The 57671-nt window shown below is 73.4% G+C and carries 45 protein-coding genes; 26 read left to right on the forward strand and 19 right to left on the reverse strand.

What is annotated here, in order from left to right:
* Nucleotides 1-163 precede the first annotated feature (163 nt).
* Nucleotides 164-2146, forward strand: a complete 1983-nt coding sequence (locus ACGFML_RS15230; protein WP_393543790.1) for an ABC transporter permease — start codon at nt 164-166, stop codon at nt 2144-2146.
* A gap of 18 nt (nt 2147-2164) precedes the next feature.
* Here ACGFML_RS15230 and ACGFML_RS15235 read toward each other — a convergent pair whose 3' ends face one another.
* From ACGFML_RS15235 to ACGFML_RS15255, 5 genes are all read right to left on the reverse strand, one after another.
* Nucleotides 2165-2611 carry a nitroreductase family deazaflavin-dependent oxidoreductase gene (locus tag ACGFML_RS15235; protein WP_393543792.1) on the reverse strand — a complete coding sequence of 149 codons (447 nt, stop codon included), beginning with the start codon at nt 2609-2611 and terminating at the stop codon, nt 2165-2167.
* Between the two features lie 326 nt (nt 2612-2937).
* Nucleotides 2938-4299: a PP2C family protein-serine/threonine phosphatase gene (locus ACGFML_RS15240; RefSeq protein ID WP_393543793.1), complete on the reverse strand. Its 1362-nt coding sequence runs from the start codon at nt 4297-4299 to the stop codon at nt 2938-2940.
* A gap of 225 nt (nt 4300-4524) precedes the next feature.
* Entirely contained in the window at nt 4525-5979 is a 1455-nt protein-coding gene (locus ACGFML_RS15245; RefSeq protein WP_393543794.1) for a SulP family inorganic anion transporter, read from the reverse strand.
* A gap of 14 nt (nt 5980-5993) precedes the next feature.
* The gene (locus ACGFML_RS15250) at nt 5994-6596 is read right to left on the reverse strand and encodes a carbonic anhydrase (RefSeq protein WP_393543796.1); all 603 of its coding nucleotides are present in this window, start codon (nt 6594-6596) and stop codon (nt 5994-5996) included.
* 89 nt (nt 6597-6685) lie between these two features.
* Nucleotides 6686-7153, reverse strand: coding sequence for a hypothetical protein (locus ACGFML_RS15255; protein WP_393543798.1), 468 nt, complete (start codon nt 7151-7153; stop codon nt 6686-6688).
* Between the two features lie 324 nt (nt 7154-7477).
* Here ACGFML_RS15255 and ACGFML_RS15260 point away from each other — a divergent pair, with 324 nt between their 5' ends.
* Nucleotides 7478-9178 (forward strand): hydrogenase maturation protein, encoded by a 1701-nt coding sequence (locus ACGFML_RS15260; RefSeq protein ID WP_393543800.1) that lies wholly within the window; start codon nt 7478-7480, stop codon nt 9176-9178.
* Nucleotides 9179-9279: 101 nt separating this feature from the next.
* Here the strand turns inward: ACGFML_RS15260 and ACGFML_RS15265 are convergent, their stop codons facing one another.
* Complete coding sequence (locus ACGFML_RS15265; protein ID WP_393543802.1) at nt 9280-10146, reverse strand: UbiA family prenyltransferase; 867 nt, start codon at nt 10144-10146, stop codon at nt 9280-9282.
* Between the two features lie 161 nt (nt 10147-10307).
* On the opposite strand from ACGFML_RS15265, the gene ACGFML_RS15270 reads away from it, so the two are divergent.
* The 3 genes from ACGFML_RS15270 (at nt 10308) to ACGFML_RS15280 (ending at nt 13014) form a co-directional block, all read left to right on the forward strand.
* A complete protein-coding gene (locus tag ACGFML_RS15270) occupies nt 10308-11378 on the forward strand; it encodes a type III polyketide synthase (protein ID WP_393543804.1) in 1071 nt (356 codons plus the stop codon).
* Nucleotides 11379-11443: 65 nt separating this feature from the next.
* Nucleotides 11444-11974: an isoprenylcysteine carboxyl methyltransferase family protein gene (locus ACGFML_RS15275; RefSeq protein WP_393543806.1), complete on the forward strand. Its 531-nt coding sequence runs from the start codon at nt 11444-11446 to the stop codon at nt 11972-11974.
* Complete coding sequence (locus ACGFML_RS15280; RefSeq protein WP_393543808.1) at nt 11971-13014, forward strand: NAD(P)/FAD-dependent oxidoreductase; 1044 nt, start codon at nt 11971-11973, stop codon at nt 13012-13014. The genes ACGFML_RS15275 and ACGFML_RS15280 overlap by 4 nt, the downstream gene beginning before the upstream one ends.
* A 117-nt stretch (nt 13015-13131) precedes the next feature.
* On the opposite strand, the gene ACGFML_RS15285 is transcribed toward ACGFML_RS15280, so the two are convergent.
* The 4 genes from ACGFML_RS15285 to ACGFML_RS15300 all read right to left on the reverse strand — a co-directional run bounded on the left by ACGFML_RS15285 (nt 13132) and on the right by ACGFML_RS15300 (nt 17752).
* Complete coding sequence (locus ACGFML_RS15285) at nt 13132-13677, reverse strand: winged helix-turn-helix domain-containing protein (RefSeq protein WP_393543810.1); 546 nt, start codon at nt 13675-13677, stop codon at nt 13132-13134.
* Between the two features lie 742 nt (nt 13678-14419).
* A complete protein-coding gene (locus tag ACGFML_RS15290) occupies nt 14420-14926 on the reverse strand; it encodes a DinB family protein (RefSeq protein WP_393543811.1) in 507 nt (168 codons plus the stop codon).
* A gap of 108 nt (nt 14927-15034) precedes the next feature.
* Nucleotides 15035-15226, reverse strand: a complete 192-nt coding sequence (locus tag ACGFML_RS15295) for a hypothetical protein (protein WP_393543812.1) — start codon at nt 15224-15226, stop codon at nt 15035-15037.
* Between the two features lie 111 nt (nt 15227-15337).
* On the reverse strand, nt 15338-17752 hold the full coding sequence (locus ACGFML_RS15300; protein ID WP_393543814.1) for a SpoIIE family protein phosphatase: 2415 nt from the start codon (nt 17750-17752) through the stop codon (nt 15338-15340).
* Between the two features lie 178 nt (nt 17753-17930).
* Between ACGFML_RS15300 and ACGFML_RS15305 the strand changes: the two genes are divergently transcribed.
* Nucleotides 17931-18710, forward strand: a complete 780-nt coding sequence (locus tag ACGFML_RS15305) for a VOC family protein (protein WP_393543816.1) — start codon at nt 17931-17933, stop codon at nt 18708-18710.
* Between the two features lie 59 nt (nt 18711-18769).
* Here the strand turns inward: ACGFML_RS15305 and ACGFML_RS15310 are convergent, their stop codons facing one another.
* The gene (locus ACGFML_RS15310) at nt 18770-21538 is read right to left on the reverse strand and encodes a hypothetical protein (protein WP_393543818.1); all 2769 of its coding nucleotides are present in this window, start codon (nt 21536-21538) and stop codon (nt 18770-18772) included.
* A 159-nt stretch (nt 21539-21697) separates the two neighbouring features.
* Here ACGFML_RS15310 and hemC point away from each other — a divergent pair, with 159 nt between their 5' ends.
* Nucleotides 21698-22633, forward strand: a complete 936-nt coding sequence (gene hemC, locus ACGFML_RS15315) for a hydroxymethylbilane synthase (RefSeq protein ID WP_393543820.1) — start codon at nt 21698-21700, stop codon at nt 22631-22633.
* A gap of 74 nt (nt 22634-22707) precedes the next feature.
* Here hemC and ACGFML_RS15320 read toward each other — a convergent pair whose 3' ends face one another.
* Nucleotides 22708-24237 carry a S1 family peptidase gene (locus ACGFML_RS15320; RefSeq protein ID WP_393543821.1) on the reverse strand — a complete coding sequence of 510 codons (1530 nt, stop codon included), beginning with the start codon at nt 24235-24237 and terminating at the stop codon, nt 22708-22710.
* Between the two features lie 178 nt (nt 24238-24415).
* On the opposite strand from ACGFML_RS15320, the gene ACGFML_RS15325 reads away from it, so the two are divergent.
* The 6 genes from ACGFML_RS15325 to ACGFML_RS15350 all read left to right on the forward strand — a co-directional run bounded on the left by ACGFML_RS15325 (nt 24416) and on the right by ACGFML_RS15350 (nt 35082).
* A complete protein-coding gene (locus tag ACGFML_RS15325; protein ID WP_393543823.1) occupies nt 24416-29086 on the forward strand; it encodes a hypothetical protein in 4671 nt (1556 codons plus the stop codon).
* A 234-nt stretch (nt 29087-29320) separates the two neighbouring features.
* Nucleotides 29321-30349: an L-threonine 3-dehydrogenase gene (gene tdh / locus ACGFML_RS15330; RefSeq protein WP_393543825.1), complete on the forward strand. Its 1029-nt coding sequence runs from the start codon at nt 29321-29323 to the stop codon at nt 30347-30349.
* Between the two features lie 41 nt (nt 30350-30390).
* Nucleotides 30391-31614, forward strand: coding sequence for a glycine C-acetyltransferase (locus ACGFML_RS15335; protein ID WP_393543827.1), 1224 nt, complete (start codon nt 30391-30393; stop codon nt 31612-31614).
* A 28-nt stretch (nt 31615-31642) separates the two neighbouring features.
* Nucleotides 31643-32551, forward strand: coding sequence for a LysR family transcriptional regulator (locus tag ACGFML_RS15340; RefSeq protein WP_393543829.1), 909 nt, complete (start codon nt 31643-31645; stop codon nt 32549-32551).
* A gap of 121 nt (nt 32552-32672) precedes the next feature.
* Nucleotides 32673-34046, forward strand: coding sequence for a chloride channel protein (locus tag ACGFML_RS15345; RefSeq protein ID WP_393543831.1), 1374 nt, complete (start codon nt 32673-32675; stop codon nt 34044-34046).
* A 136-nt stretch (nt 34047-34182) separates the two neighbouring features.
* Nucleotides 34183-35082, forward strand: a complete 900-nt coding sequence (locus tag ACGFML_RS15350; protein ID WP_393543833.1) for an aminoglycoside phosphotransferase family protein — start codon at nt 34183-34185, stop codon at nt 35080-35082.
* Between the two features lie 30 nt (nt 35083-35112).
* On the opposite strand, the gene ACGFML_RS15355 is transcribed toward ACGFML_RS15350, so the two are convergent.
* The gene (locus tag ACGFML_RS15355) at nt 35113-36168 is read right to left on the reverse strand and encodes a PHP domain-containing protein (protein ID WP_393543835.1); all 1056 of its coding nucleotides are present in this window, start codon (nt 36166-36168) and stop codon (nt 35113-35115) included.
* Between the two features lie 882 nt (nt 36169-37050).
* Between ACGFML_RS15355 and ACGFML_RS15360 the strand changes: the two genes are divergently transcribed.
* The 5 genes from ACGFML_RS15360 to ACGFML_RS15380 all read left to right on the forward strand — a co-directional run bounded on the left by ACGFML_RS15360 (nt 37051) and on the right by ACGFML_RS15380 (nt 43965).
* Nucleotides 37051-37257, forward strand: a complete 207-nt coding sequence (locus tag ACGFML_RS15360) for a type A2 lantipeptide (protein ID WP_393543837.1) — start codon at nt 37051-37053, stop codon at nt 37255-37257.
* 181 nt (nt 37258-37438) lie between these two features.
* Nucleotides 37439-38245: an HlyD family efflux transporter periplasmic adaptor subunit gene (locus ACGFML_RS15365; RefSeq protein WP_393543838.1), complete on the forward strand. Its 807-nt coding sequence runs from the start codon at nt 37439-37441 to the stop codon at nt 38243-38245.
* A complete protein-coding gene (locus tag ACGFML_RS15370; RefSeq protein WP_393543840.1) occupies nt 38242-40545 on the forward strand; it encodes an NHLP family bacteriocin export ABC transporter peptidase/permease/ATPase subunit in 2304 nt (767 codons plus the stop codon). The genes ACGFML_RS15365 and ACGFML_RS15370 overlap by 4 nt, the downstream gene beginning before the upstream one ends.
* A 1-nt stretch (nt 40546) precedes the next feature.
* A complete protein-coding gene (locus ACGFML_RS15375) occupies nt 40547-43405 on the forward strand; it encodes an NHLP bacteriocin export ABC transporter permease/ATPase subunit (RefSeq protein ID WP_393543842.1) in 2859 nt (952 codons plus the stop codon).
* A 98-nt stretch (nt 43406-43503) separates the two neighbouring features.
* Nucleotides 43504-43965 carry a Crp/Fnr family transcriptional regulator gene (locus ACGFML_RS15380; protein ID WP_393543844.1) on the forward strand — a complete coding sequence of 154 codons (462 nt, stop codon included), beginning with the start codon at nt 43504-43506 and terminating at the stop codon, nt 43963-43965.
* Between the two features lie 215 nt (nt 43966-44180).
* On the opposite strand, the gene ACGFML_RS15385 is transcribed toward ACGFML_RS15380, so the two are convergent.
* Both ACGFML_RS15385 and ACGFML_RS15390 read right to left on the reverse strand, forming a co-directional pair.
* Nucleotides 44181-45356 carry an RNA polymerase sigma factor gene (locus ACGFML_RS15385; RefSeq protein WP_393544670.1) on the reverse strand — a complete coding sequence of 392 codons (1176 nt, stop codon included), beginning with the start codon at nt 45354-45356 and terminating at the stop codon, nt 44181-44183.
* Between the two features lie 8 nt (nt 45357-45364).
* Entirely contained in the window at nt 45365-45772 is a 408-nt protein-coding gene (locus ACGFML_RS15390) for a YciI family protein (protein WP_393543847.1), read from the reverse strand.
* Nucleotides 45773-46185: 413 nt separating this feature from the next.
* On the opposite strand from ACGFML_RS15390, the gene ACGFML_RS15395 reads away from it, so the two are divergent.
* From ACGFML_RS15395 to ACGFML_RS15405, 3 genes are read left to right on the forward strand one after another with little or no spacing between them, the layout of a single operon-like run.
* Nucleotides 46186-47262, forward strand: a complete 1077-nt coding sequence (locus ACGFML_RS15395; RefSeq protein WP_393543849.1) for an ABC transporter substrate-binding protein — start codon at nt 46186-46188, stop codon at nt 47260-47262.
* A gap of 32 nt (nt 47263-47294) precedes the next feature.
* Nucleotides 47295-48314 (forward strand): FecCD family ABC transporter permease, encoded by a 1020-nt coding sequence (locus ACGFML_RS15400; RefSeq protein WP_393543851.1) that lies wholly within the window; start codon nt 47295-47297, stop codon nt 48312-48314.
* Nucleotides 48311-49105 carry an ABC transporter ATP-binding protein gene (locus ACGFML_RS15405; protein WP_393543853.1) on the forward strand — a complete coding sequence of 265 codons (795 nt, stop codon included), beginning with the start codon at nt 48311-48313 and terminating at the stop codon, nt 49103-49105. Before ACGFML_RS15400 ends, ACGFML_RS15405 begins: the two co-directional genes overlap by 4 nt.
* A 10-nt stretch (nt 49106-49115) precedes the next feature.
* Here the strand turns inward: ACGFML_RS15405 and ACGFML_RS15410 are convergent, their stop codons facing one another.
* Together ACGFML_RS15410 and ACGFML_RS15415 are read right to left on the reverse strand one after the other, a co-directional pair.
* Entirely contained in the window at nt 49116-50066 is a 951-nt protein-coding gene (locus ACGFML_RS15410) for an L-tyrosine/L-tryptophan isonitrile synthase family protein (protein WP_393543855.1), read from the reverse strand.
* Nucleotides 50060-51343 (reverse strand): cytochrome P450, encoded by a 1284-nt coding sequence (locus tag ACGFML_RS15415; RefSeq protein WP_393543857.1) that lies wholly within the window; start codon nt 51341-51343, stop codon nt 50060-50062. Before ACGFML_RS15415 ends, ACGFML_RS15410 begins: the two co-directional genes overlap by 7 nt.
* A 322-nt stretch (nt 51344-51665) precedes the next feature.
* Between ACGFML_RS15415 and ACGFML_RS15420 the strand changes: the two genes are divergently transcribed.
* The 4 genes from ACGFML_RS15420 (at nt 51666) to ACGFML_RS15435 (ending at nt 55780) form a co-directional block, all read left to right on the forward strand.
* Entirely contained in the window at nt 51666-51920 is a 255-nt protein-coding gene (locus tag ACGFML_RS15420; protein WP_393543859.1) for a hypothetical protein, read from the forward strand.
* The gene (locus tag ACGFML_RS15425; RefSeq protein WP_393543861.1) at nt 51917-54268 is read left to right on the forward strand and encodes a heavy metal translocating P-type ATPase; all 2352 of its coding nucleotides are present in this window, start codon (nt 51917-51919) and stop codon (nt 54266-54268) included. The genes ACGFML_RS15420 and ACGFML_RS15425 overlap by 4 nt, the downstream gene beginning before the upstream one ends.
* Complete coding sequence (locus ACGFML_RS15430; protein WP_393543863.1) at nt 54265-54738, forward strand: copper chaperone PCu(A)C; 474 nt, start codon at nt 54265-54267, stop codon at nt 54736-54738. Before ACGFML_RS15425 ends, ACGFML_RS15430 begins: the two co-directional genes overlap by 4 nt.
* 364 nt (nt 54739-55102) lie before the next feature.
* Entirely contained in the window at nt 55103-55780 is a 678-nt protein-coding gene (locus ACGFML_RS15435) for a class I SAM-dependent methyltransferase (RefSeq protein WP_393543865.1), read from the forward strand.
* 71 nt (nt 55781-55851) lie between these two features.
* Here the strand turns inward: ACGFML_RS15435 and ACGFML_RS15440 are convergent, their stop codons facing one another.
* A complete protein-coding gene (locus ACGFML_RS15440) occupies nt 55852-56478 on the reverse strand; it encodes a sigma-70 family RNA polymerase sigma factor (protein ID WP_393543867.1) in 627 nt (208 codons plus the stop codon).
* Nucleotides 56479-56527: 49 nt separating this feature from the next.
* Between ACGFML_RS15440 and ACGFML_RS15445 the strand changes: the two genes are divergently transcribed.
* Nucleotides 56528-56782 carry a zf-HC2 domain-containing protein gene (locus tag ACGFML_RS15445; protein WP_393543869.1) on the forward strand — a complete coding sequence of 85 codons (255 nt, stop codon included), beginning with the start codon at nt 56528-56530 and terminating at the stop codon, nt 56780-56782.
* A gap of 81 nt (nt 56783-56863) precedes the next feature.
* Here ACGFML_RS15445 and ACGFML_RS15450 read toward each other — a convergent pair whose 3' ends face one another.
* Nucleotides 56864-57643 (reverse strand): PE-PGRS family protein, encoded by a 780-nt coding sequence (locus ACGFML_RS15450; protein ID WP_393543870.1) that lies wholly within the window; start codon nt 57641-57643, stop codon nt 56864-56866.
* Nucleotides 57644-57671 lie beyond the last annotated feature (28 nt).

Below are 57671 nucleotides of genomic sequence, written 5' to 3' on the forward strand. Positions count from 1 at the left end.
CTGCCCCCCCGGGGCGCATAAGCCCCCCCGCGCCGCGGGGGCCCACACGCGTTACCCGCCCGGGGGGGGGGGGGGGGGCCGGGCGGGGGGGGGGGGGCGCCGGCCCCCCCGCGCCGCCCTCGTCGCCGCACCGCCCGCCCCGCCCCGACCCCAGGAACCCGCGATGACACGCCTGCGCACGCCGTCCCGGCCGTCGGCGGTGACCCGCGCGGCGAAGCCCCGCACGCCCGGCTCCCGCGCCCCGCTCGCGCTGGGCGTGCCCGCGCTGCTCGCGATCGCGTTCCTGCTGATGCCGCTGCTCGGCATCCTCGCCAGCACCACCTGGAGTGAACTCGGCACCCATCTGACCAGCCCCGGCGTCACCGAAGCGCTCCGCCTCTCGCTGCTCGTCTCCTGCTGGGCACTGGGGCTCTCGCTGCTTCTCGGGGTGCCGCTGGCCTGGCTGCTGGCCCGGGTCGACTTCCCCGGCAAGGTGCTGGTGCGCTCCCTCGTCCTGCTGCCGATGGTGCTCCCGCCGACCGTCGGCGGTGTCGCCCTCCTCCTCGGCTTCGGCCGCCGCGGCCTCCTCGGCCCCTGGCTGGAGAGCACGTTCGGCCTGACCCTGCCCTTCCACACCTCCGGCGCGGTGGTCGCGGCCACCTTCGTCGCCATGCCGTTCCTGGTCATCAGCCTGGAAGGCACCCTCGCCGGACTGCGCACCAGCTACGAGGAGACGGCGGCCTCACTCGGCGCCTCACCGGTACGCGTCTTCTGCACCGTCACCCTTCCGATGGTCGCCCCCGGGCTCGCCGCCGGAGCCGCGCTGACCTGGGCCCGCGCGCTCGGCGAATTCGGTGCCACCATCACCTTCGCCGGCAACCTCCCCGGTACCACCCAGACCCTTCCGCTCCAGGTCTATCTGCTGCTCCAGGACTCCCCGGAGGCCGCCACCTCCGTGTCGCTGCTGCTGCTCGTCATCGCCATGGCCGTCCTGGTGGCGCTGCGCGGACGCTGGACGGGAGGCCGCTCCGACCGCGCGCCCCGTACGGCGGGCGCCGCCGACGACACCGACCCGACGACCCCGCCCGCGGATCCGGGGCCCACCGACGACGCGCCGCCCGCGCCCCTGGAGCACTGGCCCCTGCACGCCGACGTCACCGGCTTCAACGAGCTGACCCTGGACGTCGATCCCGGCACCACCATCGCCGTCGTCGGCCCCAACGGCGCCGGCAAGACCACCCTGCTGCGCGCCCTCCTCGGTCTGACCCCGCGCGCCCGCGCCGCGCTGCGCCTCGGCGGCACCGACGTCGGCGGCCTGCCCCCGCACCGCCGCGGCGTCGCGTGGGTCCCCCAGGACGGCGCGCTCTTCCCCCACCTCAGCGCCCTGGCCAACACCGCCTACGGGCTGCGCGCACACGGCACCCCGCGCGCCGAGGCCCGCCGCGCCGCGCAGCAGTGGCTCGACCGGCTCGGCGTCGGCCACCTCGCCCATCGCAGGCCCGCCCAGCTCTCCGGCGGCCAGGCCCAACGCGTCGCCCTGGCAAGGGCGTTGGCCGCCCGACCCCGACTGCTGCTGCTCGACGAACCGCTCGCCGCCCTCGACCAGACCACCCGCGCCCACGTCCGGCACACCCTGCGCCGCCACCTCGCGGGCTTCGGCGGCGTCTGTCTGATCGTCACGCACGACCCGGTCGAGGCGGTCTCACTGGCCGACCGGGTCCTCGTCCTCGACCAGGGACGCACCCTCCAGGACGCCCCGCCCGCCGAGGTCACAAGGCACCCCCGCTCACCCTGGGTCGCACGGATGCTGGGCCGCAACGCCTGGGCCGGCACCGCCGCCGCCGACGGGCTCGCGCTCGCCGGAGGCGGACATCTCGTGACCGCCGACCGGCTCACCGAGGGCGCCCGGGCGCTGGCGATCATCGCGCCCGAGGCCATCTCCGTGCACCTCGAGCGGCCCACGGGCAGCCCCCGCAACGTCTGGCCCGGCACGGTCCGCGAGATCACCTCCGTCGGCAGCCGGCTGCGCATCCTCGTCACCTCGCCCCAAGCCCCCGACCTGGTGGCCGAGGTGACCCCGCAGGCCGCCCTCGAACTCGGACTGGCCGACGGCGCTGCCGTCTGGACCAGTGTCAAGGCCACCGAGGTCACCCTCGTCGGCCTGTGAGCCCCTGGGGGTGTCCGCCTAGTGCCCGGTCGTCGCCGGCTCCAGGACGAACACCGGGATCTGGCGGTCCGTCTTCTTCTGGTAGTCGGCGTAGTCGGGGTAGGCATCGACGGCACGGGCCCACCACTGGGCCTTCTCCTCCCCGGTGACCTCGCGGGCTGTCATGTCCTGGCGCACCGGGCCGTCCTGGAGCTCGACCCGGGGGTCGGCGACGATGTTGTGGTACCAGACCGGGTGCTTGGGGGCGCCGCCCATCGACGCCACGACGGCGTAGGCGCCGTCGTGCGCCACCCGCATCAGCGGGCTCTTGCGGATCTTGCCGCTCTTCGCGCCGCGAGTCGTCAGGACGACGACGGGCATGCCCCGCATCGTCGTCCCCTCCTTGCCGCCGGAGCCTTCGTACAACTCGACCTGATCGCGCACCCATTGCGCCGGGCTCGGTTCGTACTCACCCTGAAGAGGCATGCTGTCCGTCCCATCCTCGAAGACTCACGTGGCATCACCGGCACGGCGGCTGCGCCGCGAACGGCAGCCATGACCTTCGCTCAACAACCGTGGCCGGCGCAATCATCCCCGTCGCCGCGGAGCTTCGTGTCGCGCTGACGCGGTGGACCGGTGGCCGGCCGGCCCGGCGCCCCCGCCCACCGGCGGACGACGCGAGACCGACGACAGGCTCCAGGTGTGCCGTCCCGTCAGGTCGGCGGTCGTCGTCGTGGGACAGGTGCTGTGGGCCGTGTCCGGCGTACGGAGAACGGCGTCGGCGCACACGGCGGCGGGTTCGGGCAGCCCGGTCAGGACGGTGTGGTCTGCCTGTCGTCGGCCCTGGGACCCGCGTAGGGGGAGTCGGGAGCGGGCCAGTCCAGGCACAGGACGGTGGCGTCGTCGCGGGGATCGTGGTTCGAGAGTTCCAGGACGGTTTCGGTGAAGAGGCGTACGGCGTCGCGCGGGTGCCAGGTACTGGTCTGCCGGATCAGGTCCCTCAGGTCGGCTTCGGTCCCGTGGGGCTCCAGCATGCCGTCGGTGAGCAGGATCAGCCGGTCGCCTTGGCGCAGGTCGAGGCTCTGTACCTGGTAGCCCGGGTTCGGGGTGACCCCGAACGGCAGGTCGACCAGGGGGCTGATCTCCTCGACCTGCCCCTCGCGCAGGAGCAACGGCCAGACGTGGCCGGCGTTGACGAAGGTGGTCCGGCCGGTGTCGAGACTGACACGCAGCAGTTGACCGGTGGCCATGACCTGGCCACCGTGCCGGATGACGGCCTCGCGCACCTGTTCCGATTGGTCGGTGAACGCCTGATGGGCTCGGTCCGCGTAGGCCGCGACGGCCTGGTGGGCGTCCTGGGCCTGGTCGAGGAGGCTGCCGCCCGCCCGTCGGGCATTGCGCAGGGCGCCCACCACCATGGTCGCCACCAGCGCCGCCTGCACGTCGTGCCCCATGGCGTCGGTGAGAGACAGATGCAGGGCATGGCGGTCGAGCGTGTAGTCGAACGTGTCCCCGCCGATATCGGCAGCCGGCTCCATCGCTCCCGCGACGATGAACCGGCCGGCCTCGCAGGTGAAGGAGCTGGGAAGCAGTCGGTGCTGGATCTCGGCTGCCAGCGACAGCCGTGTGGTGCGCCGGCCCCATTCGTACAGATCGGTGAAGCGCCGGTTGGTGATGACCACGTAGGCGAGCGCGTGGGCGGCCTCGACGATGAGCTGCATCGTCCGGCGGTCGGGGCGGGCGGGCACCGTCAGCTCCAGCAGACCGATCGCATCCCCGCGGTCGGACACCGGCGCGATGACCTGAATCGGGCCGGACCCGGCCTCTCCCGCCCCTTCTGCGTTCGCGACGTGCGCTTGCTGGGAGCGGACCACCCGCTCGTAGACCGAGCCGCGCAACTGGATCTGCCGCGGCTGCTCCGGCCCGCCCTCCGCAGTGGCCCCGGTCAGCCGCACGACGGCCTTGCCGCCGAGGTCCGTGATCAGAAAGGACACCTCGGTCGCGGCAAGCCTTCTCGCCAGCAGCTGGGCCAGCACGGAGACGGCCATCTCCGGGGGCGCCGACTCCACGGATGTCAACAGCTCGCCCAACCAAGCCTGCTCATCTGCCACGCGGCGCACCTCCTCGGCCACCTCGACCGACCGGTCCTCGGCCAGGGCCGTTCGGGACGACACATCCCTCACTGATCGGGCATTTTTGTCCCTGTCTGCGAAGAATATCTTCTTCGTGGCGGCAATGGTCGCAGCCCGGCGGCCCCGAGTCGGCCCCGAGTCGGCCAGGATCTCGGCCACGATCTTGGCCAGGACCGGCGGACGCGTCGGTGTCGGCCGGAGCCGGAGCCGTGGCGCCCGCCTCCCGGCCGCCGCCTGTGGCAGCGGCCGGGAGGCGGGCGGACGGTCTCAGGACACCAGCTCCGCAGCCCGGCGGCTGCGGCGGTGCTGCTCGGCCCAGCTCGTCAGCGCCGTACCGCAGGCGTGGTCGAGATGGCGCAGACCGCCGAGGTCGAGCTCGACGTCCCGGTCATCGGGGAGCGCCTCCAACTGGTCGAGGAGCTTGGGCAGTCGCAGGAAGGTGGCGTTGCCCACCGCCCGAACCAGGACGGGGCCGTCGTCGTCCGGGGTCTCGATCTCGAGATGCACGTGCGAGGTCTCCCAGGCGGTCTTGGCGACGGCCATCAGGAGTCCGATGAGGACCCCCTCGAACATGTTGACCAGGACGATGGCGAGCGCGGTGGCCAGCAGGACGACGGCCTCGCCGCGGTGCTCGCGCCAGAGCGGCCGTAGCTCGCGCAGGGGGATCAGCTTCCAGCCGGCGTGGACGAGGATGCCGGCCAGCGCCGCGATCGGCACCACTCCCAGCGCCGCCGGGAAGGCCGCCGCGAACAGCAGCAGCCACCCGCCGTGCAGGACGCGCGAGACCTTCGTGCGGGCTCCCGCCTGGACGTTGGCGGCGCTGCGGACGATCACCGCGGTCATCGGCAGCGCGCCGAGCACACCGCACACCGCGTTGCCGGCGCCCTGGGCCATCAGCTCCTTGTCGTAGTCGGTGCGCGGGCCGTTGTGCAGCCGGTCCACCGCGGCCGCGCTGAACAGCGATTCCGCCGAGGCGATCAGCGTGAACGCCAGGACCGTGCCGAGCACGCCGATCTCGGTGAGTCGGCCGAGGTCGGCCAGGCCGGGGGGCGCGATGGCGTCCAGCAGCCCGCTGACCCGCACACGGGCCACCGGCAGATCCAGCGCCCATACCGCGGTGGTGGCGAGTGCCACGGCGGCCAGCGGCGCCGGCAGGATCCGCGCGGCACGCCGCCAGCGGGGCCACAGCACCAGGACGGCGATGGTGGTGGCACCGATGGCGAGGGCGTTCAGTGCGGAGCCGGATCGTACGGTGTCGGTGACCAGGTCGGGCAGCCCGCCGAGGTTGGCGAGGCCGCTGCCCGGTGCCTTGGCATCCGCGAGGGCGTACAACTGCCCGGCGATCAGGACCAGGCCGATGCCGGCGAGCATGCCCTGGACCACGGCCACCGAGATGGCCCGGAACCAGCGGCCGAGCTTGAAAGCGCCCATGGCCAGTTGCAGGAGACCGGCCGCCAGGACCAGCGCCCCGAGCGCCCCTATGCCGTAGGTCTTGACCGCTTCGTAGACCAGCACGGTCAGGCCGGCGGCCGGACCGCTGACCTGGAGGCTGCTGCCCGGCAGCAGTCCGGTGAGCAGGCCGCCGACGATGCCGGTGACCAGGCCCAACTCGGCCGGGACGCCGGAGGCGACCGCCACTCCCACACACAGCGGAACGGCGACCAGGAACACGACGATGGAGGCGGTGAAGTCCGCCCGGTAGGACATGAGGTGTTTCCGCATCAGTCTGCCCGCCTTCACAGGGGGAGGAACGCGTCGGTGGCCGGTTGGTGCACCGAGATCGCACCGGTGTGCACCTCGTAGAACCAGCCGTGCAGGGTGACCTCGCCGGCCGCCAGGCGCTCCTGTACGCAGGGGTATCCGCGCAGCCGGTCGAGCTGTTCGCTGACGTGGCGCTGTACCGCGGCGGTGAGTGCCGGTTCGTCGGCGCCGGGCAGTTCGTCGGACAGATTCTGGGCCAGCCAGTCCCGTACGGCGGGGGCCCCGGTGAGGTCCTCGTCCCGGGCCTTCGCGCCGACCGCCCCGCAGTGCGAGTGACCACAGACCACGATGTCGGCGACGGCCAGGACACGCATCGCGTACTCGAGGGTGGCGGCCTCCGAACACGCCGCCATCCCTTCCTGGTAGACGGGCACGGCGTTGCCGGCCGTGCGGAGTTCGAAGAGCTCGCCGGGCTGCGCCCCGGTGATCAGGGACGGCACGACCCGGGAGTCGGAACAGGTGATGAAGAGGGCGAGCGGGGACTGCCCGTCGGCGAGGCGGCCGTAGGCCTCTCGCTCCTCACTCCGTTCGGCGATCCGGGCCGTCCGGCCGCGGGCATGCTGGATGAAGGTCTCCACGAGGAGGTCTCCTGCTGATGAGTGGTGCCACCGCGGGGGTGGCGGGAACGTGCGGTGCGCGAGTGGCGGGGCAGGCCGCCACGGCGCCCTCAGCAGCGGAAGACGCAGTGGAGTACGGGGAGTTGGCGGGGCCCGGCCTCAGCGGCCGGTGCGGATCTGCGGCCTGCCGGAGGTCCGGAAGCGGCGGGGGGTGTGGAGGTCGGGTCGGTGCGGCAGGGCGGCAGCGGCCGCCCGGTGTGCTGCGGGACGCCGACCGAGCTGCGCGCGACACGTCGCGGCTGGCCGCGTTCGGTGTCGCGTTCGGCTTCGTGCCCGGAGCCTTCCTCGCAGGTGTCCTCGGCCGCGCTGACGACCGTGGCGGTACCGGTGGCCTTGAGCGGCGCGGTGACCGGCAGTGCGGGCGTCGCCGCGTCGGGTGCGGCGGCCGCTCCGGCGAGGGCGAACGCGAGGACGGTGACGACGGCGGTGAGGGCGAGATGGCAGAGGCGGCGGAGGGAGAGGCGGGACCCATCGGCTGTGCCGGTGGTGCTGGATATGCCGGTTCCCTTCCGCATCATCGCCCTCCGTGTCGACCTGGGTGGTCTCAGACTGTACCCATCAGGTTTCCGACGTGATAACAGGAAATGACGCCATGTTTTCGTGATTATTGAGCCGTGGGGCGCGTGGTGCCGGTACGCCTACCGGATCTTCGAAGGTAAAAGACTCACCAAGTCGATGTCAATCAAGGGTAATGCGTACGGGGTGTTCCGCCGCCCGGCGGCACCGATCGGATGACCCCGTTCGCGGGTCCGGCCACCGGCTCCCGCACCTGCGGAACGATCGCGACCGGTCGGCGGTATCAGGCCGGCCGCTCGTCGAGATCAGCCCCAGGGGAGTCTGTCGTGCGCATTCTGCTCATCGCCGGCGCGTTCAACAGCCTGACGCAGCGCGTCTTCGCCGAACTCACCGACGACGGACACCACCTCGCCGTGGAACTCGTCACCCGGGAGACCGCGCTCCTGGAGACCGTGCGCCGCCACGCCCCCGACCTGGTCGTCGCGCCGATGCTCAAGACTGCCGTTCCGCAGGAGGTGTGGTCGGCGTACACCTGCCTGATCGTGCACCCCGGACCCCTCGGCGACCGCGGGCCGTCCTCCGTGGACTGGGCCGTGCACCTGGGCACCGACCGCTGGGGCGTCACGGTCCTGCAGGCCAACGCCGAGATGGACGGGGGCGATGTGTGGGCCGCGGCCGACTGCACCGTTCCCGCGGTCGGCAAGAGCGACCTGTACCGGAACGAGATCGCGGACGCGGCGGTCATGGCGGTCCGCACGGCCGTCGAGCGCTTCGCCGCCGGCGGCCACCGGCCCCGTCCGCAGCACTCGCTCACCGCCGCCGAGGCCCCCGGCCGCACCCGGCCGCCCCTCCGCCAGGACACGCGCCGTATCGACTGGCACACGGACCCGACCGAGACCGTCGTTCGCAAGCTGCGCGCCGCGGACTCCCAGCCCGGCGTGCGCGACGAACTCCTCGGCGCGACCTGGTTTCTGCACGGCGGTCACCCCGAGGACACCCTGAAGGGCGAGCCCGGAGCCCTGATCGCCACGCGTTGCGGAGCCGTCTGCCGCGCGACCGCGGACGGGGCGGTGTGGATCCCGGAGTTGCGCGCGCCACGGAAGCCGGGGGAGACCGCCACCTTCAAACTGCCCGCGACCCTGGCGCTGGGCGACCGGCTGCCGCCCGTGCCCGAGGTCCCGGCCCCGGCGGAGCCGGCCGACCACTCCCGGGTCGAGGACGCCCCGCGTACCTGGCGCGACATCCGCTACCGCGAGGACGGTGCCGTCGGATTCCTGCACTTCTCCTTCCCTGGTGGGGCGATGAGCACCGGCCACTGCCGCCGTCTGCTCGCCGCGTACCGGCACGCCTGCACCCGGCCGACCTCCGTGCTGGTCCTCGGCGGCTGCCGGGACTTCTTCTCCAACGGCATCCACCTCAACGTCATCGAGGCCGCCGCCGACCCCGCCCAGGAGTCCTGGGCCAACATCCAGGCCATGGACGACCTCGTGCACGCCGTGCTGACCACCACCGACCGGCTGGTGGTGTCCGCGCTCGGCGGCAACGCCGCGGCCGGCGGGGCGATGCTGGCCCTCGCCGCCGACGAGGTCTGGTGCCGCTCGGCGGTGGTGCTCAACCCCCACTACCGGCTGATGGGCCTGTACGGATCCGAGTACTGGACCTACACCCTGCCGCGTCGGACCGGCCCGGAGACGGCCGCCCGCCTCATGGAGCGGGCGCTGCCGGTCACCGCCGCCACCGGGCAGCGGCTGGGGCTGGTGGACCGGCTTCTCGACTGCGCGCCACAGGACTTCACCGAGGGGACCGCCCGCCTCGCCGCCCGGCTGGCCGCGGCACCCGCCTGCCAGTCGCGGATCGCCGCCAAGAAGGCCGCCCGGGACCGCGACGAGACGCTCCGCCCGCTCGCCGCCTACCGGGCCGACGAACTGGCCCGGATGCACCCCCAGTTCTTCGACCCGGACCAGCCCTACCACGCCCTGCGACGCGCCTTCGTCCGCAAGGAGCCGGCACCCCGTACCGCGACCTGAGCGGGCGGCCGACCCCGGTCCCGGCACCCTGCACCGTCCGCAGGGCGGCCCGCCACCACGCCCCGCCCACCACGCCGCGCCCACCACGGCCCCGGCGCCCGTCAGCCGAAGCCCGTCCCCTGGCGCAGCAGCAGCGTGACATCCACCGCCGCGACCACGACCGCCCCGAGGAACGGCGCCTTCGGCCGGACACCTGCCAGCAGCACCCCGCCGACCGCCACCGCCACCGAGGCCACGACGGCGAGGAGTCCGGTGGCGCCCGCCGGCCCCGGCCCGCCGGACACCAGCACCACGGTGGCCGCCACCAGCGGAAGGGGCAGCAACAGCGCCGCCCGCCGCCGCCCCAGCCGCTGCGGCCAGCCGCGTACCCCCGTCGCCAGATCACCGGCGATGTCCGGCAGCACATCGGCCAGATGCGCTCCGACCCCGAGAAGTGCCGCCGCGGTGACCGACCACCAGGCGGGCCAGGGGCGGCCCGGCAGCCCCAGCGCGACGAAGGCGGGGAGGGAGGCGAAACCCACCGCGTACGGGAGCCAGGACAGGGCGGTGGCCTTCAACCCCAGGTTGTACGCCCAACCGGCGGCGACACCGAGGAGATGGACCGTGCCCGCGAGCGGCCCGCAGGCGAAGGACAGCGGCAGACAGAGCGTCAGGGCGCCCACGGCCGCGGCGCGTACGGCCCCCGCGCTCACCTCGCCCGCCACCACCGCCTTGGTGCGCCGTCCGGTGACGGCGTCCCGCGCCGCGTCGACGGCGTCGTTGCTCCAGCCGACCGACAGCTGCCCGGCCAGCACCGCCGCCGTCATCAACAGCGCCTGCGGCCCGCTCCGGCCCGCGGCCACCGCGAGCCCGCCCACCAGAAGGGTCACCGCCGCGGTCGGCCCCGGATGGCAGGCCCGCAGCAGCCAGTACACCGCCCGCACCGGCCGGCGGAGCGAGCCCGTGGCCCCGTTCTCGATGGCGTGCACCCGGCCAAACTAGATGCGGGCAGCGGCCGCGGGGCCGCACGGCATGCAGGCCCCCCGACTTCTGCCGCCGGACGGGCGACTTCGGCCGGGGGCGGTGTCGCACCGCATCCGCCCCGGGCATCACTGGCAAGGTCCCGCCCGTCCCACCGAGCCGGAACCAGATGACCCGCATCGCAGCCGTCCACGGCGTCCTCGCCCCGCACCGCCACGCCCAACGGGAGATCACCGACATGGTCGCCCGGACCTGTCTGCCCGCCGGCGCCGACCGCCGGGCCCTCGACCGGCTGCACCGCGGTGCGCGGGTGGACACCCGCCATATGGCGTTGCCGCTCGCCGACTACGCGGCTCTCGACGGCTTCGGCGCGGTCAACGACGTCTTCATCGCGGAGGCGGTGAGCCTGGGCATCGAGGCGGTCGGCGCGGCGCTGGCGACGGCGGGGCTGTCCCCGCGCGATGTGGATCTGCTGATGGTCACCTCGGTGACCGGCATCGCCGCGCCCTCCGTCGACGCCCGCCTGGTGGGACGGCTCGGGCTGCGCCCCGACGTCAAACGGCTGCCCGTCTTCGGCCTCGGCTGTGTGGCGGGCGCCTCCGGGATCGCCCGGCTGCACGACTACCTTCTGGGCCACCCCGACGAGGTGGCCGTGCTGCTCTGCGTCGAGCTGTGCACCCTCACTTTCCAGCGCGACGACGCCTCGACGGCCAATCTCGTCGCCACCGCCCTGTTCGGCGACGGCGCGGCGGCCGTGGTGGCGTGCGGCGCCCGCCGAACGGTGGCCGCCGGCGCGGCGGTGCCCGGTCCGACGGTCATCGCCACCCGCAGCCGGCTCTACCCGGACACCGAGCACGTGATGGGCTGGGACATCAGCGCCTCGGGTTTCCGCGTCGTGCTGGACGCCGCCGTTCCGGATGTGGTGCGCAAGAACCTCGCCCATGACGTCGACGGTTTCCTCGCCGACCACGGCCTGCGCCGCTCGGACATCTCGGCCTGGGTGTGCCACCCCGGCGGGCCGAAGGTCCTGGAGGCGGTGGCCGAATCGCTCGACCTCCCCGGCGGCGCCCTCGACGTCACCTGGCGCTCACTGGCGGAGGTGGGCAACCTCTCCTCGGCCTCCGTGCTCCACGTCCTGCGCGACACCCTCGCCGAACGCCGCCCGCCGGCCGGTACGCCGGGCGTGCTGCTCGCCATGGGCCCGGGATTCTGCGCCGAGCTGGTGCTGCTCCGCTGGTAGGGGCGGACGGCGACGGAACGACGGCGACGGCGACGGAACGACGGGACCCGGAACGGAGGGCGGACATGACCTGGTACGCACTGCTCGTGCTCGGCGTCGGCGCGGAGCGGATCGCCGAACTCCGCGTCGCACGCCGTCACGCACGTTGGAGTCTGGCCCGCGGCGCCGTCGAGTCCGGGCGCGGGCACTACCCGGCCATGGTCGTCCTGCACACCGGACTCCTCGCCGGGTGTCTGGCCGAGGTCTGGTGGGCCGGGCGCCCGTTCGCCCCCGCAACGGGCTGGGCGATGACCGCCGTCGTGGTGGCCGCGCAGGCGCTGCGCTGGTGGTGCATCCGTACGCTGGGCCCCCGTTGGAACACCCGGGTGTTCGTCGTGCCCGGCCTGCCACTGGTGGCGGGGGGCCCGTACCGCCGGCTGCGCCATCCCAACTACGTGGCGGTGGTGGCGGAGGGGCTCGCGCTGCCCCTCGTCCACGGCGCCTGGCTGACGGCGCTCGTCTTCGGGCTGCTCAACGCGGGGCTGCTCACCGTGCGGATCCGCTGTGAGAACCGGGCGCTGACGGGCCCGCACGCCGTGCCCGGACCCGTCCGGTGATCGACCTCCTGGTGGCGGGCGGCGGTCCCGCCGGGCTGGCCACCGCCGTCCACGCGGCGCTCGCCGGCATGGAGGTCGTGGTGATCGAGCCGCGCACCGCGCCGGTCGACAAGGCGTGCGGCGAGGGCATCATGCCCAGCGGCGTACGCGCCCTGGCGGCGCTCGGGGTCGATCTGGCCGGCGACGGGCATCCGCTGCGGGGCATCCGCTATGTCGACGGGTGGCACCGGGCCGAGGCGCCGTTCCGCACGGGCACCGGCCTGGGGGTACGCCGTACCGTCCTGCATGCCGCCCTGTCCTGGCGCGCCGCCGAGCTCGGTGTCAAGGTCGTGAGCGGCCGGGTCGGGGAGGTCCGCCAGAGCGCCGATTCGGTGACCGCCGCGGGGTTGCGGGCGCGCTGGCTCGTCGCCGCGGACGGCCTGCACTCGCCCGTCCGGCACGCCCTCGGCCTGAACCTGCCCGTGGCGCGTGCCCGGCGCTTCGGACTCCGGCGGCACTACCGGATGCGGCCCTGGACGGACTGCGTCGAGGTGCACTGGTCGGCGGCGGGGTCGGCGGATGGGGCCACCCGCGGCGAGGTCTATGTGACACCGGTCGGGGCGGAGCTGACCGGCGTGGCCGTCCTCAGCACGGCACGGCGCGGATTCGACGCTCATCTGGCCGGATTTCCGCGTCTGGCCGCGCTGTTGGACGGGCCGCCGGCCACCGCCGTCCGGGGGGCCGGCCCCTTGCGGCAGCGGGCCCGTCGCCGATGCGCGGGCCGGGTGCTGCTGGTGGGGGACGCGGCGGGCTATGTCGACGCGCTCACCGGGGAGGGCATCGCCCTCGCGCTGGCGTCGGCGGAGGCGGCCGTGCGCTGTCTGCGCGGCGGCCGACCGCAGGTGTACGAGGGGGAGTGGCGACGGCTGTCGCGGCGCCACCGGCTGCTGACCGAGGCGCTGGTGCGCGCGGGCGGCCGGACCTCCGCGGCCCGGCTGATCGTCCCGGCCGCGGCCCGGCTGCCGTCGGTCTTCGCCGCGGCGGTGCACGCCCTCGAATGACGTGCGAAGGACACGGTCCGGGGTATGCCGGTGCCCCGGACCCGCACCGGCGGACGGGGGGCGCCGGTGCGGGTCGGGAGGCCGGATAGCGACCCCGGAGGTGAGATAACCGGCCGTCTATACCGAGGGCAGGTACTTGTAACCGATACCGAACACCGTACTGATGGCGTCGCGCCGTCCTGGACCCAGGCGTCGGCGCAGGCGGGCGATGTGTACATCGACGGTGCGGGCGCTGGACCGGCAGGTGGGCCAGAGGGCGTCCATCAGCTGCTGCCTGGTGAAGGCGCGCTGCGGGTGCAGCACCAGGTGGGCGAGCAGGTCGAATTCCAGCCGGGGCAGGCTGAGTTGGCGTCCTTCAATGGATACGGTGCGGGCTGCGGTATCGATCTGTATCGGATCGGGCGGTGTCGTCGTGGGTGGCGCCGGCGCATTTGCCGAGGTGGGGCCCGTGGGCTCCTCGCAGGGCGGCGCCAGAATGATGTGCACCTCGTCCGGCAACCGGTGCACGGAGACGGGTTCGAGGTCGTGCAGGGTGAGTTGCCACTTGCCGTCGGGAAGCCGGTCGACCGCCAGGGGAGGTCCGTCGTCGGGGGCGGCGGCGGCCGGGAGGCCGAACTCTGACTCTGGTCGCAAGACAAGGGTCGTCGAGGAGTTCATAAGCATGATCTGGGCCCATTCCTCTTGCAAAGCAGGCGTGTACGGACAGAGACATGGCGGTGCTCGACGTTCGGTGTGTGCAGGTACTGCGGGACGAGGGCGACGCAGTCCCGATGCGGCACGGCCCACCGGCACTTGTGATGCAGGTGTGGCCAATGGGGTCATAGCTCCGTTCGTGCCGGAAGCGTGCGCGCGCCCAGGCCCGTAGTCAGCCGTGACGTGGTGCGATGCCACGGCTCAGGTCCTGACGAACGCTACATGTGATCGCATGCTTCCGGAAAGTAGCGTCCGCTAATCACGGTTGTTCTCAAGTCGTTTTCGCGCTGACCTGGCGCACCGTCAGATGACTGTCCTCTAGCTTTCGAGGGTGACTTTTCGATGTACGACGGACGGCAATCATGCAAAGACATCAGGGACGCGCCAGGAATGCATCAAGGGCGCCGCTGCGGTGCGGACGCGGCGCCGGCCCGGGGCGCGGAAGGTGGCTGGAACGCGCGAGTTTCACGCGAGGGGTCGCCAGGGCGGCGCGAGCCGGAGTGGCTTCAAAGCCACTCCGTAGTGGCTGAAAAAACGTGCTGAATTGGCCGACATTTACGAATCGTTGAGAGATGAACGGGGTGCGGAAAGCGTCATGATCGACTCGACGTCCGCCGGGAGCGCCCTCCCGATCAGGCGGCGCCGGGACGGCCGCTCCGCGGCAGTGGCGTACCGCGCGCCCAGGGCCGCCCCCCCGCGACCGCCGCCGCCCTCAGGCGCCCACCACGCCGTCGATGCCCTCCCGCAGGAAGTCCGCATGGCCGTTGTGCCGGGCGTACTCATGGATCACGTGCAGCATCACCATCCGCAGCGAGACGTCCTCGCCCCACCGTGGCTGATAGCCCGTCACCTCCAGCGACTCCGCTTCCCGCTCGATCCGCCGGGCGTGCTCGACCTCCGTCCGCCAGGCGTCGAACGCCTCCTTGCGGGTGGCTCGGCTCGCGTCGTACGCCACCTGGAAGTCGCCCTCGGCCGACCACACCAACGGGATGTCCTCGGCACTGATCACCCGCCGGAACCAGGTGCGTTCCACCTCCGCCATGTGCCGCACCAGGCCGAGCAGGGAGAGCGTGGACGGCGGCATCGAGCGGCGCCGCAGCTCCTCGTCGCCGAGGCCGTCGGTCTTCATGGCGAGCGTGGCGCGGTGGAAGTCCAAGTAGGCGCGGAGGGTCTCCCGCTCACCGGCGAGCCGGGGCGGATCGATGCGTTCGGTGGTCATCGCGCCACAGTAATCCGGCGGTGGTCCGCGCCGAGTGCCGGTACGGCACCGCGGATCAGGCCGTACCGGCGGACATCGCCACGCCGGACTCCGCCACAGCGGACACCGTCATGGCAGATACCGCTCGATGGCGGCGGCACCCTCCTCGTCGATCAGGCGCTTTGCCCACTCCAGGCTTGCCGGCGTCGGCTCCCGTCCCGACGCCTTCACCAGGTCCTCCGGGTCGAAGGGCCGCTCACCACCCGTGTACAGCTCCGTCGGCCGGTGCTCGGCCGCGCTCTTACTGCCGTTGCTCGTCACAGGTCCTCCTCGTTCCGCGCCCACCGAGTGCCTGGGCGGTCGCTTGACTCCATCATCGGCCCGCCTCCGGACACCCGCACGGCGTACCGCGGGCGGATGCGGCCGGGGAGATCAGCCGACCGGGCGCGGTGCCCCCGGATACAGCGGAGGGAAGGACTGCTCGGTCCAGATCGTCTTGCCGTACGGCGTGTAGCGCGTCCCCCACCGCTGGACCAGCTGCGCCACGATGAACAGTCCTCGGCCGCCCTCGTCGTCGCTTGCGCTGTGCCGCAGGTGGGGCGAGGTGTGCCCGGTGTCCGAGACCTCGGTGAGCAGCGTCAGGTCCCGCAGCAGGCGCAGCTGCAACGGCCCGGACGCGTGCCGTACGGCATTGGTGACCAGCTCGCTCACCGCCAGTTCGGTGGCGTACGACAGCTCTTCCAGGCCCCATTCCCGAAGCTGCCCGGTGGCCAGCTCCCGGGCCAGGCCCGCCGCCTCCGGCTCGGCGGGCAGCTCCCAGGCCGCGACCTGCCCGGCACCCAGCTCCCGGGTGCGGACCAGCAGCAGCGCCGAGTCGTCGGCCGCCGTCCCGCCGGGCACCAGCTCGGTCACCGCGCGGTCGCACAGCTCGTCCAGCGGCCGCCGATGGTCGGCCAGCACCCGGCCCAGCGTCTCCAGCCCCGCATCGATGTCCCGGTCGCGCCCCTCGACCAGACCGTCGGTGAACAGCGCCAGCAGGCTGCCCTCCGGCAGCTCGACCTCCAGCGACTCGAACGGCAGGCCCCCCAGCCCCAGCGGCGGGCCCGCCGGCAGATCCGGGAACGACAGCACACCCTCGGGGTCGATCACCGCTGGTGGCAGGTGCCCGGCCCGCGCCATGGTGCAGCGCCGCGAGACCGGGTCGTAGATCGCGTAGAGGCAGGTCACGCCGGTGGCCAGATCGTCGTCCGTGTCCGTGCCCGGTGAGCTCGTCCGGTCGTCCGAGGTCGCTCCGACCAGGTCGTCCAGCCGGCTCAGCAGCTCGTCGGGGGACAGGTCCAGCCGGGCCAGCGCCCGCACGGTCGTACGCATCCTCCCCATCGTGGCCGCCGCCTGCAGGCCGTGGCCCACCACGTCCCCGACGACCAGCCCGACCCGGGCCCCGGACAGTCCGATGACGTCGAACCAGTCGCCGCCCACCCCGGCCCGGTCGTCGCTGGGCAGATACCGGTAGGCCAGGTCGACGGCGGACTGCGGGGCCAGATGCTGCGGCAGCAGATTGCGCTGGAGCGTGAGCGCGGCGGCGTGCTCGCGGGTGAAGCGCCGGGCGTTGTCGAGGCAGACCGCGGTACGGGTGACCAGCTCGTCGGCCAGCTCGATCTCACCGCGGTCGAAGACGGAGGGATGGGCACCGCGGACGAAGGTGACCAGGCCCAGCGGCGTGCCGCCGGCCCGCAGCGGCACCACCATCGTGCCCTCCTCCAGCACCAGCCCACCGGAGGACAGGCTGCGATACTGCGGCGAACCGGGCGGATAGGCGACGCGGTGCGCGCTTCCCGGCTCCCCGCCCGTCGTCCTGCCGTCCTGCCGCGCCGCGACCCGGACGAGGGAGGGCAGTCCGCCACCGGGTGCCAGCTCGTCCCCATCGAGCACCGACTGGACCAGATCCACGCTGACGGCGTCGGCGAACCCCGGCACCGCCACCTCGGCGATCTCCCGTGCGGTGACGGCCATGTCGAGCGTGGTACCGATCCGGCCGCCCGCGTCCACCAGGAGGTTCAGCCGGCGCTGCGCCTGATAGCGCTCGGTGATGTCGAAGGCGTCCTCACACACCCCCAGCACCCGGCCTTCGGCGTCCTGCAGCCGGTAGTAGGAGCACGACCACACATGGTCCGTCCCCGGGTCGGTGGGGAGCGCTCCGACGAAGTGCAGATCGAGCAGCGGCTCACCGGTGTCCAGTACGCGCCCCATCACCGCCCGCAGGCCGCTCGGATACCCCTCCGTGACGAATTCGCCCCGCGGATAGAGCTCGTCGGCCCGCTTGCCCATGAACTCCCGCAGCGGCAGCCCGATCTCCCGCCTGTACGTGGCGTTGAACCAGGTCAACCGCAGATCGTGGTCGTAGATGGCCAGGCCCACCGGCGACTGGGTGGCCAGTCCGTGCAGCATCGACTGCCGCGACTCCCAGACCCGCAGACCGTCCAGCTCGGCCGCCACGAGCACCCGCGCGGGCGTCCCGTCCGTACCGGCGGTGTCGGCCAGCAGGCAGACCGAGGTCGCCACCGACAACAGCCGCCCGTCGCGGTGCAGGGCCGTGCGGGCCACGCTTCCGGCCTTCTGGGCCGACGGCGACCTCCCTGCGGTCCCTGCGGTCCCCGCCGGCGCGGACGGCAGCAGAACCTCCAACGGGCGCCCGATGATGTCGTCCGCGGTGTACCCGAGCAGCCGCTCGGCCGCCGGACTCCACCCGATGACCAGGTCACGGGCATCGAGCACCACTGTGGCCGCCCTGGTGACGTCGAGGGGACCACGGAAGTCGGCGCTCTCCACCGCACTCCATGCGTTCATGGCATCAACCCAGCCCGGTTAAGTACCTACAGCATCGAGCCTGATCAAGACCGGCACAACCGCGCTGGCGGGCCTGCGGACGCCGCGTACGCCGAGTGGGTGCAACGGCCGCGGTCGCCGCCCCCGCGTGTCGCTGGCAGAGTGGGAAGGGGCGGTGAGTACGAGGAGGCAGCATTTCATGTCCCCCCATGAGCCCATCGTTCCCGTGCGTGGAGCCCCTTGCTGGGTCAGTCTGATGGCCCGCGACCTCAAGGCGGCCCAGGAGTTCTACTCCGCGGTCCTCGGCTGGCGATTCCGGCCGGCGAGCCTGGGTGAGGAGTTCTCGGTCGCGCTCTCCGGCGGGGAGCCGGTCGCGGGTATCGGTGCGCTGGCCCCCAGCTTCCAGATACCGGTGGCCTGGACCTCGTACTTCGCGGTGACCGATGCGGACGACACTGCGGCCCGCATCCGGGAGCGCGGTGCGACGGTCGCCGTGGGCCCGCTGAAACTCGGCCCCGGCCGCGCCGCCCTCGCCGCCGACCGCGACGGCGCGACCTTCGGCTTCTGGGAGGGCCAGACCATGGCCTGGTCGGTCGGCCACGGCAAGGCTCCGGTCTGCCTGGAACTGCGTACCCGCGACGCCTTCGAGGCCGCCATCTTCTACGCCGAGGTCTTCGACTGGGCGTCCGAGGGACCGGGGGGCTGCGATGTGACCTACGAGCACGACCAGGTGATCGTGAGCGACGGCACGCACTCGGTGGCCGCTCTGCGCGGCGGCGCCGTCGAGGCCGCGCCGGACCCGCGGGTACGCCCCCGATGGCATGTCTACTTCCCGGTCCGTGACATAGAAGCGGTGACGGCGGCCGCGGCGGACGCGGGCGGCACGGTCACCCCGATCGCCCCCAGCCCGGACGGCTCCGGCGTCCAGTCCGTCGTACGCGACCCCGACGGCGGCCTCTTCACCGTCTCCGCCCGGTAGCCCGGCGCGGTCGGCTCGGTCCGGCCGGCGGTGGCCGGACCCGGGCCCGCCCCGAGCGGTCACCGGCCCTTCTCCGCTTCCAGCTCCGGGCACCACGCAGCCTGCCGGCGCCCGCCGACCCGCCCGCAGAAACCGGCCTGGGCGGGTCTGCCCTTCTCGTCGATGTGCTGGATCGACAGCAGCTTGTCCAGCGGGACCTGGCGGTCCACATCGCCACCGAAGCTGATGATGCCGCTCGCGCCGTCCAGCGCCTCGTCCCCGTGCACCCCGCTGATCGCATGCCACACCGCCGGCGGCGTCAACGGCATGCCCGCGGCCTCCTCCCGCAGCTGCTTGACCGCGTTGATGTAGAGCTTGACCGCGTCGAAGCCGAGCGCGGCATGGCCGTCGAGGGACGAACTGGGCACCTTCGCACACTCCTTGGGGAACAGCCGGCTCATCTCCGCGTACAGCTCGCTGGTGCCGTCGCAGCGCGCCGACCCGAGGGTGAAGTCCATGAAGTCGTACGAGATGCCGGGATAGTGCGTGCGGCGCTCCGGGTCGGCCGCGAGCCGGGCCACGTCGTCGCCACCGATGAGCGGCGGCGGCGCCGAGTTGCACGACTCGCTGATCCCGCCGAGCAGCGTCTCGAAGTCCTCCGAACGTCCGGCGAAGAACACCAGCCCCGGGTAGGAGCAGGTCTGCCGGCCCACGGCCCCCGCGCCGGGTGCGTCCGAGACCGGCTCGCCGCCGGGCGCCGGCGGCGGGGTGTAGGTGACCTTCTCGACGCGGAAACCGCGCGTCCGGAACTGCTGCGCCGCATCGTCGGCCAGGGTCTTGCTGTACGTGTCGGTCGGGTCGGCCGAGCCGACCACCCGGACCTGCCGCTCGCGGTTCTTCCCCGAGGTCCGTGTGACATGAGCGGCGTACGCCGCCGCGACCGCCGCCTCCCGGGCGTTCTGCGGCGACACCTGGAAGTACATCGGGGACTGCCGGACCAGGGAGTCCGCGGACAGCGTGGTGGCCACCATCGGCAGCCCCACCTCGGTCAGTTCGCGGATCGTCCGGTTGGTCGCCTGCCGGCTCTGGTCCAGCCCGGTGACCCCGACGATCGACGGATCCTGCCGTTTGAGGCCCTCCAGCATCTCCACCACCCGGGTACCGAAGCGCATCCCGGAGCCGGCGTTCGCGGGGAAGATCCGGAGGATCGGCTCCGCGCCGCCGGTGCTGCGCAGCTGCCGGGACTGCGCGCTCGCCGCCCCCTGAAGCGCCTCGCGCCCGTAGGCGAGCTGGCCCGTGGCCCGCCCCGTACTGCTCAGCAGCGCGGACAGATGGATCAGTGTGACGAACGGGCGTTCCGGCGCCGCCCGGTGCGCGGCATCGGCGCGGCCGTTCTGCTCCGCGATCCTGGCGAGGGTCTCGTTGAGCGCCGGGTCGGGGGAGTGGAAGGTGAAGCCGTGCCGGGACACGCCGATGCACTCCCCGGTCTCCGCGGTGCGCAGGGTGTCCGCGTCGTCCTCGAACCGGCCCAGCCCGCAGTGCGCCTGCCGGTACGCGTTCTCGCGGCGCAACACCAGCCCGCCCGCCCCCAGCAGCGCGGCGAGCACCCCGCACGCCACCACCACGGACACCACCCGCCGCGCCCACAGCGGCGGTTCGGGGATCCGCAGCCGGGCGTCCTGGCCGACCTCCAGCCGTCGGGTCAGCTCGTAGCGCGCCCGCGGCTCCGGATCGTCGGACGCCACCATCAGCTCAGGGACGGCGACCGGCAGGTACCAGGGCGAACGGTTGCGGGCCCGGCCGGTGTGCAGGAAGGTGTCCCGCCAGCCGCCGTAGAGCCGGTCGGTCAGTTCCCACAGCGAGCGGTGGCCCCAGTCCGCGCGCACCGGCGAGCCGGCCGGGGGCGGCTGGGCGCCGCAGCTGATGACCAGCAACGGGTCGAAGGCACCGGTCTCGTTGCGCACGTCGACGATCGCCTGCATCAGCGCATAGCCGCAGTTCCCGGCGTCCGTACCGTCGAGCAGCGCCACGCAGTACGCGGTGCGGCGTGCCGTCCGCGGCCGCCAGATCCGCCGCCGGAACGCCACCCGCAGATCCTCCAGGAAGGCGTTGACCAGCAGTTTGCGTAACTGTTCGGGGTCCTCCACCTGGTTGTGGGGCGGGGTCAGCCGCTCGGCGAACCCGATGAAGGTGCCCGGGTCGCGCGGCGCCAGGTACGGCTGGTTCAGCAGCCACCGGTACTCGCGGCCGAGACCGCGGCGCACCCGGAACCACGCGAGCGGGAAGACATGCACCGCGAACAGCCACACCCACCACGGCACATGGCCGTCCACCGCCAGCTCGGTCTCCGGGGACCGCAGCAGTCCGAAAGGCCGACGGCGGCGGAACTCCCGCTCGCGCAGGCCCTGCAGCAAGGAGTGGTCGCCGCCCTCCACGCCGCCCTCCACGGAGTCCGGTCCGCCGCCCGCGCGCGGCTGCGCCAGCCAGTTGACGAGCCCGAAGCGGCGGAACCGCACCCGGCCGTCGCTGCCGTTGACGCTGCGTGCGAAGCCCTGCGCCAGCCGCTCCAGCGTGCGCCGCACCGCCTCGACCGACTCGGGGTCCCCGGTGTCGCCCGCCAGGTCGTGCAGCACGTGCGGCACCCGCCGGGGGTCGGCGTGACTGAGGAAGTAGCTGATGCCCTTGGCGAGTTGGGTATGGCTGCCGCCGTTGACCAGACAGACCACGGGAAGGCCCTCGCGGCCCTGTGCCACGCCCCGGTGCCGTACCGGCTCGGGGCATTCGCGGCGCCGTGGCCGGCGCACCAGATCGGCTGTCAGGCGCAGCAGATGTCCCGCTCCGCGGAACACGGGTATATGGGAATCGAGTTCGTTCGACGCCATGGACGCCCCGAGGGATGGCCGGGAGTAGGGCGGACATTCTGACACCGCGCCGCCCGTCCCGGAAGGCTCCGCGCCACGGTACGGGCCCACCGAAGATCGCCTCGCCCGAAGGTCTATCGTGGCGACATGTCCGCCCCAGAGCTGATCCGTATCGTCTCCCGTGACTCGCCCATGGCCCTGGCCCAGGTGGAGCGTGTCCGCGCCGAACTCCGCGAGTTGCACCCCGGCACCGCCACCGAGGTCATCCCGGTCAAGACCACCGGTGACCGCTGGATGGGCGCCCTGTCGCAGGTCGAGGGGAAGGGCGCGTTCACCAAGGAGGTCGACGCCGCCCTGCTCGCCGGCGAGGCGGATCTCGCGGTGCACTGCGTCAAGGACATCCCCGGTGACCGTCCGCTGCCCGCCGGTACGATCTTCGCGGCGTTCCTCAAGCGCGACGACATCCGCGATGCGCTGATCGACCCGGGCGGCCGCACCCTCGACGAACTGCCCGACGGGACCCGGATCGGTACCTCGTCCGTGCGGCGCATCGCTCAGCTGGCCGCGTCCCATCCGCACCTCCAGTGCGTTCCGATGCGCGGCAACGCCAACCGCCGGATGGAGAAGATGGCCGCCGGCGAGGCGGACGCGCTGCTGTTGGCGGTCTCCGGGCTGGAGCGCATCGGCCGCCCGGATGTGATCAGCGAGATCCTCTCGGTGGAGACGATGTGCCCGCCCATCGGCGCGGGGGTGCTGGCCCTCCAGTGCCGCGAGGACGACACCGCCACCATCGACGCCGTCAGCGGCCTCGGCGACCCCGCGACCTTCCGGGAGACCACCGCGGAGCGCATGCTGCTGCATGTGCTGCAGGGGCACTGCAACAGCCCCATCGCGGGTTATGCGACGACCGACCGGCGCGGCGAACTCGCCCTGCGGGCCTGTGTGTTCACCCCCGACGGCAAGACGGTCCTGAATGCCCAGGAGTGGGCCGGCCCGCTCACTCCCGAGACCCTCGGGACGTCGGTGGCGGTGGCCCTGCTGCGTCAGGGCGCGCGTGAGCTGATCGACGACATCGCGCACTGAGGGCGGCTGCGGGCGGAGAGGGCCCCGCACCGTGGTGAACGGTGCGGGGCCCTGACCCGGGATCCGCGGTTCGGTCAGTTCACGGCACCACCCCCACCCGCGGCGGCGGCGTCGCCGCCCGCAGCGTTGTCGTCGCCGCCCGCGGCGCTGCCGCCACCTGCGGCGTCGCCGCCACCTGCGGCGTCGCCGCCGCCCGCGGCGCTGCCGCCGCCACCGGCGTCACCGGCGCCGATTTCGGCGCCCGTCGCCTGGAGCGCGGCGGTGACCGGCTGGAAGAAGGTCTCGCCACCCTGAGTGCAGTCGCCGCTGCCCCCGGAGGTCAGTCCGACGGCCGAGTCGCCGGAGAACATCGAGCCGCCGCTGTCGCCGGGTTCGGCACACACGTCCGTCTGTATGAGGCCGTTGACGATGTCGCCGTTGCCGTAGTTCACGGTGGCGTCGAGGCCGGTGACGCTGCCGTCGGTGACCCCGGTGGTGCTGCCCGAGCGCTGCACCTTCATGCCGACGGCGGCCTCCGCGGCCTTGGCGATCGGCTGGGTCTTGCCGTTCCCCAGGTCGACCGCGCTCTGCGGCTGGGCGCCCGGATCGTCGTAGGTGACCAGGGCGAAGTCGGTCTTGGGGAACTGGGAGTCCTGGACGGTGCCCAACGGCTGGCTGCCGCCCTGATCGGCGGTCCACGTCTTGGAGTCGTTGCCGCAGTGACCCGCGGTCAGGAAGGCCGGCGCCCCCTTCACGGTGACGTTGAAGCCCAGGGAACAGCGGGCGTTGCCACCGAAGATGGCGCTGCCTCCCACGGGCCCGGCCGCCGCGTCACCGCCGCCGCCACCGCCCGTGCCGGCACCGCCGTCGGCACCCGCGCCGCCGTCGGCCCCTGCGCCGCCGGCAGCTGCCGCGCCACCGTCGGCGCCCGCGCCGCCGTCCGCGCCCGCGCCGCCGTCGGCTGCCGCGCCGCCGTCCGCAGCGGCTCCGCCGTCCGCTCCGGCCCCGTCGTCCCCGCCCGCCCCACCGGCCCCTGGCGCGTCCGCTCCCATGCCCTCGCCGTCGTACCGCTGGAACTCGCCGGCCGATCGCTTGACGGTCACCATGCCGCCCATGGGCCCGGTGGCCTTGGTCAGGGCGGCCATCTTCCGCCCGGTGACGGTCTTGTCGGCGAGCACCACGATTCTGTTCGTCCGCGGGTCGATCGACCAGGCCGTACCCGGGACCGACGCGGTGGTGCGCAGCGTCTGCGTGCCCGCCTTCAGCGCGGACATGCTGTGCTGCACGACCCTGGCGACCGCGCCCTTGGCCGTGACCGTCGCGGCGTCGTCCTTCGCCAGCACGTTCATCACCAGGTGGCCGGACGCGCCGTCCAGATACCAGCCGGCCGACTTGTCCCCGAGATCGGCCTTCAGGGACTCGGCGAGCCGGGCGGCCGACGGCGCCGAGAAGGTCCGCGGGGCGGCCGGCTGCTCGGTACTGGCATGGGCGTTGGGAAGCAGGATCGCGGCCGCCGCGATGGCGGCGGCGGAAGCGCCCACGAGGGCGCCGGTCTTCTTGTTCACATGCCGGTGACCGGTCTGCCGCCGCCCGGTCTGTCGGCGGTTCGCTTGTCGGTGGCTCATTCACTGACCTCCAGCTGGGGTGCACTGCGTTACCCAGTCCTACGCAGCGGGCCTCGTGGGGGCTCATGGCCACTCAAGGTGCGATGAATTCCGCCGGGTTCGGCGCCGGCCGTCCTACACTCCCGGCGGCTTCGGGGTCACCGGCCGGTTGTCAGTGCCGCATGCCAGGATTCCTCCCATGTCTGCACTGCCTGTGATGCCGCCCGCCGACGCGAAGAATTCGACCGTGTTCCTGGACTGGGCGCGGCTGCACGCGCCGGCGGCGGAGGGCGAGGCGCTCGACCTCCTGACGTCGCTGAAGGACGGGTGGGGACGGGCGGTGCACAAACCCGGCCGCTTTCTGGACGAGATGAGGCGTCGCGCGGCCAAGCTCCCGGCGGCCCAACTCCCCTGGTTCTGGGACACCGTCGGCCACCGGACGGGTGCCTGGATGCCCCGCCAGGCCGGGACGGCGTACGGCCTGGCCCGCCAGGCGGAGGAGGAGCACGGCCTCCCGGTCGACGAGGCGTACCACCGCGCAAACGTCCTGCTCTACGCCCGCCTCGGCGCGCTGCCCGGCAAGGAGACCGCCGTCCACCAGCGACGGCTGCACGCCACCCTCGAAGCGGGCCTCGCCCACCGGGAGTTCGTGTCCTTCGTGCTGGCTTTCGTCGCCGGCGGCGGCACGCCCGCCAAGGATCTGCACCGCAGGGTGCAGGCATCGGCCAAGGCGGCGGGGCTCGGCGCCGCGGAGAGCGCGCGGGCACTGGGCGACATCGTCGTGGCGGCGCAGGGCCGTCCCCTGCCGGACGCCTTCCTGGACGGTGTCGGGCCGGTGTTCGCCCAGGTGCCGCCCCCGGCGCCGGTGCGCCGGGCACTGGCGGAGCTGTTCCCGACCTCGGTCACCGACGGCGGGGCATGGCTGCGGCTGCTCGCCGCCACCGGAGTGGACGACGCCATGGCGGAGGGCGGGATCGTCCCGGCGGGCGGCCTGAGCGGCTGGCTCGGCCGGTTCGCGTTCCACTACTCCTACCGCGGCTCCAACTCCGGGGTCCGACGGCAGGAGATGCCCGACGAGCTGTACGCCCTGGTGCCGCGGCTCGCCGCCCGCCTCAGGTCCGAGAACACCCCGGTCAGCCTCCACACCTCGCGTTTCCGGCACACCCTCTTCGACGCCGACCTCGTCGACCTGTGCCTGGCCCACGCCATCGCGGTGACGGACCCCGGCCCCCGGGTGGCACTGACGTACTGGGGCCCGAAGGCCCGGCGGGACTACCGCGCGCTCGCCGCCGACCCGGTGCTCGGGGTGCGGCTGGCGGGCACTCCGTACGCGCCGCGCGAGCCGCGGGCCGGCGCCCCACGGCTGCCGCTCGGCGACGGCACCGACGCGGCGCTCCACGGGCGGGTGACCCGGCTGCTGGATGCCGTCGCGGAGGGCGGGCTGGGCGCGGCGGAGCAGGCCGTCGCCACACTCGACAAGGCCCTCGACCCGCCGGCCATCGCCGCGCTCGACGGCATCGACACCGCGCTGGACGCCCTCGACGGCGTCGGGCCGCTGCTGCGCACGCTGCGCGCCGGCCTCCCCGAGGAGCTGTGCTGGCCCGCGCTGGAGGCGGCGGTACGGCGCCTCGGCGGCCGCGGGGAGATCCGTGGTGTCACCGCCACCTGGCCGGCGCTGACGGTCTTCACCCGGGACCGGGCGATCGCCGTAGACCCCACCGGCGAAGTCGCCTCCTGCACGTTCGCGCTCCCCGAGGAGGCCGCACACCACGCGGTGTTCACCGCCGGCGGCAGCTTCCTGGTCGGCTGGTGCCGCGGCGACCGGCACAGCCGGCTGGCGGAGAAGGCATTCTGGGCGGACCGCCCCGAGGACGTCTTCGTGCCCGAGGAGACCCTCGGCCTGATCCCCTACGGCGGCAGCACGGACGGCGCCCTCGGCTATCAGTTCGCCACGCCCGACGGCGGCGGCCGCCACGACGGCACCCAGGTGCTCCGGCCGGGCGACCGGCACGGCATCGGCCACTACGAACAGCAGCTCGGCGACGGCGTCCGGACCTGGAGTTCGCGGCTCTTCGGGGAGCGGTACGGCCGCGACACCTGGTGCGAGATCGACCCGGCCACCGGCGCCCGGACCGAGCGCACGGCCCTGCCGGCCTTCCTCGCCGCCGACCCGCCGCCCGGCCTGTTCCGCACGCACGACCTGCAGACCCTCGCCCCGCTGCCACCCGGTGCCCCCGCCTCCCCGCTCGGCCAGGTGGACGGCCTCGCCGGCTGCCGGGTCCTGCACTGGGAGTACAGCGGCAACGCCCCGGTGCGCTATCTGCTGGAGGGCAACGACGGACGGACCGCCGAGTTCCGGGTCTCGCGCGCGGGAGAGGACCCCTGGGGCATCATTCGGCTGCCCGAAGGCGGCGCCGAGGCCGTCCTGACCGAGTACGCCCCCATCCGCTGCTACGCCGCCGCCGACAACTCCCTGCTGTGGGAGGCGCCCGGCTTCCCGCACCGCAAGGGATCCGCCCGGCCCGCCGGGAGCCCCGAAGCCGCCGCGGACCGCCCGCTGTTCCCGCCGCCCGCCTTCTGGCACTTCCTGACCCCTCGGCACCCCGAGTCCTCCAAGGCACTGCGGGCGGCGGACGCCGACGCGGCCGGGGCGCTGCTCGATGCGGCGTCGGGCGGTGGGGACGGCGCCGTCCGTGCCGAGGCGGCCCGGGCACTGCCCGGTGTGACGGACCCCGCCGTCCTCGACGGAGTGGTCCGAGCCGTACGCACCGCGGCGGGGATCCTGGACCGCCGGCGCACCCTCTCCGCGCGGGCGGCGCTGATCCGCTCCGGCGCCCGGGTCCGCCCCGCCGCCGAGACCACCGACCGCGCCCTGGCCGAGGCCCTCTACAACCTCCTCGAGGTACCCGTCTCCCACAACGCCCCCCGGGCCTCCGACCAGCCCGCCACCGTCTGTGCGATCGCGGCCGACGGCGCGTTCCTGCGAGGCCGGATCGACGACGCCGCCCGGCGGATCGGCCCGCCGGCCCGGCCGCGCGACTGGGCCGTGCTGCTGGAGGGCGGGATCCGGGCAGCGGCCTGGCGGTGCATCACGCAGACCACGCCGGAGGAGGACCGCGCCGCGCTGCGTGCCCTGCTCACCACCTGGGCCGCGTCCCCGTTCGCCGAGCCGGGCACCTGGCGGCTCGGCAACGCCTCCGGCGAGGCGCTGCGCCCGCTGTGCGAGACCGGCCGCGCCGTCGCCACGGGGATGGGCAACGGCCGCCAGGGTGCCGCCCCGGAGCCCACCGAAGCCCTCCGGCCCGGCGGTTCCTACCGCTTCGTCCAGCCCGGTACGGCCCCCGCCCCCGAGGGCGCCACCGAACTCCGTACGGTCACCGTCACCCACGACGACGCGGCCCGCCTGTCCCGGCTGCTGGAACAGCTCGCCGAGCGCGGGCCGTTGGACCTCACCGGGGAGGCCGTCGCGGCGTTCGTCGCCCGCAGCGGGGTGCGCCGGGCGGTGGCCACGCATGTGCTCGCCGGGCTCCCCACGAAGCCGGGGTACGGCGATACGGCGCGCCTGCTGCGCGCCAAGCCGTTCCAGGCCCCGAAGTCGGTCGCCGACGACGCCGAGCGGCTGGTCGGCCGTCTCGGCATCGCCGGGCGGACGCGGGTGCTGGCGGCCGGACTCCCCGACGACCCGGCGGAGTTGTGGACGGCCCAGGGGCTGGTGGCGGCCGCCGAGCGGATGGCCGCGGAATGGACCGCACTCCTGGGCCGACGGGCGCCGGTGGACGAGGAGCTGTCCGAGGAGCTGGAGAAGGAGCTGGGGCTGGGCGAGCTCACGGCCGCGGCACTGGGCGACCCTGAGGGCGGCGGCCTGCTCACCGAGGACCTGCGGCGGGTCGTCGTCGCCAACAAGTACGGCTCGCTGTACGTCCACCCGGTCACGGCCGACGGCTCCCCGGGCCGGCGGCCGAGTTACGAAACGCCCTATCTCGACATGGCGTCCGCGCTGTCCTGGGCGCTCACCGAACGCCCCGTCGGCGATCCCGCCACCCACGGGACACCCGCGCTGTGTGCCCGTCTCGCGGAGCGTCTCGACGCCCCCGACCTCCTCATCCGGCTGCGGAGCCACCGCTTTTCGCTCGGCGGGGAACAGATGACCGCCCTGTTCGGCCCGGAGGCGTATCCGGTGGCGGCCCTGGAGCCCCCCATCAGCGACCGGGCCCGCCCGCCGCTGTACTACGACCAGGGCCTGCTCCTCGTCGAGATGGCCGGCGACCGGAGTTCCGTGTTCCTGCGCCCCGCCGGCTTCGGCCGTCCCGGGAAGTACGCAGCGATGACCCGGCTCTGCGCGGACCTGGGCATGACCGAGCTGCTGCGCGAGATCGAGCGGCTACGCGTGCTGCGCGACGGCGTCGCCGCACTGGCCGCGCGGGCCGCCGCCACCCCCGTACCGGTCGGCGGATACGAAGCCAACCCACTGCTGAGCGTGCCGGAAGTGGTGGACGAGGCGGCAGCGGCGCTCGGTGTCGGCCGGGACGCCGCCGCACTCCACCTCCAGCTGCTCACACTGGCCCGGCCCACCGACCGCAACGTACGGCGCTGGAACGGCTGGACCGCCGCCCGGCACCGCACCGCGCAGGTCGAACTCACCGCCACCGGCGCCCTCGTGACGGAGAAGCGCAGCCGCGCCGGTCGTACGGCCTTCCTGCCGGGCGGCTGGACGGATCTCAAGGCGCCCCATCTGCCTCTGGAGACCGCCAAGCTCGACGCCCACCTCGCCACCGTCACCGAGAAGCGCGAGCCGTCGGGCCCGTTCACCCGGCTGCTGGCGCCGAGGCCGCTGCACGAGATGTTCGCGGACGCCTGGGCCGGTCGCTGAGCCGCGGACGGGAGGGCGCGGCATCCGGTCGGCCGACCGGGTGACCGCCCGCTCCGCGCCGGTGCCGTCCGTACCCCGGCGGCCTGGTGCCACAGGGGCGTAAAGGGCAGCTGTGACTGCGCTTAAGAAAACCTCGATGGACCCGGCGGCCTGCGTAGGGAAGATTTCCTGATGGAGATCGGGCGGCCGCGGCGTGCCCCCCGGCAGGCACTTTTCAGGCACGGGAGCCGTCACGTGAAGGCACTGGTCAAGCAGAAGGCAGAGCCCGGACTGTGGCTCACGGACGTGCCGGAGCCGGCCGTCGGCGCGGGCGACGTCCTGATCAAGGTGCTGCGCACCGGGATCTGCGGCACCGATCTGCACATCCGCTCCTGGGACGGCTGGGCCCAGCAGACCATCAGCACCCCGCTGACCGTCGGTCATGAGTTCGTCGGCGAGGTCGTCGGCACCGGCCGCGACGTGGCCGACATCAAGGCCGGCGATCTGGTCAGCGGCGAGGGGCACCTCGTCTGCGGCAAGTGCCGCAACTGTCTGGCCGGCCGGCGTCACCTCTGCCGCGCCACGGTCGGCCTCGGCGTCGGCCGGGACGGCGCGTTCGCCGAGTACGTGGCGCTCCCGGCGGCCAACGTATGGGTGCACCGGGTCCCGGTCGACCTGGACATCGCCGCCGTCTTCGACCCGTTCGGCAATGCCGTGCACACCGCACTGTCGTTTCCGCTGGTCGGCGAGGACGTACTGATCACCGGAGCCGGGCCGATCGGCATCATGGCCGCGGCCGTCGCCCGGCACGCCGGTGCCCGCAACGTCGTGATCACGGACGTCAGCGAACCGCGCCTGGAGCTGGCCAGGAAGGTCGGCGTCAGCCTGGCACTCAACGTCTCCGATGCCTCCATCGCGGACGGCCAGCGTGAGTTGGGCCTGCGCGAGGGCTTCGACATCGGTCTGGAGATGTCCGGCCGCCCCGAGGCGCTGCGCGGCATGATCGACAACATGACGCACGGCGGCCGGATCGCCGTACTCGGCCTGCCCGCCCAGGAGTTCCCCGTCGACTGGTCCCGGATCGTCACCTCCATGATCACGATCAAGGGGATCTACGGCCGGGAGATGTTCGAGACCTGGTACGCGATGTCCGTCCTGCTCGAAGGCGGCCTCGACCTCGCGCCGGTCATCACCGGCCGCTACCCGTACCAGGACTTCGACGCCGCCTTCGACGACGCCGCCAGCGGCCTCAGCGGCAAGATCATCCTCGACTGGACCAGCTGACCTTCCGGCCCTGCCACCCTCACCTCCTGGAGAGATTCCCGATGTTCGACTCCCTGCGCGACGAGCTGCGCGGCACCCTCGACGAGATCCGCGCCGCCGGACTGCACAAGCCCGAGCGCGTGATCGGTACCCCGCAGTCCGCCACCGTCGGCGTCACCGCCGGCGGCCGTCCCGGCGAGGTCCTCAACTTCTGCGCCAACAACTACCTCGGCCTCGCCGACCACCCAGACGTCGTCGCGGCCGCCCACGAAGCGCTCGACCGCTGGGGCTACGGCATGGCCTCGGTCCGCTTCATCTGCGGCACCCAGGAGGTCCACAAGGAGCTGGAGCGACGGATCTCCGGCTTCCTCGGCCAGGAGGACACGATCCTCTACTCCTCCTGCTTCGACGCCAACGGCGGCGTCTTCGAGACCCTGCTCGGCCCGGACGACGCGGTCATCTCCGACGCCCTCAACCACGCCTCCATCATCGACGGCATCCGCCTGTCCAAGGCCCGCCGTTTCCGCTACGCCAACCGCGACATGGCCGATCTGGAACGGCAGCTGAAGGAGGCCGCGGAAGGGGGCGCAGGCCGCAAGCTGATCGTCACCGACGGCGTGTTCTCCATGGACGGCTACCTCGCCCCGCTGCGCGAGATCTGCGACCTGGCGGACCGCCACGGCGCCATGGTCATGGTCGACGACTCGCACGCGGTGGGCTTCGTCGGCCCCGGCGGCCGCGGCACGCCCGAGCTGCACGACGTGATGGACCGTGTCGACATCATCACCGGCACCCTCGGCAAGGCCCTCGGCGGCGCCTCCGGCGGCTATGTCGCCGCCCGCGCCGAGATCGTCGCCCTGCTGCGCCAGCGCTCGCGCCCCTACCTCTTCTCCAACTCGCTCGCCCCGGTGATCGCGGCTGCCTCGCTGAAGGTGCTGGATCTGCTGGAGTCCGCCGGTGACCTGCGCGAACAGCTGGGCGCCAACACCGCGCTGTTCCGCTCCCGGATGACCGAGGAGGGCTTCGAGGTCCTGCCCGGCGAGCACGCCATCGCCCCCGTCATGATCGGCGATGCGGCCGAGGCGGCCCGGATGGCCGAGCTGCTGCTGGAGCGCGGCGTGTACGTGATCGGCTTCTCCTACCCGGTCGTGCCGCAGGGCCAGGCACGCATCCGCGTACAGCTGTCGGCGGCGCACTCCACCGAGGACGTCCACCGCGCGGTGGACGCGTTCGTGGCGGCGCGGTCCGCCATGGCGGCGGAGGCACCCGCGGCCGTGGAAGGGTGACCCGGCGCCACCCTGCGAAACTGGAAGCATGATCGAAGCACGGCGGCTGCACATCCTGCGCGCGGTGGCCGACCACCGTACGGTGACCGCCGCGGCCGCCGCGCTCTATCTCACTCCCTCAGCGGTCTCCCAGCAGCTGGCCGCCCTGGAGCAGGAGACCGGACACCGCCTGGTGGAGCGCAGCGCCCGCGGGGTCCGGCTCACCGCCGCGGGCGAGATCCTGCTCGTCCACGCCAACGCCGTCCTCGCCCAGCTGGAGCGTGCCGAGTCCGAACTCGCCGCCTACGGCTCCGGCGAGGCGGGCGTGGTGACCGTCGCGGCCTTCGCCACCGGCATCTCGCTGGTCGTGGCGCCCGCGATCACCGACCTTGCGACGTCCGCGCCCGGGATCCGGGTCCGCGTCCAGGACGCCGAGGGCGACGCCAGCCTGCTCATGGTCCTCGACCGACAGGTCGACGTGGCCGTCGCCGTCGAGTACCGGGGCGCGCCGCGCGCGGACGATCCGCGGCTGACCCGCGTCCCCCTGTACGCCGAGCCCTTCGACGCCGTTCTCCCGGTCGGCCATCGCCTCACCGACGCGTCGCGGGTGTCGGTCGCCGACCTCGCCAAGGACTCGTGGATCGGCCCCTACCCCGGTAACCCCTGCCATGACGTGGTCGTCCTGGCCTGTGAGTACGCCGGCTTCGAGCCTCGGCTGGAACATTCCTCGGACGACTTCCGCGCGGTGGTCTCGCTGGCGTCGGCCGCGGCGGGCGTGGCGCTGGTGCCCCGCTCGGCGCTGGCCGACCTGGATCTGGCGGGCGTGGTGGTGCGGCCGGTCGACGGGGTGGCCCCCACCCGGCGGGTCTTCGCGGCGGTGCGCCGCGGCGCGGAGGAGCATCCGCTGCTGCGCCCGGTGCTCGCGGCTCTCCGGGAGGCCGCCGCGCCGCAGGGCTGAGGGCGGCGCGGCCCGGTGCCCGGCCGCGTCCTCCGCGGCGGCGCGGGGCGCGCGTGGCAGGCTCGGCACGGCTGCGACCAGCGGGGCGCCAGGTGCGTTCCCGGCTCCGAGGAGGCATGCGATGTCGGTCGGCCAGTCCGGGATGGCCGGCGGGACACCGGCCACGGCGCCGCGGGACCCGTCCGCACTGCTCCGCAGCCGCGGCTACCTCAAGCTGCTGGTGCTGGCCGCGCTGCTCGGCGTGCCGGTCTGTGCGGTGGCGTTCGGTTTTCTCGCGGTGGTCCAGGAACTGCAATCGCTCGTCCAACACGACCTGCCGCGCGCGCTGGGCTTCGCGGGAGCCCCGGTGTGGTGGCCGCTGCCGGTGCTCGCGGTCGGCGGGCTGCTGACCGCGGTGGTGATCCGCTACCTCCCGGGCAACGGCGGTCACGAGCCCGCCGACGGGTTCGCGGTCGGCGGTGCCCCCGCCGTCTCCGCGCTGCCCGGCATTGCGCTGGCCGCGCTGGCCAGCCTCGGCTCCGGTGCGGTACTCGGTCCCGAGGCGCCGCTCATCGCGCTCGGCGGCGGGCTGGCCGTCGGCGTCGTCCGCCTGCTGCAACGGGATCTGACGGACCAGGCCGCCGGCGTGGTGGGGGCGGCCGGCAGCTTCGCCGCGGTCAGCGCGCTGCTCGGGTCCCCGCTCCTGGGGGCCTTCTTGCTGATGGAAGCCTCGGGGCTGGGCGGTGCGATGCTGGGCGCGGTGCTGGTGCCCGGGCTGCTCGCGGCCGGCATCGGCGCTCTCATCTTCACGGGGCTGGGGGACTGGAGCGGTCTGGGGACCTACGCGCTCACGGTCCACGGCGTGCCCAAGGCCACCGATCCGAGCCTTCCGGAATTCGGCTGGGCGCTCGCCATCGGCGTGGGCGCCGCCGTCCTCGGGTTCGGTGTCCGGCGCCTCGCGGTGCTCCTCAAGAACCGGGTCGTCCCGCACCGCCTCCCGGCCACGGTGGCGATGGCCCTCGTGGTGGGCGCCCTGGCGATCGCCTTCTCCGAGGCCACCGGCAAGCCGGTCGCCGAAGTGCTGAACTCGGGGCAGTCGGCGCTGGGCACGCTGTTCGAGGACAGCACGGGGTATTCGGCGGCGGCCCTGGTGCTGCTGGTCGCCTGCAAGAGCCTGGCGTACTGCGCGTCGCTCAGCAGCTTCCGGGGCGGGCCCATCTTCCCGGCGATGTTCCTCGGCGCGGCCGGCGGCATGGCCCTGTCCCAGCTGCCCGGCCTGACGGCCACGGCCGCGTTCGCGATGGGCATCGGGGCGATGACGGTCGCGATGTTCCGTCTCCCGATGACCGCGGTGCTGTTGGCCACGCTGCTGCTGGGCCGCCCCGGGCTCACCGTCATGCCGCTGGTGATCGTCGCCGTGGTGGTCGCGTACGTCCTGACCGCGCGGCTCACACCCGTGAGCGGGACGGCGCCCCGGTCCGGTGCGGCAGTCGCCGGTGAGGGGACGAGGCCGTGAGACGGTCCGACCGAGCCCGCACGAGATCCGTCCCCTGCTGACGGTGCGCGGTCACCGACCCCCGTCGCCGTATCCCGCCCCACCAGCGGGAAATGCGGTTGACGCCCGCCGGTGTCCGGCGGTCGGATGGCGCCCCATGAGCACAGGGCAGATGCATCCCGGCATGCACCCGATCGACGACGACCTGGTACAGCGGCTGATCGCCGGGCAGTTCCCGCAATGGGCGGGGTCGGCGGTGGAGCGGCTTCCGTCCGGCGGCACCGTCAACGCGATGTACCGGCTGGGCGACGGCATGGTCGTCCGGCTGCCGCTGGTGGAGGGGGGAGCCGGGGACGTGTCGATGGAGCGGGAGTGGCTGCCCCGCCTCGGGGCCCGGCTGCCCACGGCCGTCCCCGAGGTGCTCGGGGCGGGCGAGCCCGCCGAGGGGTATCCGTGGCCGTGGTCGGTGTACCGGTGGCTGGCGGGGGAGAACCCCGCGGAGGGAGCGCTGAGCGAGCCCGCGCTGCTGGCTCGGGATCTCGCCGGGTTCGTGGCGGCGATGCGGAGCATCACCCTGCCGGGGGCGCCGGTGGCCCACCGCGGCGGGCCGGTCGCCTCGCTCGACGCGGAGACCCGGGCGGCGATCGAGGAGCTGCGCGGGATTCCGGAGGAAGGCGTCGACTGCGATGCCGCGGTCGCCGTGTGGGAGGACGCGCTGCGGGCCCCGGACGGGGACGGGCCGCCGGTGTGGCTGCATGCCGACCTGATGCCGGGCAATCTCCTGGTGGCGGACGGCAGGCTGACCGCGGTGATCGACTTCGGGTGTGCGGGGAGGGGCGATCCGGCCTGCGATCTGTTCCCGGCGTGGAATCTGCTGCCGGCCGGCGCACGGGAGGTCTTCCGCGAGGCGCTCGGCGTGGACGACGCGACCTGGAATCGCGGCCGGGGGCGAACGCTCTCGCAGGCGCTGATCGCGCTGCCGTACTACCGGAGGACGAACCCGGCGATGGCGCACAACGCCCGGTACGTGATCCGGGCGGTACTGGGAGAGCGCTGAGGTCTTCGGCAAGGGCAGGTGCCTTCCGCACTAAGGGCTGCCGCCGGGCCCGCTTCGGCCGCGTGGTGTCCGCCCGGTTTCCGTCCAGGTGGTCAGCTGCCGGGCCGTCCAGGTGGTGATGATCCGCTCCGCCGGTACGTCGCACTCCTCGGCGCGGGCACACCCGTAGATCTGCCAGTCCAGCTGGCCGGGGGCGTGCGCATCGCTGTCGATGGAGAACAGCGTCCCGGCGGCCAGCGCCTGACGGAGCAGTCGGCGCGGTGGGTCGAACCGGTCGGGGCGGCAGTTGATCTCCACCGCCGTACGGTGTGCCGCGCAGGCCGCGAACACCTGCTCCGCGTCGAACTGTGACTCCGGCCGTAGCTTGCCGGTGATCTGCCGGCCGGTGCAGTGGCCCAGCACGTCGACCAGCGGGTTGCTGACCGCGGCCAGCAGCCGCCGGGTCATCGGCCGGGCGTCCATCCGCAGTTTCGAGTGCACGGACGCCACCACCACGTCCAGTCTCTCCAGCAGCTCCGGCTCCTGGTCCAGTTCGCCGTCGTCGAGGATGTCGCACTCGATCCCGGTGAGCAGCCGAAACGGCGCCAGGCGCTCGTTCACCTCCGCCACCAGTGCCAACTGGGCGCGCAGCCGGTCCGGGCTGAGTCCGTGGGCGACGGTGAGCCGGGGGGAGTGGTCGGTGAGCACACACCAGTCGTGGCCGAGGTCGCGGGCTGCCCTGGCCATCGCCTCCACGGGGCTGCCGCCGTCGGACCAGTCGGAGTGCAGATGGCAGTCGCCGCGCAGCGCCCGCCGCAGCCGCGCTCCCCGCTCCCCTTCGACGAGCGGCCCGCCCGCCTCCTCCTCCAGCCGCGTCAGATAGGCCGGCACCTCGCCCGACAGGGCCTCGTCGACCACCCGGGTCGTCTTGGGGCCCAGACCCTTCAGCCGGGCCAGCGATCCGTTCGCCGCGCGGCTGCGCAGCTCCTCGGCGGACAGCTCGCCGATCACCTCAGCCGCCGTGCGGAACGCCTGTACGCGATAGGTCACCGCCCCCTGCCGTTCCAGCAGGAAGGCGATCCGTTCCAGCGCCTCGACCGGATTCACCTGCGGCTCCTTCCCGGCGTGCCGGGCAGTTCCCTTCACGGTGCCGCACTCCGGCACCGGCTGCCACCGGCGGTCGGCGGTGCGGTGGCAGAGACGGGAGGGCCCGGGACGGAGGGGCCGGCCCCGGGGCGGCCCCCTCCCGGGGTGGCAGCGGGCCGGCCGGCACCCGCCGGCCGCGGATGACCGATCTGCGCCGGTCCTCATCCTGGGGCTATGCCGTACCCGCGTGCATTACCTGAGGTAAATCGTTCATTTCCCTCTCGTCCTGCGTGGCGCTGTTATGCGGTTATGTCCGTTCTCTGGACAGCCGATCGGTTTTCGTCGCAATGCCGCGCACATTACGGAGCGCATTTCCGGCAATACCCCCCAGGGGCGTCAACTGATGCCTGTGGCCGTAATGCCGGTGCAACATTCCTCGATGGATGCCGCGGGCAACCGTCGCAGTTCCCCCGCCGTGCCGGCTCGACATCGCGTAAAAATCGCGGGCCTTCAGAAGATCTGCACATCGAATGCGCAGGCGGCGCACCGTCGCTGATCGATCATCTAGCCCCTGACCTGGGCATCAGCGATTTGATGGGGGAATGTCCTGTTCGCCGTCAAGCGGGCGTCACGTTGGCAAGATCAAAACCATGGAGCATGTGAAGAAGCTGCCACCAAACGATGAACGTCCGTCCACGTCAGGTAATTCGGCGGAGGCTTGTCGTCCGGATCTGTGGTCATCGGATTAGCAGTGCGGCGCGCCTGCGTGCTTTGATCCATCGCACCGCGGAAGTCGCACACGGGTTCTCGATTTCGAAGCCCGACAACCGCTGTCGCGCCCGGACCGCCCTGCCGGACGGCTCGGTCGCAGCAATATGAGATATACATCCGAAAGGAATCATCATGCGCGAGATTCAGACCCAGGAAATCGCCGACAGCGAGCTCGACAACGTGGCCGGTGGCCTCCTCGGCAACGTCGTGGGCACCGTCACCTCCACCGCCGACTCCGTCGCCCCGGTTTCCGGCGTCGTGAACACCGCCACCGGCCTGGTCGAGTCGACCACCGGCGTCAACACCCAGGGTGTCACGGGCCTCGTCTCGGGTCTCTGAGACCAACGGCAGGTCGGCGTCCCCTCCTTGCCGACATGCCAGACCGGGTGCCCCGGAACCGCCAGGCTTTCGCCGGGTTCCGGGGCACCCGGCCGCCGTGCCGCGGACACGCCACCGTACGGTGGGGCCGCGGCCGCGCCGCGTTGTCCGGACAGACCGTTGCAGTTGAGGGAAGAGTGTCGTGCAGTTCCGCCAACAGGCCCTTTCCAAACTGCAGTCACCGGAGGAGATCGATCTTCCGGTCCGCTTCGCCCGACCGCAGGGCTGGCTCGTCCTGATCATCACCATCGCCGTGGTGATCGGCGCCGCGTTCTGGGCGGTGACCGGCACCGTCTCCGCCACGCTCAACGCCCCCGGCATCCTCACCCACGGCCAGGGCAGTTACATCCTGCAGAGCCCCGTCGCGGGCCAGGTGACCGCCGTACTCGCCGACGAGGGCCAACGGGTCGCCGCCAACACCCCTGTGCTCAAGGTCCGTACCGCACGCGGCACCAGCGTGGTCCGCGCCATCGCGGCGGGCCGGTTGACCACCATGGTCGCCAGCATCGGCTCCGTCGTCACCACCGGTGCGGACGTCGCCTCCGTGGAGCGGGCCGCACACGCCGGCGACCCCCTGACCGCGACGCTGTACGTCCCGGCCGACAACGCGGCGACGGTCCCCGTGGGCGCCTCGGTCGACCTCACCGTCCAGTCCGTGCCGGCCCAGCAGTACGGCGTACTGCGCGGCCGGGTGAAGGCGGTCGGCCGTACCACCCAGACCCGCCAGCGGATCGGCGCCTACCTGGGCAGCAGCCAGCTCGGCGAGCAGTTCTCGCAGCACGGCCAGCCCATCGCCGTCCTGGTCGAGCTGGACCGCGCGCCGCGCACGAAATCCGGCTACGCCTGGTCCACCTCGGATGGGCCGCCCTTCGCGGTCGACTCCATGACCATGACCGACGGCGCCGTCCACCTGGCCGCGCAGCATCCGATCGATTGGCTGCTTCCGTGACCGCACCGAACGACTCCGCAGCCGCTCCCGGGGCACCGCAGCAGCAGCTGCCGCCGCCGGGCCGTCGCAGGCACCGCCCCGAGCCCCCGCCGAGCGGCCGCCGGGCACGTCGCGCGGCCCCCGCGCAGACCCCGGGGGCCAAGAAGCCCAAGTCCGTACGCACCCCCACCGTCCTCCAGATGGAGGCCGTCGAGTGCGGCGCCGCCTCGCTGTCCATGGTGCTCGCGCACTACGGCCGCCATGTGCCGCTGGAGGAGCTGCGGATCGCCTGCGGCGTCTCCCGCGACGGCTCCCGCGCCAGCAATCTGCTCAAGGCCGCCCGCAGTTACGGCCTGACGGCCAAGGGCATGCAGATGGAACCGGCCGCGCTCGCCGAAGTCCAGGCGCCCGCCATCCTCTTCTGGGAGTTCAACCACTACGTCGTCTACGACGGCACGGGCCGCAAGCTCGGCCGCAAGGGCGTCCACATCAACGACCCCGACAAGGGCCGCCGCTTCGTGGCGACGGAGGACTTCGACACCAGCTTCACCGGTGTCGCCCTCGTCTTCGAGCCGTCCGAGTCGTTCGAGAAGGGCGGCCGCAAGCCGGGCATCATGGGCGCCGTGCCCGCCCGGCTGCGCGGCACCAAGGGCACGCTGCTGGCGGCCCTGCTCGCCAGCCTGCTGCTGGTCGCGGTCGGCGCCGCGGTGCCCGCACTCAGCCGTACGTACATCGACATGTTCCTGATCGGCAACCAGACCTCGCTGCTGGGGCCGCTCTTCGCGTCCATGACCGCGATGGTCGCGCTCACCGCCGTACTGACCGGCCTGCAACAGGCGAATCTGCTGCGCGGCCGCATCATCTCCTCCACCCTCAGCAGCGCCCGCTTCCTGCGCCATCTGCTCAGACTCCCGGTCACCTTCTTCGCGCAGCGCAGCCCCGCCGACCTCGTCCAGCGGCTCCAGTCCAACGACGCCGTCGCCGAAACCCTGGCCCGCGATCTCGCCGCGGCCGGGGTCGACGGCGTCGTCGTCGTCCTCTACGCCGTCCTGCTGTGGACCTACGACCCCCAGCTGACCGTCATCGGCGTGGGGATCGCGCTGCTGAACGTGGTCGCGATGCGGATCGTGATCCGGTTGCGTGCCACCCACACCCAGAAGCTCCGCGCGGACAGCGCCCGGCTGACCAACACCTCGTACACCGGCCTCCAGCTCATCGAGACGATGAAGGCCACCGGCGGCGAGAACGGCTACTTCCGCCGCTGGGCGGGCCAGCACGCCACCACGCTGGAGGAACAGCAGCGGCTCGGCGTCCCCAGCGCCTGGCTCGCCGTCGTCGCACCGACCCTCGCCACGCTCAACAGCGCGCTCATCCTGTGGATCGGCGGACTGCGGGCAGTCGAGGGCCATATCTCCATCGGTCTGCTCGTCGCCTTCCAGGCGCTGGTCACCCGCTTCACCGCGCCGATCACCCGCCTCAACGGCGTGGCCGGCCGGATCCAGGACTTCGCGGCGGACGTCGCCCGCCTCAAGGACGTCGAGTCCTTCCCGGCCGACACGCTCTACTCCCGCCCCGGGTCGGACTCCGACACCCGCCGCCTCAAGGGCCATGTGACGCTGGAGGACATCACCTTCGGCTACAGCCCGCTCGACAAACCGCTGCTCACCGGCTTCTCCCTGGCCGTCGGTCCCGGCCGCCAGGTGGCGCTGGTCGGCGGTTCGGGCAGCGGCAAGTCCACCGTCTCGCGGTTGATCTCCGGCCTCTACAGCCCTTGGGAAGGCACGATCAGGATCGACGGGCAGCGCCTGGAGGACATCCCGCGCAGCGCCCTGGCCGCCTCCGTCTCCTTCGTCGACCAGGACGTCTTCCTCTTCGAAGGCACCGTCCGCGACAACGTGGCCCTGTGGGACCCCTCGATCCCGGACGACGCCGTCATCACCGCCCTCCGTGACGCCGCCCTCTACGACGACGTCATCGCCCGGCGGCCGGACGGCATCCACAGCCGCGTCGACCAGGACGGCCGCAACTTCTCCGGCGGACAGCGACAGCGGCTGGAGATCGCCCGCGCGCTGGTCCGGCGGCCGAGCATCCTCGTGCTCGACGAGGTGACCAGCGCCCTGGACGCCCGGACCGAGCAGATCATCATCGACAACCTTCGGCGGCGCGGCTGCGCCTGCGTGGTCATCGCCCACCGGCTGAGCACGGTCCGCGACAGCGACGAGATCGTGGTCCTCGACCACGGAGTGGTCGTCGAACGCGGCCGCCACGAGGACCTGGTAGCCGCCCAGGGCGCGTACGCCGAGCTGGTCAAGGAGCACTGACGTGTCATCCATCCACCCGTCCGCGGTCGTGGGACCGGGCGAGACCGACGCGGTGACGCAGGCGATGGGCGGCCTCGGCAGTGCCGTCGACTGCACCGGACTGCGCAGCGTCCCGCTGGAGGGCCCGCACGTCCTGTGGCTCGTCACCGGCGGATTCCTCGACCTCTTCGCCGTCGACGCCGTCCAGGAGGGCCACTGGCACTTCCTCGGCCGCCTCGAAGCAGGCACCCTGTTGCTCGGCCCGGTCGAAGGACCGCAGCACACCCTCCTCGGCCGGCCCTCGCAGGACTGCCGGCTGCGCCGCATACCCCTGCGCGAGCTGCCCCGTCCCGAGTACGGGGAGTACGGGGAGTACGACAACGGCTACGGCGACACCTACGCGGGCCAGGCCGGTCCGACGCCCCTGGAACACGCCTTCGCGCTCGGCACCGGCCGCAGCCTGGGAGTGCTGTTCGAGGCCCCGCTGGACGGCCGGCCCACCGACGACGTGGTGGCCGACGACGACATCCTGTGGATGCCGGTGGCTCCCGGCAGCGTGCAGTACGGCGCTTCCTACGGCGCGGACGCGGCGGGCGATCTCCTGGTCGACCCCGCGATGTGGCAGCAGATGGTCAACCAGCAGTACCGGCTGCTCTCCGCGGTCGACCGCTGGATCGAACATCTGGAGCGGGCGCACGAGGACCGTACGGCGGCCGGCATCAAGGCCGGCGAGACGGTCCGCGAGCGGGCGGACCAGGCCCTGCTGGCGTCCATCGGCCGCCAGGACCGCGGCGGCCGGGGCACCCAGGCGGATCGCGCCACCGACGACGCCACCTTCACGGTGTGCCGTACGGTCGCCGAGGCCGCCGGGATCACCCTGACCGAGCCCCCGAAGGGCGGTGCCGTCAACGACCGCATCAGCCCCGTCGAGCGGATCGCGGTCAGTTCCCGCATCCGCACCCGCGCGGTCCGCCTGGACAACCGCTGGTGGCGGACGAACACCGGCCCCCTGGTGGGCCATCGCGCCAAGTCCGGCGCCCCGGTCGCGCTGCTCTGGCGCCGCGGCCGCTACGAGGCGGTCAACCCGGCCTCCGGGCTGCGGATGCGGGTCGGCAAGGACAACGCCGACGAGTTCGAGCCGCGGGCCGTCATGTTCTACCGCCCGCTGCCCGAGCGGCCCATGACCATGTGGCGGCTGATGGGCTTCAGCCTGCGCGATGCCCGGATGGACCTGCGCAACCTCGCCCTGAGCGGGCTGGTGACCGTCGGGCTCGGCGCGCTGGTCCCGATCGCCACCGGCCAGGTCCTCGGCGTGTATGTGCCGGCCGCCGAGCGGAGCCTGATCGTCCAGGTCTCGCTGGCGGTCATCATCACCAGCATCGTCACCGCCGCCTTCATGCTGCTGCAGAACCTCACCGTGCTGCGGATGGAGGGCCGTATCGAGAGCGCCCTGCAGCCGGCGGTGTGGGACCGGCTGCTGCGCCTGCCCACGAAGTTCTTCAGCGAACGCTCCACCGGAGAGCTGGCCAGCGCCGCGATGGGCGTCAGCGCCGTCCGGCGGGTGCTGTCCGGCGTCGGTCCGGTGGCCGTGCAGTCGGTCACCGTCGGCGCGATGAACCTCGTGCTGCTGCTCCTCTACAGTGTGCCGCTGGCGCTGGCGGCGATCGGCATGCTGATCGTCATCGGCGCCGTGTTCCTCGTCATGGGGCTGTGGGAACTGCGCTGGCAGCGGCGGCTGGTCAAGCTCGGCAACAAGCTCAACAACCAGGCCTTCCAGACCCTGCGCGGCCTGCCCAAGCTGCGCGTCGCCGCGGCCGAGAGCTTCGCCTACGCGGCCTGGGCCCGGGAGTTCGCCCGCTCCCGGGAACTCCAGCAGAAGGCCGGCCGGATCAAGAACCTGACCACCGTCCTGAACGCCGTCTACCTGCCGATCTGCTCGCTCATCATGTTCGTCCTGCTGGCCGGACCGGCCCGCGGCAGCATGTCGGCCGGGTCGTTCCTGACCTTCAACACCGCCATGACCATGCTGCTGACCTCGGTCACGCAGATCACCGGCGCGTTCGTCTCGGCGGCCGCCGCGCTGCCGATGTTCGAGGAGATCAAGCCGGTCCTCGACGAGACCCCGGAGGTGCGCGGCGCCAGCGCGCAGCCCGGCGTGCTCGCCGGCGGCATGGAAACCCGGAAGCTCTCCTTCCGCTACACCGATGACGGCCCCTTGGTCCTCGACGACGTCTCCCTCCAGGTGCGACCCGGCGAGTTCGTGGCCATCGTCGGCCCCAGCGGCTGCGGAAAGTCCACCCTGCTGCGGCTGCTCATCGGCTTCGACAAGCCGTCCTCCGGCAGCGTCCTCTACGACGGCCAGGACCTGGCCGCCCTCGACCAGGCGGCGGTGCGCCGCCAGTGCGGGGTGGTGCTGCAGAACGCCCAGCCGCTCACCGGCTCCCTCCTGGACTGCATCTGCGGCGCCGAGTCCTTCACCCAGGAGGAGGCGTGGGCGGCCGCGGAGATGGCCGGCCTGGCCGAGGACATCAAGCGGATGCCGATGGGCCTGCACACCATGATCTCCGGCGGCGGCGCGATCTCCGGCGGCCAGCGACAGCGCCTGATGATCGCGCAGGCACTGATCCGCCGCCCGCGCATCCTCTTCTTCGACGAGGCCACCAGCGCCCTGGACAACGAGACCCAGCGCATCGTCATCGACAGCACCCGCGAACTCAGCGCCAGCCGCCTGGTGATCGCCCACCGGCTGTCCACCGTGATGGACGCCGACCGCGTCATCGTCATGGCGGACGGCCGCGTCGTCGAGCAGGGTGCGCCCGCCGACCTCCTGGCCGACACCGGCGGGCATCTCCACGAACTGGTGCGCCGTCAGCTGACCTGACCCGCCGCGACGGTCCGGCGATGCGCGGGAGTCCGGCGCGGTTCGCCTATCGTGCACCCTGAGTGCACAGCGGGGAGCCGCCGCGGACGGAGAACGACATGGCCACGACCAGGAACCTGCTCGATGCGCTGCCCGCCGACGGGCGCGCGCTGCTGACGGCCGCCGCCCGCGAGGTCACGCTGCCGCGCGACGCACGGGTCTTCGACGAGGGCCGGCACGCCGACCGCTTCTGGATCATCCGCAGTGGCCGCGTCGCCCTAGACCAGCACGTCCCCGGACGCCGCGCCGCGGTCGTCGAAACGCTCGGCCGCGACGATCTCCTCGGCTGGTCGTGGCTCTTCCCGCCGTACCTGTGGCACCTGGGCGCCCAGACCCTCGGCCCGGTGGAGGCCACCGAATTCGACGCCACCGAGGTGCGCTCGCTGTGCACCTCCGACCCGGTCATCGGCAGCGCCGTCTACCACTACGTCGCCGAGACGGTCGCCGACCGGCTCAACCGCACCCGGGCCCGGCTGCTGGAGCTCTACGGACCGCAGGCGGGCGGCGGCGCCGACATCTAGCTAGGGCCTGTCGTTCGGATCACGCCGGGCTCGCGGGGTCCGGCCTGATCCGAACGACAGACCCCAGCCGGGCGGCCGCGTGACGCGTCTCAGGGACGCGTCTCAGTGACGCACGGCCTTCACACGCGCGCAGCGCTTCGGGCCGAAGGCGTCGGGCGTCGATCGCGCCCGCGCCGTCGTCGCCCAGTGCTGCGGGGAGAGCCGAGGGCGACCCGTCAGTGACACCGGCGGGTGTTGAGCCGGGCGGCCTGGCGTGTCAGGTGGTCGCGCTCGGCGAGGTTGGGTGCCGTTCGGGCCGCCTCCGCGTACAGCCGTGCCGCCGTCGCCAGGTCGCCGTCGCGCTCGTGGAGGTACGCCGCCACGGCGGCGTGGCGGGGCATGGGGTGGGGCCCGCTCGAAGAGCTTGGGGGGGATTCGTCCAGCGCCGCGAGCGCCGCCAGGCCGGCACGCGGTCCGTCGGCCTCGCCGACGGCCACCGCGCGGTTGAGTCGGACGACCGGGCTGTCGGTCAGGCGCGCGAGCTCGTCGTACCACTCGACGATCTGCACCCAGTCGGTCTCCTCGGCGATGGGCGCGTCGGCGTGGAGTGCCGCGATCGCCGCCTGGGCCTGGAACTCGCCCAGCCGGTCGCGGGCGAGGGCCGCCTGCAGGATCTCGACGCCCTCGGCGATCGACTCGGTGTCCCACCGCCCGCGGTCCTGCTCGGCGAGCGGCACCAGACTGCCGTCGGAAGCGGTCCGCCCGGCGCGCCGGGCGTGGTGGAGCAGCATGAGGGCGAGCAGCCCCGCCACCTCGGGGTGGTCGATCGAGGCCGCGAGCTGCCGGGTGAGCCGGATGGCCTCGACGGCGAGGTCGACGTCGCCGGAGTAGCCCTCGTTGAAGACCAGATAGAGGACGCGCAGCACGGTGGCGACGTCGCCCGGCTGATCGAACCGCACGGCGGACACGGTGCGCTTGGCCCGGCTGATCCGCTGCGCCATGGTCGCCTCGGGCACCAGGTAGGCCTGGGCGATCTGGCGGGTGGTCAGCCCGCCGACGGCGCGCAGCGTGAGCGCGACCGCGGACGACGGCGTCAGCGACGGGTGGGCGCACAGGAAGTAGAGCTGAAGGGTGTCGTCCACCCCGGGTGCGGGCCCGGGTGCCGGTTCCTCGTCGACGCGGTCCTCGCGCCGGCGGCGGGCGGCGTCCGCCCGCGTCGCGTCGAGGAACCGGCGCCAGGCCACGGTGACCAGCCAGCCCTTCGCATCCCGCGGAGGGTCGTCCGGCCAGACGCGGACCGCCTCGACCAGCGCGTCCTGCACGGCGTCCTCGGCCGCCGCGAAGTCTGCTCCGCGGCGGACGAGGATCCCGAGCACGCTCGGCGTGAGGCTCCGGAGCAGGGCCTCGTCCACTTCGGAGGTCACTCCGTGACCGTGGGCGGCACGCCCAGGAAGGGACGCAGTTCGAGCCACTCGTGGATCGGCTCCCCGCCCTTCCCGGGGGCGGCCGACAGCTCCCCGGCCAGCTCGACGGCGCGCTCGTAGCTGTCGACGTCGATGACCATCCAGCCGGCGATGAGGTCCTTGGTCTCGGCGAACGGTCCGTCGGTGACCGGCGGGCGCCCCTCTCCGTCGTAGCGGACGAACGTGCCCTCGGGGGACAGGGCCTGACCGTCGACGAATTCGCCGGTCTTCTCCAGCCGCTCCGCGAAGTCGTTCATGTACTGCATATGGGCCGAGATCTCCTCCGGCGTCCACTGGTCCATGGGTGCGTCGTTGACCGCCGCCGGGGCGCCGCGGTAGTGCTTGAGCAGCAGGTACTTGGCCATGGTGGTTCTCCTCGGTGCTGGTGCGACCCATTGTGGTCGCCTTCACCGCGGGGACGGAGCCGGTCACGCGTTCTCGACATCGCCGGCCGAAGTTTTTTTGGCCCCTGTGGACGAGCTTGGGTGAGCCCGTCTCGGGGTGTCCGGGGCCACCGTTGTTCTCTCCCTGGTCACCGGCCGGAGCGGGGGGTTCCCGTCGTCCACCTCTGGGCGTCGGCATCAGTCTGGAGAGCCCGCAGGATTCTGCGCCGAGCGTCGGTCCGCCGACCGGCGGCGATGACGCTCGTACACGGTCTTCCCGTTCCCTGACCGCCCCGGCGGCTCCGCCCGCCGGGAACCGCGGGAGCCGCCGCGCCGACTACCTGTGCCGGGTCGCATCCGTGGCCCGGCACAGGCAGTCGGCAGGGGAGAAGTCCATGCGTCCTTGGAAGATGTGCGGGACGGCGGTGGTCGTCGCGCTGGCCGTCGGTGCCTGCGGCAACGGCAACGGCAGCGGCGGCGGTACGGGGGCGGCGGACGGCGCGGGACGCGGGGGCGACGGGTTTCCGGTGCGGGTGGCCGATTGTCGCGGCGTCGTCACCACCTTCACCGCCGCGCCCCGCAGAATCGTCACCAGCAACGCGGCCGCCCTGGAGATGCTGCTGCGGCTGGGTGCCGGGGACCGGGTCATCGGGACGGGGTTCCCGCCGGGCAAGGGCACCTTGCCGGGCAAGCTCGGGGAGGCGGCCCGCAGGATCCCGGTACTGGGGAAGTCCGTCATCGCCAAGGAGAAGCTGCTCGGTTCGGGCGCCGACCTCTACGTCGACACCTTCTCCTCGATGGGGAACATGGGCGGCGCCGGCAGCGCGCCGACCGACGAGGAGTTCCGGGCGGCGGGGATCAAGCACGTGCCGCTCGCCTCCACCGCGTGCGCGTCGACGGCGAAGGAGCCGCAACGGGATCTGTCCGGGGTGGCGGGCGACATCACCCGGCTCGGCGCGGTGACCGGGACGGCGCAGCGGGCGCGGGAACTCGTGGCCGGTATGCGGGACAAGGTCGGCAAGGTGCACAAGGCCATCGGCGCGGTGCCGAAGGAGAAGCGCCCCGGTTACTTCTTCTTCGACTTCGACGCGGGGACCAAGCAGCCGATGGCGGTGTGCGGCAAGCAGGTCGCCAACGCCGTGATCACCCAGGCGGGGGCCCGTAACGTCTTCGCCGGCTGCGACGGCGACTTCCGGCCCGTCCCCTGGGAGGACGTGGTCGCCAAGGACCCGGACTGGATCCAGCTGGGGGTCCGCAACCGCGGCGATGCGGCGGCGACCGCGAAGGCGTACGACCGGGCCGAGGCGTTCCTCAGGACCTTCCCCGCCACCAAGGGGCTGCGGGCGGTACGGGAGGGGAGGTTCCTGCGGATCGGTTCCGAACGGACGACGATCGCCGGGGTCGGCAACGCGGATGCGGTCGAGCAGATCGCGCGGACGCTGTATCCGGCCCGGTTCACGGCGGGGCGGTAGTGGCGGCGGTCGCCGAGAGGGCGCGGCATACGGTGCGCCCGGTGCCCCTCGCCCTGGGGCTCGGCCTCGCACTGGCGGTGGCGCTGACCGCCGCCGTGGCACTCGGCTCCAGCGACATCGCTCCGGGCGAGGTGTGGGCGGTGGTGTTCCGCCGACTGGGCGGCGCGGCGCCCAGGCCCGGCACCAGCGACCTCATCGTGTGGCAACTCCGGCTCCCCAGAGCCCTGTTGGCCGCAGTGGTCGGCGCCGGGCTGGGACTGGTGGGGACGGCGGTCCAGGCGCTGGTACGCAACCCGCTGGCGGACCCGTATCTGCTGGGCATCTCCAACGGGGCCTCCCTCGGCGCGGTCGCCGCGATCGTGCTGGGCGCGAGCACCGGCGGCCTCCTGGGGCTCGGGCTGACGGCGGCGGCCTTCGCGGGCGCGCTCGGTGCCTTCGCCCTGGTGTGGTGCACGGCGCGGCGCGGCGGAGGCTTCTCGCCGCTGCGGCTGGTGCTGGCGGGTGTGGGGATCGGTCAGTTCCTGTCCGGGTTCACCAGTTATCTGGTGCTCCAGGCGGGGGACGAACAGCAGACCCGCAGCGTGCTGTTCTGGCTGATGGGGAGCCTGAGCGGGGCGAGCTGGGAGGTGCTGTGGCTGCCGGCGCTCGCCGTCGCGGCCGGACTGCCGGCCCTCCAGGCCCGCGCCCGCGCGATGAACGCCCTCATCATGGGTGACGAGACCGCGGCCGGGGTCGGGGTGGACGTCAGCCGGCTGCGCCGCGAGCTGTTCGTGGTGACCAGTCTGCTGACCGGGGTACTGGTGTCCGTCTCCGGAGCCGTCGGCTTCGTGGGGCTGATGGTGCCGCACCTGTGCCGGATGCTCGTCGGTGGGGACCACCGCCGGCTGCTGCCGCTGGCCGCGCTCACCGGGGCCCTGCTGCTGGTGGTGGTCGATGTGGTGTGCCGTACGGCGATGGACACCCAGGAGCTGCCGGTCGGAGTGGTGACGGCGATGATCGGGGCGCCCGCCCTGCTGTTCCTTCTGGACCGGCGGACGGAGGCGGGCCGATGAGGGTCGACATCGAGGACCTGCGGGTCGGCTACGCGGGCCGGGACGTGGTCGCGGGGGTGCACCTGGTGGCGGCCGAGGGAGAGATCGCGGGGCTGGTCGGCCCCAACGGCAGTGGGAAATCCACCGTGCTGCGGACCGTCTACCGCCATCTGCGGCCCACCGCCGGGCGGGTGCTGCTCGCCGGCACGGATCTCCGCGCGCTGCGTCCAGCGGAGGCCGCCCGGCGCGTCGCCGCGCTGCCGCAGGAGCGCGGCGGCGACGTCGAATTGACCGTGCGGGAGGTGGTGGTGATGGGCCGCACCCCGTACAAGCGGGCGTTCGCGGCGGAGGACGACGCTGACCGGGAGAGCGTCACCCGGTCGCTGGCGGCCGTCGGCATGGCCGGAGCGGACACCCGGCGGTTCTCCGCACTGTCCGGCGGCGAACGCCAACGGGTCCTGCTCGCTAGGGCGTTCGCCCAGGCGCCGGAGGTGCTGGTACTGGACGAGCCCACCAACCACCTCGATGTACGGCACCAGGTGGAGCTGCTCGGCCTGCTGCGCGCGCAGCGCCGCACCACCCTGATCTCATTGCACGATCTGAACGCGGCGGCCTCGCTGTGCGACCGGCTGCACGTGCTGCACCGGGGGACGGTGGTGGCGTCCGGCACGCCGCGTGCCGTGTTGACCGCGGAGCTTCTCGCCGAGGTCTTCGGGGTGCGCGCCGCGGTGACCGAACACCCGCTCACCGGAGACCCGCTGATCGCCTTCGACCACCGGCAGCCGCTGCCCACCACCCCGGCAGCGGGCTGACCCGGCCCGGCTACCGGGCCTCGAAGTGGCTCGGCCGTCCCCGGCGCAGCACCAGACGGCCGAGCCGCTCGGCGTCCGCCCGCCGCATCAGCTCCCGCCGCCCGTCCGCATGACGGAACACGCAGGCGTGCCACGGCGTCATCCACACGTCCGGCGCGTCGAGCAGCCGGATCCCGAACTTGGCCGAGCCGCAGGGCTGCGGGTGGATGGACAGCCGCACGGCCCCCGGGTGGTGCTCGGCGATCAGTCCGCCCCAGGCCCGGCTGCGCTGGATCACGCCGTACGCGCGGGCCCGGCAGGCGCGTTGCAGCGCCGACCGGGTGCCGGGGAAGGCGGCGGTGTCCTCGACGAGGAAGCGGGTGATGCCCTGGTACAGCCGGCGGGTCTCCGGGTCGCTGCGGGTCTGGGCGCGCAGGGCCTCCAGCGTCGGCGCCCAGCGCGCGTGGACCTGCGCCCGCTTCTCGTCGTACGGCAGATCGCCGTGCACCGCGCGCAGGTCGAAGACGTCCAGATGCGCCAGGCCCTCGTCCCGGATCAGCGCGCGCAGGGCGTCGCCGTACGCGTCGATGTGGGGATCGGGGACCTGCACGAGGTCGCTGAAGACGTGCCCGTCCGAGCAGATGACGACCCGGGCGCCGGGTGGATGGACAGCCGCGATGCGGGCGCACAGGCCGTCCAGGAAGCGCAGGGAGAGCCGTTCGCCCTCGTCGGGGAGCGGGCCGAGCACCTTTGCCGGGTTGGGGGACTTGCAGGGGAAACCGGGCAGGGTGAACCGGATCGGCTTCCCGGCGGCGACGGCCGGCGCGATCTGCCGGAGCTGGGCGCCGAACGCGCCGGGAGCGGTGTGCCGGTGGCCGTCCGGTGAGCGGTGGTGGGGGAGGAGGACGGCGAGGACCGCTTCGGCGGTTGCCCGGTGGCTCGCGGACACGGCGGGGTACGGGGGTGCCGGACGGGTCAGCATGCGGCACCCGGCCCGCGTCCGATGGGGCACCGGGCGGCCTGCGGCCCGTCGCCCGTGCCCCCGTAGGTCACCGGAAGCCGGTCCACGCCGCGGGCAAGTACCGCGGGAATCCAGGTGAGTTGGTCCTCGGGGACGGCCATCCGCAGACCCGGCAGCCTGCGCAGCAGGGTGCCCAGGGCGATCTGGAGCTCGGCGCGGGCGAGCGCCGCGCCGGGACAGAAGTGGATGCCGTGGCCGAAGGCGAGGTGCGGGTTGGGGGAGCGATCGAGGTCCAGGGTGCCGGCGTCGGGGAACCGGCGCGGGTCCCGGTCGGCCGCGCACAGCGAGACGATCACGGAGTCGCCCGCCGGGACCCGGGTCCCGTGCAGATCGGCGTCCTGCGCGAAGAAACGCCAGGTCGTCAGCTCGAAGGCGCTGTCGTACCGCAGCAGTTCCTCGACCGCCCGGGGCGGAACCCGGGACTGTCCGGCCAGTTCCGCCAGCTGCTCGGGGTGGCGCAGCAAGGTGACCAGGGCGGTGGTGATCTGGTTGGTGACCGGCTCCTGCCCGGCGACCAGCAGCTGGAAGATCATGGAGTCCAGCTCCGCCCGCGTCAGCTGCCCGGTGTCGCAGGCGGCGACCAGGTGGTGGAGCAGGCCCTCGCCGTCCGCCCGGCGCCGGTCCGTCACCAGGTCGGCGATGTACTGCTGGAGCGCGCGCAGCCGCGCCTCGTACGCCGGCCGGCCCGGGTCACGGGGCCCGACGGGCTGGACGACCTTTCCCCAGTCGCGGTCGAAGCGGTCCGCGAACTCCGGTGGCAGACCTATGACGTCGGCCAGCACCAGGAAGGGGAAGCGGGCGGCGAAGGCACCGACGAGGTCCGTGCGGCCGGTGTTCGGCAGCGCGTCGAGCAGGGCGTCGGCCGTCGCCTGGAAGTGCGGGCGGAGTTCCTCGACGCGCTGCGGGGCGAACGCGTCGGTGATCAGCGCGCGCATGGCGGTGTGCCGGGGCGGGTCCTGGTGCAGCAGATGCACCTGGAGCTGTGAGTGCTGGGGCTCGGGCATGATCGACGCGCGGGCGCGCCAGGCGGCGTTGCCCCGTGAGTGGTGTTTGCCCAGGCGCGGATCCGTCAGCGCCCGGCGGGCGGCCTCGTAGCCGGTGACGAGCCAGGCGCACACCCCGCTGGGGAAGCGGACCCGGTGGACCGGCCCGCGCGCCCGCAGCGCGGCGTACAGGGGGTAGGGGTCGCGCTTGTACTCCGGACCGTGGAGCGCGACGGGCTCCGGTGCTGTGGCCATGGTGGTGATCTCCTCGACTCCGCGCTCGCACGGCACGGCGTTGGAGAGGTCGGACGGGCCGGGCGCGGAGTTCCCGGCAGGCGCCGGATTCCGGTCCCGGCGGGCCCGGAGAGCCCGTCACGCGCCGCCCCGGCACACCCAGTTGGTCGGATCGAGGGGCCGCCGGGTTCCGCCGGATACGCAGGACAAACCTCACGTGCCGGTGCGGCCCCTTTCGGAGGCTCGGGCGCCGTTGCGGCTGCCACCATGACGCAAGCCTCAGCGGCCCGTGCACCGTCCGGCGCCGCCCTCGCCACCCGCAACGTCCCGCACTGGAGCGACGATGTCCCTCTCCCCGGCCGACCGCACCCGGCCCGCCCCGTCCCGGGCCGCCCCACGGCTGCTGCCCGCCCGGCCGGTCATCGGCTTCACCGCCCTGCTGGCCGTCCTCTTCGCGCTGTCGTACGCCGTCGGCGCCGCGGCCGGACCGGTGGCGCCGGGGATGCACCCCGCGGGCGGCGCCCGTACCGGCAGCCCCGGTTCCGTGGGAGACGGCGGGGGCATGGGCGGGATGCACGGCGCGGGCGGCAGGCGATGACGGCCACCCCCGCGCGCGGCGGCACTCCTTCGCGCGGCGGGACACCCGGGCCCGACGACACGGCGCCGCCCCGCACCACCACCCTCGCGGTAGACGGTATGACCTGCGCCGCCTGCGTGGGCCGGGTCGAGAAGAAGCTCGGGCGGCTGGCGGGCGTCTCGGCCTCGGTGAATCTGGCGACCGGCCGGGCCCGGATCAGCCACCCCGCGGCGCTGCCCGTCGACGACCTCGTCGCCACCGTGGAGGCGGCCGGATTCACCGCGCGGCTGCCCGGGCCCGACCCGGAGCCCGGGCCCACGCCCGCCGGTCCGCCGGGGCACGCCGCCCGCGCGGAGCGCCATCGTCTGCCGCTGACCGCTCTGCTCTCGCTCCCCGTCCTGGTTCTTTCCATGGTCCCCGCCTGCCAGTTCCGCAACTGGCAGTGGCTGTGCTTCGTGCTGACCGCGCCGGTCGCCGTATGGGGCGCGGCCCCCTTCCACAGCCGTGCGCTGCGCGGCCTGCGGCACGGTGCGGCGACCATGGACACCCTGGTGTCCCTGGGGGTGGCCGCGTCGTTCGGCTGGTCCGCCTACGCGCTGTTCCTCGGCGGCGCGGGGGAGCCCGGTCTGACCATGCCCTTCAGCCTGCTGCCGACGGCCGGTGACGGGACCGCGCACCTGTACCTGGAAGCCGCCGTCGGCGTCCCGCTGTTCGTCCTGGCCGGACGCCGCATGGAGGCCAGGGCCCGGCGCGCCACCGGCTCCGCGCTGCGCTCGCTGGCCGAACTCGCTGCCAAGGACGTCGCGGTACGCCGGGACGGCACCGAGCGCCGCATCCCGGTGGACCGGCTCCGGGTCGGTGACCTCTTCCTCGTACGGCCCGGGGAGCGGGTGGCCACCGACGGCACCGTCGTCGAGGGCCGTTCCGCCCTGGACCTGTCGCTGGTCAGCGGGGAGAGCCGGCCGGTCGAGGCCGGTCCGGGCTCGGCGGTCGTCGGGGGCGCGGTGAACGCCGGTGGTCTGCTGGAGGTCAGGGCCGACGCGGTCGGCGCGGACACCCAACTTGCCCGGATCACCCGGCTCGTGGCGGACGCCCAGACCGGCAAGAGCGCGGCGCAGCGACTCGCCGATGCGGTGGCGGCTGTCTTCGTCCCCGCCGTGCTGACCGTGTCGGCCACCGTCCTGGGCTTCTGGCTCGGTGCGGGGGCCGACCCGCAGGCCGCGGTCACCGCGGCGGTCGCCGTCCTCGTCGTCGCCTGCCCTTGTGCACTGGGGCTGGCCACCCCGACCGCGCTGCTGGCCGCCACCGGGCGCGGCGCCCAGCTCGGGATCCTCATCAGCGGGCCGCGGGCGCTGGAGCGACTGCGCCGTATCGACACCGTCGTCCTGGACAAGACCGGCACCCTGACCACCGGCCGGATGAGCGTCACCGCTCTCACCCCGCGCGCCGACGGGCTCGCGCCGGGCGAGGTCCTGCGCCTGGCGGCCGCCGTGGAGCACGGCTCCGAGCACCCGCTGGCCCGCGCCGTCACGGCGTACGCCCGCCAGCAGGGTCAACTACCGCCGTCGGTGAGCGACTTCGCGGCCACACCCGGAGCCGGTGTGCGCGGCACGGCGGACGGCCACGAGGTGACGGTCACCCGCCCGCCCGGCGACCTCGCGTCGCTCCCGGCCCCCCTCCCGGACGCCGTGCGCGCCGCCGAGGCCGCCGGTCACACCGCGGTCCTGGTCACCGTCGACGGCCTGTCCGAGGCCGTCCTCGCCCTCGGCGACGCGCTGCGCCCGGACTGCTACCGGGCCGTCGATCATCTGCGCCGCCTGGGCCTGCGGCCCGTGCTGGCCACCGGGGACCGCGAGGCCACCGCCCGGGCCGTGGCCGGGCAGCTCGCCGTGACCGAGATCCACGCCCGGGCCACCCCGCAGGACAAGGCCGCCCTGGTCGCCACCTTCCAGGAGCAGGGCGGCCGGGTCGCCGTGGTGGGCGACGGCGTCAACGACGCCGCGGCGCTCGCGCTCGCCGACCTGGGCATCGCCATGGGCGGCGGTACCGACGCCGCGATCGGTGCCGCGGACGTCACCCTGGTCCGCGAGGACCTCCAGGCCGTCGCCGACGCGGTACGCCTGGCCCGCCGCACCCTGGGCACCATCCGGGCCAACCTGATCTGGGCCTTCGCGTACAACCTCGTCACCGTGCCGCTCGCCGCCGTCGGTCTGCTGAATCCGATGCTCGCCGCCGCCGCGATGTCCGCCAGTTCGCTGCTCGTCGTGGGCAACAGCCTCCGCCTGCGGGCGTGGCAGCCGGCCCGGGGCGCGAGGCGGCCCGGGCGCGGCAACGGCCCCCGCCCCTCTGCTCGCTGGGAGACCTCATGAACCGGACGGCCACGGCCGCCGCCGTACCGTTGCTCGTGTGCCTGGCCACGCTGGGTGCCCTCACGGCGTGGACCGCCACCGGCAACGCCGGTACCCCCGCGCACCTCACGGCCACTGAGGGCCGGGTGCTGGTCCCGCGCGGGGCCGAGGCCACCGCCGCGTTCCTCACCCTCCGCAACGGCGGGACCGCGGACGACGTGCTGACCGGTGTCACCGGGCCGCCGGGGCACCGCGCGATGCTCAGCCGCACGGCCGACATCGGGCGCAACGCGCGGCGGATGGAGATGGTGAGCGAGGTCACCGTCCCGGCGCGCGGGGAGCTGCGGATGACGGCGACCGGCCTCGACATCATGATCGGCCCGCCGCCGCGGCTGGCCCCGGGGGACGGGATCGTCCTCACTCTGCACTTCCGCGACAGTCCGCCGCTCACCGTCCGGGCACGCGCGGTGACGGCCCTCGCCGGGCCGTGAGCCGGGCCCAACTCCCCTTGCGTATCTGCCTCGTCGTCATAGATAGTGGGACTATCTAAAGCGGCGCTATCCGTCTTTGGGAGTTGGTTGATGTTGTCGTTGCGGGCGCCACGGTACGTCATCGACGGTCGGCTGTGAACGTCGAGGTGCCGCCGCCCGTACTGGGTGGGGTCAGGGGGCCGGCGCCATCGGTGCCCCGACCGGCCGCGCGGGAGGTGACGACCCGGGCGGCGAGTCCGTACGGTCCGCCCGGTCCGCCGTGCTCGCGCCGGGCGGCCGTCGCCTCCGGTGCTCCCCGCCGCATTGTCCTCCCGCCCGTCGCTCCTCCGCTCCCGTCCCCGTCCCCCAAGGCTCAGGTGCATCCATGACGACCCCCACGCCGTTCTCGCCCGCCGCCCTGACCGACGCCCTGGTGTTCTTCCGCCAGTACACCCGGACCGTCCGTGCCACCGGGGCCATCGCCCCCAGTGGCGCCGCCCTCTCCCGCGCGCTCGTCCGCCACGTCCGCCCCGGGGGCCCCGACCGGCCGCGTGCCGTCCTGGAGGTCGGGCCCGGCACCGGAGCCGTCACCCGGCACCTCGTCGAGCGTCTCGGCCCGCACGACAGCCTTGACCTCGTCGAATCCAACCCGCAGTTCGCCGATCGCCTCGCCGCCGCCCTGAGCAACGACCCGCGGCTGGCCTCCGTCGCGCCCCGCACCCGCCTGCACCGCGGTCCCGTCCAGGACCAGCCGCTGGCCACGTACGACACCATTGTCTGCGGCCTGCCCTTCGCGAATTTCGCGCCCCTCGAGATCGAGGCCGTCTTCCGGCAGCTGCTCACCGCCCTCAACCCCGGCGGCCGGCTCTCCTTCTTCTCCTACGCGGGCGGCGCCACCCTCCAGAAGCTGAGCCGCCGCCCGGCCGCCGCCCGCCGTGCCCTGCGGAGCGCCATCGCCCCGCACCTGGAGCGCAGCGAGCTGGTGATGCCCAACCTCCCACCCGCGTACGTCCACCACCTGGCATCCTCCGCCCCCGAACGCCAGGAAGCCGCCACCCGCTGAACCGGGACGGCAGGGGGCTCATGGCCGGCCGACGCCCGCCCATGAGCCCCTGCCCGATACCCGGAGGGGTATCAGGCGGCGGCGTCCACCATGTCCCGCGGCCCCGGAGCGGATTCAAGGACCGCTCCCGCTCCCGCTCCCGCTTCCGCCTGCGCTTCCGCTTCCGTCAGCCGCGCGATCAGCGTCTCCCGGGCGCGCGCCACCCGGGACCTGACCGTCCCCACGGGACAGCCCATCACCCCCGCGGTCGCCGCGTACGGCAGCCCCAGCAACTGCGTCAGGACGAACGCCTCCCGCCGTTCCGGCGCCAGCGCCGCCAGCAGTTCCGCCAGCGCGACGCCCTCGTCGAAACCGGGCACCCCGCGCGGCTGCATCCGCTCCGCCGCCGACTGCCAGTCGTCGGTGGCCGCCAGCCGGGGCCGGGCGGCCTGGGACCGGATCCGGTCCGCCACCACGCGACGGGCGATCGTCAGCAGCCAGGTCCGTGCCGACGATCGGCCCGCGAACCCCGGGAGGCTGCGCAGTGCCCGGACATAGGTGTCCTGCACCAGGTCGTCGGCGGCCTGCGGATCGCCGCTGAGATGTGTCACATAGCGCCGGACGTCGAGCTGCGTGGCCCGCACGAACCGCTCTACGGCGCGCTCGTCACCCGTACCGGCGGCCAGCGCCCAGCCCGTCACCGCCTCGTCATCCCGCATTCCGCGACCGCCCCTCGTCGCGCGCGACCGCTTCGGGGAGGATGGGCACATGCACTGCTCGCGCATCCGTACGGCACTCTCCGCCCGCCTCGACGGCGAGGAACGGCCGCCCGGCCTCACCGACCGCCTGCTCGACGACCACCTCGCGGGCTGTGCGCAGTGCCGCCGATGGCAGGCCCGGGCGGAAGCGCTGACGGCGGACATCGGCCGCGCCGCGGCCCGGTCCGATGCCGGTCCGGCGTCCGCCGACGCGCTCCTCGCCCGTCTGCGTGCGGCGTCGTCCTCCGCCGCCGCATCCGACTGACGGGACGCGGGCGCGCCCCTTTCGGGCAGGTTTCATCACAACCATCATCTGGAGTCCTCGGGAGTGCTTCGCGTGATCCGGTCACCGCGCGAGGCGGTACCGGTGAAGTGGGATTCGGCCGTGCTGTCCGATGACAGCCGGCTCACGCGGAGGACCCCGCAACGACCTCGCATGGGCGAGCAGCAGCTTCTGCACGGCACGCCGCGGCTCCTGCCGGGCGGCGCGCACACCGGGCGGCGCAGCGGGCAGCAGTACCCGCAGGACGAGCACCAGCGGCGTGAACACCCGCGCCGACACGGCCCGTACGAGCCGGAACGCCGCCCGTTCCCCGCCCCACAGCCACCATGCGCTCAACAGGGCGACGAGCAGGTGCGCGGCCGCCATCCCGATCGCGCCCCCGCCCATGGCGTGCACACCGCCCGAGCCGTGCATGCCGCTCATGCCGTGCACACCACTCATACCCGGGAGCTGCTCGTGCAGGGGCGGTAGCTGGCGCCGCATCCGCTGTGCGGCATCGATATCGGCGGCCGACATCCCCTGTGCGCCGCACAGCCAGGTGCGCGCCCACTCACGCGCCGTCACAGCGCGTTCCCCGCCCGCCACGGCGGCCGCCTGGCCGAGCGAGAAGGCGGTGTGCAGGGCGGCCTGGGTGCCGACCGTCAGCAACCCCACCAGGAGCGGCCCGCGTTCGCGTCCGGCCAGGCACCAGCTGCCGGCCGCGGTCGCCGCGCCGGCCAGGAGCAGCGTCCGTCCGGGGATCGCGGCATCGGACATCGCCATGTGCCCCAGGGCGGCGAGCAGCACACAGACCGCCGCGAACACCGCGGCGCGTAGCCCCCTGAGAACGTGCCCCGCATCCATGACGCGCCCATCGTCGCACCTGGGCCGG

Origin of the sequence: Streptomyces sp. NPDC048650, from assembly GCF_043199095.1 — a bacterium.
In the GTDB taxonomy this organism is placed as follows: Bacteria; Actinomycetota; Actinomycetes; order Streptomycetales; family Streptomycetaceae; genus Streptomyces.

Coding starts and splice junctions, on each gene's coding strand:
- ACGFML_RS15230 (WP_393543790.1), top strand. CDS start 164: ATGACACGCCTGCGCACGCCGTCCCGGCCGTCGGCGGTGACCCGCGCG.
- ACGFML_RS15235 (WP_393543792.1), bottom strand. CDS start 2,611: ATGCCTCTTCAGGGTGAGTACGAACCGAGCCCGGCGCAATGGGTGCGC.
- ACGFML_RS15245 (WP_393543794.1), bottom strand. CDS start 5,979: ATGCGGAAACACCTCATGTCCTACCGGGCGGACTTCACCGCCTCCATC.
- ACGFML_RS15255 (WP_393543798.1), bottom strand. CDS start 7,153: ATGATGCGGAAGGGAACCGGCATATCCAGCACCACCGGCACAGCCGAT.
- ACGFML_RS15270 (WP_393543804.1), top strand. CDS start 10,308: ATGACCCGCATCGCAGCCGTCCACGGCGTCCTCGCCCCGCACCGCCAC.
- ACGFML_RS15275 (WP_393543806.1), top strand. CDS start 11,444: ATGACCTGGTACGCACTGCTCGTGCTCGGCGTCGGCGCGGAGCGGATC.
- ACGFML_RS15285 (WP_393543810.1), bottom strand. CDS start 13,677: ATGCTTATGAACTCCTCGACGACCCTTGTCTTGCGACCAGAGTCAGAG.
- ACGFML_RS15290 (WP_393543811.1), bottom strand. CDS start 14,926: ATGACCACCGAACGCATCGATCCGCCCCGGCTCGCCGGTGAGCGGGAG.
- ACGFML_RS15300 (WP_393543814.1), bottom strand. CDS start 17,752: ATGAACGCATGGAGTGCGGTGGAGAGCGCCGACTTCCGTGGTCCCCTC.
- ACGFML_RS15305 (WP_393543816.1), top strand. CDS start 17,931: ATGTCCCCCCATGAGCCCATCGTTCCCGTGCGTGGAGCCCCTTGCTGG.
- hemC (WP_393543820.1), top strand. CDS start 21,698: ATGTCCGCCCCAGAGCTGATCCGTATCGTCTCCCGTGACTCGCCCATG.
- ACGFML_RS15320 (WP_393543821.1), bottom strand. CDS start 24,237: ATGAGCCACCGACAAGCGAACCGCCGACAGACCGGGCGGCGGCAGACC.
- ACGFML_RS15325 (WP_393543823.1), top strand. CDS start 24,416: ATGTCTGCACTGCCTGTGATGCCGCCCGCCGACGCGAAGAATTCGACC.
- ACGFML_RS15335 (WP_393543827.1), top strand. CDS start 30,391: ATGTTCGACTCCCTGCGCGACGAGCTGCGCGGCACCCTCGACGAGATC.
- ACGFML_RS15340 (WP_393543829.1), top strand. CDS start 31,643: ATGATCGAAGCACGGCGGCTGCACATCCTGCGCGCGGTGGCCGACCAC.
- ACGFML_RS15345 (WP_393543831.1), top strand. CDS start 32,673: ATGTCGGTCGGCCAGTCCGGGATGGCCGGCGGGACACCGGCCACGGCG.
- ACGFML_RS15350 (WP_393543833.1), top strand. CDS start 34,183: ATGAGCACAGGGCAGATGCATCCCGGCATGCACCCGATCGACGACGAC.
- ACGFML_RS15360 (WP_393543837.1), top strand. CDS start 37,051: ATGCGCGAGATTCAGACCCAGGAAATCGCCGACAGCGAGCTCGACAAC.
- ACGFML_RS15380 (WP_393543844.1), top strand. CDS start 43,504: ATGGCCACGACCAGGAACCTGCTCGATGCGCTGCCCGCCGACGGGCGC.
- ACGFML_RS15390 (WP_393543847.1), bottom strand. CDS start 45,772: ATGGCCAAGTACCTGCTGCTCAAGCACTACCGCGGCGCCCCGGCGGCG.
- ACGFML_RS15395 (WP_393543849.1), top strand. CDS start 46,186: ATGCGTCCTTGGAAGATGTGCGGGACGGCGGTGGTCGTCGCGCTGGCC.
- ACGFML_RS15405 (WP_393543853.1), top strand. CDS start 48,311: ATGAGGGTCGACATCGAGGACCTGCGGGTCGGCTACGCGGGCCGGGAC.
- ACGFML_RS15410 (WP_393543855.1), bottom strand. CDS start 50,066: ATGCTGACCCGTCCGGCACCCCCGTACCCCGCCGTGTCCGCGAGCCAC.
- ACGFML_RS15415 (WP_393543857.1), bottom strand. CDS start 51,343: ATGGCCACAGCACCGGAGCCCGTCGCGCTCCACGGTCCGGAGTACAAG.
- ACGFML_RS15420 (WP_393543859.1), top strand. CDS start 51,666: ATGTCCCTCTCCCCGGCCGACCGCACCCGGCCCGCCCCGTCCCGGGCC.
- ACGFML_RS15425 (WP_393543861.1), top strand. CDS start 51,917: ATGACGGCCACCCCCGCGCGCGGCGGCACTCCTTCGCGCGGCGGGACA.
- ACGFML_RS15430 (WP_393543863.1), top strand. CDS start 54,265: ATGAACCGGACGGCCACGGCCGCCGCCGTACCGTTGCTCGTGTGCCTG.
- ACGFML_RS15435 (WP_393543865.1), top strand. CDS start 55,103: ATGACGACCCCCACGCCGTTCTCGCCCGCCGCCCTGACCGACGCCCTG.
- ACGFML_RS15440 (WP_393543867.1), bottom strand. CDS start 56,478: ATGCGGGATGACGAGGCGGTGACGGGCTGGGCGCTGGCCGCCGGTACG.
- ACGFML_RS15445 (WP_393543869.1), top strand. CDS start 56,528: ATGCACTGCTCGCGCATCCGTACGGCACTCTCCGCCCGCCTCGACGGC.
- ACGFML_RS15450 (WP_393543870.1), bottom strand. CDS start 57,643: ATGGATGCGGGGCACGTTCTCAGGGGGCTACGCGCCGCGGTGTTCGCG.